We start from the raw sequence: 57,009 nt of genomic DNA on the forward strand, positions 1-57,009 counted from the left end.
TCGTTGGACAGGCCCATCTGCACGACGGTGGAGGCCGGCTTGGCCGCGCGCATGTACTTCAGGAACGTGGCTTCGCTGGCGTCGAAATAGGCGTAGACCTTGTCGCTGGAGACCAGCGTGGTCAGCACCGGGTCGCCCACGCCGACGAGGTTGCCGGGCGTGACGTTGGCGCGCGAGGTGCGGCCGGTGACGGGCGCGGTGACGTTGGCGTACTCGACGTTCAGGCGGGATTGCACCAGCGCCGCTTCGGCGCCCTTGAGGTTGGCCTCGGCGCTGCGCAGCGCGGTGCGGAGCTGGTCGATCTCCTGCTGGCTGACCGCATTGACCGACACCAGCTTCTCGGCGCGGGCCAGGTCGGCGCGGGCGAGTTCGGACTGGGTCTTGAGCGCGGCGACCTGCGCCTCGGCCCGGGCCACGTCGGCCTTGAAGGCGCGGGCGTCGATGGTGAACAGGGGCTCGCCCTTCTTCACGACCTGGCCTTCCTTGAAGCGCACCGCCTCGACGGTGCCGGCCACGCGGGCGCGCACCTCGACCGTGTCGGGCGCCTCCAGGCGGGCGGTGAATTCGTCGAACTCCTGCACCTCGCGCTGCGTCGCGGGCGCCACCGACACGGGCGGCGGGCCACCGGGGCCGCCATGGCCGCCAGCGCCGTCAGGCTTCTGGCCACAGGCGGCCAGCAGGGCCAGCAGGACAGGGGTCAGCGTGAACGCGAGGTTCTTTTTCATCATGCGAGGCTCCAAGCAAGCGCGCGACTGTAACGAGATCACTGTGTCAGAAACATCGCCAACTTGAAATGCTGCTGACAGCCAATGGCAACAATCGACCGCCCAAAGAAAAGCCGCCCGCACTGTCGTGGGGCGGCTCTTTGTCAAAAGGCCGGCGTAGCCTGGCCGTTCATCCAGCGACTCCCACGGAACCGGCTTCGCCGGGCCGTCGGGAGTGCCCCCTTGAGGGGGCGGCCGTCAGGCCGGAGGGGGTGGTCTAGTGAACGCCGTGCATCCACCGCTTCATGAGGGGGTTCAGCAGCATCAGCACGACGCCGGCGCCGATGGGGATGACCGTGAAGATCAGGAAGAAGACCGACATCGAGTACTGGCTGGAGATGGCGTCGATGTAGGAGCCGGTGGAGCCGGCGATCTTGTTGGCGATGGCCGAGTTCAGGAACCAGACGCCGAACATCAAGCCCAGCAGGCGCGTCGGTGCCAGCTTGGAGATGTAGCTCAAGCCCACGGGCGACAGGCACAGCTCACCCATGGTGTGGAACAGGTAGGCCAGCGTCAGGAACATCATGCTGACCTGGGCGGTCTTGGCGCCCTGCGGGATGCCGGAGGAGCCGTAGGACAGCACGGCAAAGCCAAGGCCCAGCAGCACCAGGCCCACGCCGAACTTGACCGGGCCGGACGGGTTCCAGTGCTTCTCCCACATCTTGGAGAACATCGGCGCCAGCACCACGATGAAGAAGCTGTTGAGCACGCCGAACCAGGTGGCGGGCACTTCGCTCTGGTCCATCGCGAACTCGCGGCCCAGCATCCACAGGCACAGGCCCCAGATGATGGCGAAGGCCACGCCCAGCGAGAGGTTGGCCATGGCGTAGCGGCCACCCGTGGAGCGGTAGAGCTTGAACAGGAGCCAGGTCAGGATGGACGCCGGCACCAGCGTCATGGCGGTGTTGACGATCTTGAAGACCAGGCCGCTCGTGCCGACCAGGGTGCGGTCGGTGTAGTCGGCCGCGAAGATGGTCATCGAGCCGCCGGCTTGCTCGAAGGCGAACCAGAAGAAGATCGTGAAGAAGGAGAACACGAAGATCGCCTTCAGTCGGTCGGCCACCACGTGGGCCGGCGTGTCGTCCAGCTTCTCCTCGACGACCTTCTTGGTGGCGTCGATCTTGTCGCCGATGCTGCCGAACAGGCCCTGGCTGAGCCAGAACTGGATAGCGCCCAGGATCATGAACACGCCCGCCAAGCCAAAGCCCAGGTTCCAGCCGATCTTCTCGCCGATGTAGCCGCACAGCGAGATGCCGAAGAAGGCGCCCGCGTTCACGCCCATGTAGAACAACGTGTAGCCGCCGTCACGGGCGCCTTCGTTGTCCTTGCCGTAGAGCTGGCCGACGATGGCCGAGATATTCGGCTTGAACAGGCCGGTGCCGATGATGACCAGGCCCAGGCCGATGTAGAAGCTCGTCACGGTCTCCAGGAAGAGCGCCACATGGCCGGCCGCGATGATGAAGCCGCCCAGCAGCACCGAGCGACGGGTGCCCAGCAGCCGGTCAGCCACGTAGCCGCCCAGGATGGGGGTGAAGTACACGAACATCGTGTACCAGCCGTAGAGGTTGGTGGCGTCGGCCCGGCTCCAACCCCAGCCGCCCTTGCTGGCCTCGGTAACCAGGAACAGCACGAGCAGGGCCCGCATGCCGTAGTAGGAGAAGCGCTCCCACATCTCGGTGAAGAACAGGACGAAGAGCTGGTTGGGCTGGCCGAGGATGGTGGCCGGTGCCTGCGCGGTGCGCCCGGGTTGGGCGGCGGTGGTGGTAGCCAAGATATGAACCGTCAGAAATCAGGGTGGCGGCGATTGTCACCTTCGCTTCAGGCGCCTCACCCCCTGGCAAACGCCAGCTTCACGCCCCCGCAGGCAGGGGCTCGGCCCGCAGCCGGCGCAGGTAGTCGAGCACCCCGCCGGCCAGGATCAGGTAAAGCGCCGTGTTGGCCAGGATGCCCACGAAGGGGTGACTTTTGACCGTGAAGATGACCAGCGGCACGAAGGCGACCGACAGCCACAGCGCCAAGCGCCAGGCCGCGCCGCGCGCCTGGATGAAGGCCAGGCCCATCAGCCAGGTGAGGTACCACTCCTGGTTGCAGGCGTTCACCAGCACGAAGTAGGCGAGGGTGGTGGTCAGGCACAGCTGCACGCAGGCCTCGAACGGTGCGCGGCGCAGCCGGGGCCAGAACGCGAGCAGCAGCACCGGGTAGCTGGCGATGAACGCCCGTTGCAGCACCTGCCCGTAGTCGGACAGCCCATGGGCGCCGCCCAACAGCAGAACAATCAGGTGGTGCACGCTGTTGCGGTAGACGTCAAACCCGCTGCTCGCCATGCTCGTCAACTTGGCCACCGAGCCCGGGTAGACCAGCTGGGCGCCGAGTGCCACGCCGGCGAAACCGGCCACCAGGCGCAGGCTCGGCCACACCGGGGGCCGGCCCTCCAGCCTGGCCTGGCACCAGGCCGCCGCCGCGAAGGCCGGCAGGAACACCACGGGAAAGTATTTGCAGCTGAACGCCACTCCCAACGCGGCGCCGGCAGCAAACCAGCCGCCCCGGCGCAGCAACACCAGCGCGGCCAGCACGCTGAAATTGGTCAGGTGATCGTTGTGGACGCAGGTCAGCACGCTGAAGAGGATCAGCGGATTGGCCCCATATGCCAGCAGGGCCACCCGCCGCCAGGCGGCCGGCGCGAGCTGGTAGACCAGCCAGCAGTTGCCGGCGTGCAAGGCCAGGAACACCGCCTTGAACAGCGCGAGCGCCAGCTTCTCGTGGCCGCCCGACAGCAGCGCCACGGCCGCCGCCAGCTTCTGGAACACCGGCCCGTAAGGCGTCACCCCTTGCAGGAACGCCGGGAACACGTTGGCGAACATCGGCTCCTTGGCCGCGCCCGGCACCCGGGCCATGACGTCGAGGTAGGGGTTCAGCCCGTAGTGCGACTCCAGCCAACCGGTGCCGATGTAATAGAAGACATCGGGGCTCACCCAGGGCAAGCCCAGCGCGAACACGAGGGACAGCGCCGCGATGCAGCGCGCGACCGAGCGGTTCGACCAGGCCTCGGGCGCTACCATCAGCCGGCGCACCAGGCCCAGGTACAGCCCGCCCAGGCCCAGCATCAACACGGTCTGCAGCCCCCGCCCCCACAGCACGGCGTCTACGGCCCAGGGGGTGTCGTGGAACAGCCCGAGGAAGTAGTCGAACTCGAAGCGCGTCAGCCGCAGCGGCGATGCCCACCACAGCCGGGCCGAGACGGCCATCGTCAGCAGGGCCAGCACGCCATAGGCGACGGCCCAACGGCCCAACTCGCGCTCGCGCTCGGGGCTGGCAACAGTGGGCGTGGAGGCAGAGGACGTCATGGGCCGCGCATGCTACGGCCTCAGGGGCACCGAGTCCTCAGCGGGCCGCGAGCGAAGCGGTGACGGGACCGCCGCCCGCGAGAACGGGTTCACGTTCCGGCAGGATGTAAACCAGGCTGGCGCCCGACCCGAGTGTCGGCAGCACGACCTGGTCGAAGAATGCGGGGTCGACCGCCACGCAGCCCAGCGTGATGCGCCGGTCTTCCACCCGCGGGGAGGCCAGCCGCTCGGGCCGCTGCTGGCTGGCCGGCGCCGGCCGCAGGCGGTGGATGGCCAGGTGGGCGTCGTAGTTGAACCAGACGATGCGCTCGCCGTTCAGGTTGCGGCCCGGTTGGGCCTCGAAGCGCCCGGCGGGCGTCACGCGCTCAGCTGGGCCCAGCGCGGAGGGGTCCTTGCCCCGCGCACTGGCGGGCTCGACATCGCCAGGCGTCAAACCCAGCAGCACCGGCGCGCGGCCGATGAGGCGGCCCTCGGCGTCATGCACCGACAGGGTGGCGCTGCGCTTGTCGACGATGGCAAACGGGCGGCCGTCGTGCCGGTCAGCCAGCACGGGTCGCGAGATGACCTCGGCGCCCGCGCTCATGATGCTCAACACGGCCGACAGACCGACCACCCACTTGAAAACCCTGCTGCCCACGCGACGCCCCTTCCGGCGGGCGGCGACCCCTGCGCGACCACCCGTGCGGGCAGTCTAGGCAGCTTGCCGTGCAAACAGCAGGTCAGGACTTCACGGTCGGGCGCTGTTACCTGGGCGCGGGCTGGCCAGTGCGACGGCAGGTGCAGCGGCTCGCGGGAAGAAGGCCGCCAGCGGACGCTGCTCCGGCAGCACGTAGACCACGGCGCGCCCGCGGCCGATCTGGGGCCAGACGATCTCATCGAAGAAGGCCACCGGCACGTTGATGCAGCCCCAGCTGATGCGGTTGTCGGCCGGCGTGGGCGTGGCCAGGCGCTCCAGCCGGCGCTCCTTGGGATTGGTGGCGCGCACCCGGTGCATGGACACCGCGGCCTCATAGTCCACCCAGACCACCTCGTGGCCGAGCGAATTGCGCCCCGGCGTGGAGACGAAGCGTCCGGCCGGTGTGGTGCGCTCCTGGGGCTTGATGTCCTCGATGGCCTTGCTGCCGATGCCGGCGACCGAGTCGTCGCCAGCGGCATAGCCCAGCAGCACCGGGCTGGTGCCCAGCAGGCGGCCGGTGGCCTCGAACACATAGACCTGCGCGCGGCGTTTGTCGACGATGGCGAACGGCAGGCGCCCGTTGTCGGCCTCATCCACCGCCCAGGCGGCGACGCGACGCACATCATCCGGGGCGCGGGTGCGGCCAAAGTCGAGGGCGCGCTGCAGCGGCGCTTCCTGAGCGGCGGCCGATGCAGGCGTCGAGGGGGCCGCCAGGGTGGGCGCTGCCGGCGAATGCCGCGGCCGGTAGCGATCACCGTAGAAGAAGTAGAGAGCGGCCAGGGCCACGGCGGCGATCAGCGCGCCTTGGCCCAGGCCGATCAGGATGTCGCGCCACTTCTCAGCGGCGCGGTCAGCGTCGGTTCCGGGGGTCATGGTGTGCGGGGGACCAGCGCTGCGAGGTCAGGACGTCAGTTCCGGTCGGCGCGCGGGGCGGGCTCGGTGCCTCCCGTCATGCCGTCGTTGGTGGACGACATGGGCGTGGCCGTCGTGGGGCTGTCCATGGTGGTGCGCGTCGTGCTGTCGCTGGGCAGCGGCGTCGTCGTGCTGGGGGTGGCGGCAGGCGGCGTCTGCTGCTGAGCCTGCGTCGAGGTGTCGCTCTGCGGGACCGGCTGCACCGGCTGCGTCGGTGCGTTCGGATCAGCCGGGGTCTGCTCGCTCGGGGCGGCCGTCATGGCGTCGGCGGGCGTGGTCGGCTCGGCCGTCTGGGCGACGGCCAGGCCGATGCCGGTCACGAGGACGGCGGCGGTCAGGGCGGTGGTGGCGGTCTTGATGCGGGACATGGTGAACTCCTTTCAATGCGGGACCGGCGGGAAGGCCGGGCGGCGAGGCCGGGCTGTCACCGGCTGGAGTTCACTCTAGGACGGGGTCTTCGGATGCGGGGTCAGCGTGGCGTGCGATCGCCTGTAGGAGGCTGGGCCACCTGGTAGCGGCTCGTTACGCTCGTCGCGACTGACTTGCGCGCGTCACCCGATCAGAGCTTGAAGTCGTAGTCGATCGTCAACGGCGCGTGGTCGCTGAAGGGCTGGGCGGTGTAGATCGCCTCCTTGCGGGCCAGGGCCGCCAGCGCCGGCGTGGCGAGGTGGTAGTCCAGCCGCCACCCGACGTTGTTGGCGCGGGCGGCGCCACGGGCGCTCCACCAGGTGTATTGCTCGGGCTTGTCGTTGAGGGTGCGGAACACGTCCACCAGGCCGCCGCCGTCGGCGCCGGTGTCGAACAACTGCGTCAGCCAGGCGCGCTCCTCGGGCAGGAAGCCGCTGTTCTTCTGGTTGCCGCGCCAGTTCTTCAGGTCGATCTCCTTGTGGGCGATGTTGACGTCAGCCACGAGGATGAACTCGCGCTCGGCCTTGAGCGCCCGCAGATGCGGTGCGAGGGCGGCCAGGAAGCGGAACTTGACCGCCTGCCGCTCTTCGCCACTGGTGCCGCTCGGGAAGTAAACGCTGATCAGACTCAGCTTGCGGCCGGGCTTGTCGAAGCGTTTCTCGATCCAGCGGCCTTCGACGTCGAACTCGGCAATGCCCAGACCCGTGACCACGTCGCTCGGCTCTTCCCGGGTGTACAGGCCCACGCCCGAATAGCCCTTCTTCTCGGCGTAGTGGAACTGCCCACGCAGCTTGCCGCACTCGCGGAACTTGTCTTCCACCACGTCGGCCTGGGCCTTGAGTTCTTGCACACCGACTGCGTCGGCCTTCTGCGCATCGAGCCAGTCGAAGAAGCCTTTGGTGGCGGCAGACCGCACGCCGTTGAGGTTGGCCGTGATGAAGCGCATGAGAACTTGGGGAGAGGGATGACCCGCAGAAGTATCGCAGTGCAGCAAAAGCACAACAGCCCGCGTGCTTTCATCATGAATCCGTCACGCGATCTTTACGATCCCGTAGGAAACCGAGGCGTAACCAGCGCCCACCGTCCCCCCGCTCACCGCTTGCAACCCGAGGACATTCCATGCCGACACCCCGCATTTCTCCCACCCTGCTGGCCCTCGCGCTGGCCTCCGCCTTCCCGATGCACGCCGCCGTCGCCCAGACGGCCGCGGCCCCCGAAGCCAAGAAGGACGTGAACCAGCTCGAGGCCGTCATCGTGACCGGCAGCCGGCGCGCCGAAAACCTGAAGGAAGTGCCGCTGTCCATCTCGGCCATCAAGTCCGAGGAACTCGACACCTACAACGCCGCCGGCCAGGACGTGCGCGCGCTGTCCGGCAAGGTGCCGAGCCTGAACATCGAGTCGGACTACGGCCGCACCTTCCCGCGCTTTTATGTGCGCGGCCTGGGCAACACCGATTTCGACATGAACGCCTCCCAGCCGGTGGGTCTGGTCTATGACGACGTGGTGCAGGAAAGCATCGCGCTCAAGGGCTTCCCGGTGTTCGACATGGCGCAGGTCGAGCTGCTGCGCGGCCCGCAGGGCACCCTCTTCGGCCGCAACTCGCCCGCCGGCGTGATGAAGTTCGACTCGGCCAAGCCGGGCAAGCGCTTCGAGGGCTACGCCAACATCGGCTACGGCCGCTGGAACTCGGTCAACCTCGAGACCGCCGTGAACGTGCCGCTGAGCAGCGACTGGTCGATGCGCGTGGCCGGCATCGTGCAGCGCCAGGACGACCGCGTGCACAACCCCATTGCCGCCACCGCCGGCGCCACCGCCGACCTCGAGGGCTACAACGACAAGGCGCTGCGCGTGCAGGCGCTGTACAAGTCGGGCAACTTCGAGGGCCTGTTCAAGGTCCAGGCCCGTGACTACAAGGGCACGGCCACCACCTTCCGCGCCAACATCATCAAGCGCGGCACCAACGACCTGGTCGACGGCTACGACGACAGCTACTACCCCACCGACGGCTACAACTCGCAGACGCTCAAGTCCAGCGAGGTCAGCGCCCGGCTGCGCTGGGACTTCGACGGCATGTCGCTGTACTCCATCACCGCCCACGACCGCGCCAAGTTCTACAGCCGCGGCGACGTGGACGGCGGCTTCGGCAGCCGCTTCGGTGGCATCCCGGACGGCCCGAAGTACTACCCGGCCGGCTCCACCACGCCCTACCCGTCGGTCATTCCCTTCGACTCGCAGACGGCCGACGGCATCCCCTACCTGCGCCAGACGACGCAGGAGTTCCGCCTGCAGTCCAACACCGCCGACGCGCTGCAGTGGATCCTGGGCGTGTACTACTTCAACGAGAAGCTGCAGGTGGACAGCTTCAACTTCGACAGCTTCGCCACCGGCGACCCGCAGAACGGCTATGCCGTGCAGCACCAGAACGCCAAGTCCTGGGCCGCCTTCGGCAACATCAAGTACGCGCTGACGCCTGACCTGAAGCTCACCGCCGGCCTGCGCTACACCGACGACAAGAAGGACTTCGACGCGGTGCGCACCTGGACGCCGGGCAAGGCACCCAACGTCGACATCATCGGCCCCTTCTACGCCAACCCCAAGTCCACCAACTGGAGCTGGGACCTGGGCGCCAACTACAACCTGGACAAGGCCACCAGCCTGTTCGCCCGCGTGGCCACCGGCTACCGCGCACCCAGCATCCAGGGCCGCGTGCTGTTCGGCGACTCGATCTCCATCGCCAACTCCGAGAAGGTGCTCAGCGTCGAGGCCGGCTTCAAGGCCGACCTGCTCGACAACACCGCCCGCATCACCGGCACGGTGTTCAAGTACCGCGTGAAGGACCTGCAGCTGACGGCCGGCTCGGGCTCGACCAACCAGAACCGCCTGGTCAACGCCGCCAAGGCCGAGGGCCAGGGCTTCGAGCTGGATGCGCAGGCGATCATCGCCCGTGACTGGCGCACCACGCTGGGCTTCTCGTACAACGACACGAAGATCAAGGACCCCAACCTCTTCGTGCAGCCCTGCGGCAATGCCAACTTCCAGTTCCTGACGCCCAACACGGGCTGCACGGTGCTGGACCCCGCCGGCCCGCTGGCCGGCACCGTCAGCATCAACGGCAACCCGCTGCCGCGCGCCCCCAAGGTGGTGTGGAACTGGACGCTGAAGTACAGCACCGAGATCGGCGCGGGTGAGCTCACCGTGCTGACCGACTGGGCCTACAAGGACAAGTACAACATGTTCCTGTACGAGGCCGTGGAGTACAAGGCCAAGTCGGCCCTGGAAGGCGGCCTGCGCGTGGGCTACGCCTGGAACGCCGGCAAGTACGAAGTGGCGGCCTTCTCGCGCAACATCACCAACCACCGCCAGGTCGTCGCGGCCATCGACTTCGACAACCTGACCGGCATCGTCAACGAGCCGCGCAGCTACGGCGTGCAGTTCAAGGCCTCGTTCTGACGCCTCGGCCGCCGCGTGACCGGCGGCCCGCGCCGGTTCCTCGGTAAAAACCACGCCTGGCCCGGCCCCTTACCCGGGGGCCGGGCCGTTTTCTTTGACCCCTAGAATCTTCGCCATGTCCGCCGCGCCGCTTGATGCCCTCGCCCAGTCCTTCGTCGCCTTCGCCGTGGAGGCCGGCGTGCTGCGCTTCGGCGAGTTCAAGACCAAGGCCGGGCGGCTCAGCCCTTATTTCTTCAACGCCGGCCTCTTCGACGACGGCGCCAAGCTCGGCCGCCTGGCCGGCTTCTACGCCGAACGCCTGATCGCCTCGGGCCTGGCGTTCGACATGATCTTCGGCCCCGCCTACAAGGGCATCACGCTGGCCGCGGCGGTGTCGATGGAGCTGGCCCGCCGCGGGCATAACCTGCCGTTCGCTTACAACCGCAAGGAAGCCAAGGACCATGGCGAAGGCGGCACGCTGGTCGGCGCTCCGGTGAAGGGCCGGGTGCTGATCATTGACGACGTGATCTCGGCGGGCACCTCGGTGCGCGAATCCATCCAGATGATCGAAGCCGCCGGTGCCACGCCCTGCGGCGTGGCAATCGCGCTGGACCGCCAGGAGAAGGCGGCCGAGGGCGGCGTCGACAGCCCGCTGTCGGCCGTGCAGCAGGTGCAGCAGCGCTACGGGCTGCCGGTGGTGGCCGTGGCCGGCCTGGCCGACCTGCTGGCCTATCTGGACGGCACGCCCGAGCTCGCCGCCCACCGCCCGGCCGTGCTGGCCTACCGCGAGCGTTACGGCGTCTGATGCGCATCCTGCCCGTCGCCACTGCTGCTCTCTGGCTCACCAGTGCCGCGCTGGCCCAGGACGCCGCGCCGGGCAAAGGCATCTACACCTGCACGACACCCGACGGCCGCAAGCTCACGAGTGACCGGCCCATCCCCGAGTGCACGTCCCGCGAGCAGCGGGTACTCAACCCCGACGGCTCGCAGCGCACGACGCTGCCGCCCTTCCTGAGCCCCGAGGAGCGCGCCGCCAAGGAAGCCGCCGATCGCCGCGCCGCCGCCGAACGCCTGGCCCAACAGGACGCCATCCGCCGCGACCGCACGCTGGTGCAGCGCTACCCCAACGAAGCCGCTCACCAGCGCGCCCGCCACGCGGCGCTGGACGACGCCAACAAGGCCATGCGCCTGTCAGAGCGCCGCATCGAGGACCTGACCAAGGAGCGCAAGCCGCTGCTGGACGAGGCCGAGTTCTACAAGGGCAAGCCCCTGCCGGCCAAGCTCAAGCAGGCCCTGGACACCAATGAGGCCGCCGTCGAGGCCCAGCAATTGCTGATCGAGAACCAGAAGGCCGAACTCGTGCGCATCAACAAGGGCTACGACGCCGAGCTGGCGCGGCTGCGCAAGCTCTGGTCCGGCACCGCGCCGGGCAGCCTGCCGGCGCTCGGCGAGATGCAGCCGACCGCGCCGGCTGCGACCCCCAAACCCACCGGCAGCAGCACGCCCAAGCGCTGAGCGCCTGGGCCGCCGCCGGCTGCCGCGCATGCGGCGATGGCGGGCCGCACAGGCGCCCGCCAGCCCACGCCGCGCCCTCAGCCCAGCTTCTTCTTCAGCAGCTCGTTCACCAGGGCCGGGTTGGCCTTGCCCTTGGTCGCCTTCATGGCCTGGCCGACCAGCGCATTGAAGGCCTTGTCCTTGCCGGCGCGGTACTCGTCGACCGACTTCTGGTTGGCGGCCAGCACCTCGTCGAGGATGGCCTCGATGGCGCCGGTGTCGCTGACCTGCTTGAGCCCCTTGGCCTCGATGACGGCGTCGACACGGGCTAAGTCGGCAATGGCGCGATCCGCATAGGAAGCATCCAGGCTCAACCCCACCGCCTCGGATGCGGTCCAGAGGAACTCGAATACTTCTTTTGCCGCGTTGTTGCTGATCGTGCCGTCCTTGATCCGAATGATCAATGCCGCCAGCAGCTCAGGCCCGACCGGCGCGGTGTCAATCTCGGCGCCCGACGCATTAAGTCGCTTGCTGATCTCGCCCATCACCCAGTTGGCGACGAGCTTGGGCGTCGCACCGGCAGCCTTGGCCGCCTCGTAGTAGCGCGCCGTGGCCAGGCTCTGGGTCATCATGGTCGCGTCATAGGCCGGCAGGCCGTCCACGCTCTCGAAGCGCGCGGCCATCACCGACGGCAGCTCCGGCATCTCGCCCTTCACGCGCTCCACCCACTCGGGCGCAATCACCAGCGGCGGCAGGTCGGGGTCGGGGAAGTAGCGGTAGTCAGCCGAGTCTTCCTTGCTGCGCATGGCGCGCGTTTCGCCGGTGTCCGGGTTGTAGAGCACCGTGGCCTGCTGGATCTTGCGGCCGTCCTCGATCTCGTCGATCTGCCAGTTCACCTCGTAGTTCACCGCGTCCACCAGGAAGCGGAAGCTGTTGAGGTTCTTGATCTCGCGGCGGGTGCCGAAGGGCTCGCCGGGCTTGCGCACCGACACGTTCACGTCGCAGCGGAACGAGCCTTCCTGCATGTTGCCGTCGCAGATGCCCAGCCACATGACGAGCGCATGCAGCGTCTTGGCGTACTCGGCCGCTTCCTGGGCCGAGCGCATGTCGGGCTCGGACACGATCTCCAGCAGCGGCGTGCCGGCGCGGTTCAGGTCGATGCCTGACTGGCCGTGGTAATCCTCGTGCAGGCTCTTGCCCGCGTCCTCCTCGAGGTGGGCGCGGGTCAGGTTCACCTTGTGCTTGACGTCGCCGACGAAGAACTCGACCGCACCGCCCTGCACCACCGGGATCTCGAACTGGCTGATCTGGTAGCCCTTGGGCAGGTCGGGGTAGAAGTAGTTCTTGCGGGCGAAGATGGACAGCGGCGCCACCTTGGCGCCCACCGCCAGGCCGAAGCGGATGGCGCGCTCGACGGCCGCGCGGTTGAGCACCGGCAGCGTGCCCGGCAGGGCCAGGTCCACGGGCGAGGCCTGGGTGTTGGGCGCCGCGCCGAAGGCGGTGGAGCTGCCGCTGAAGATCTTGCTCTGTGTGGAGAGCTGGACGTGGTTTTCGAGGCCGATGACGACCTCATAGCCACGGATGAGCTTGGATGTAGGCATATCAGATCCCCGCCGGGGCACGGGTGTGCCAGTCGGTGGCTTGTTGGAGGGCGTGCGCGGCGTGCAGCAGCTGCCCTTCCTTGAAGTAGTTGCCGATGAGCTGCAAGCCGACCGGCAGGCCGCCAGCGCCGGTGCCCACCGGCACGCTCATGCCGGGCAGGCCGGCGAGCGAGCCGGGCAGCGTGAAGATGTCGGCGAGATAGGCCTGCGTGGGGTCGTCCTTGCCCTCGCCATGCTTCCAGGCGACGGTGGGCGCCACCGGGCCGGCAATCACGTCGCACTGCGTGAAGCACTGCTGGAAGTCGTCCGCGATCATGCGGCGCAGCTTCTGGGCCTGCAGGTAGTAGGCGTCGTAGTAGCCGTGGGACAGCACGTAAGTGCCGATCATGATGCGGCGCTTGACCTCGGCACCGAAACCTTCGGCCCGCGTCTTCTTGTACATATCGAGCAGATCGTCATACTTTGCTGCACGATGACCGAACTTGACGCCATCAAACCGACTCAGATTGGAGCTCGCCTCGGCCGGCGCAATGATGTAGTACACGGGGATCGCCAGCTCGGTGCGCGGCAGGCTCACGTCCACCAGCGTGGCGCCGAGCTTCTCCAGCTCGGCCAGGCCCGCGCGCACGGCGGCGTTCACGTCGGCCGACAAGCCCGCCGGGAAGAACTCCCGCGGCAGGCCGATGCGCAGGCCCTTGAGCGGCTGCGCGGCCGTGGCGCCCTCGCGGGCGGCCAGCATCTGAGCGTGGAAGTCCTGCGGCGGCTGGTTGACGCTGGTGGCGTCGCGCTCATCGAAGCCGCTCATGGCCGAGAGCAGCAGGGCGCAGTCTTCCGCCGAGCGGGCCATCGGGCCGGCCTGGTCGAGGCTGGAGGCGAAGGCGATCATCCCGTAGCGCGAGCAGACGCCATAGGTCGGCTTGATGCCCGTGATGCCGGTGAAGCTGGCCGGCTGGCGGATGGAGCCCCCGGTGTCGGTGCCCGTCACGCCCGGGACGAGGCGCGCCGCCACCGCCACGGCCGAACCACCGGACGAACCACCCGGCACGCGCGACAGGTCCCACGGGTTGTTGGCCGGGAAGAAGGCGCTGTTCTCGTTGGCCGAGCCCATCGCGAACTCGTCGCAATTGAGCTTGCCCAGCGACACGGTGCCCGCGGCGTTCAGGCGGGCCACGACGGTCGCATCGAAGGGGCTGCGGTAGCCGGCCAGGATCTTGGAGCCGGCCGTGGTGGGCATGTCGGCCGTGACGTAGATGTCCTTGTGGGCCAGCGGGATGCCGGTCAGCGCGCCGCCGTGGCCGGCAGCGAGCAACGCATCGGCCGCCGCCGCGCGGGCCAGGGCGCCGTCGGCATCGACGTGCAGGAAGGCGCCGAGCGACTTGTCATGCGCGGCGATGCGGCCCAGCAGGGCCTGCGTGGCCTCGCGGCTGGACAGGGCGCGGGATTTCAGGGCGGCGGCCAGCTCGGCCACGCCCATGTCGTGAACGGGCTTCATTCGATGACCTTGGGAACGAGGAAGAGGCCGTCTTCCACGGCCGGGGCGCTTTGCTGGTTGCGCTCGCGCTGGTTGCTCTCGGTGACGACGTCGTCCCGCAGGCGCAATTGCACCTGCTGGATGGCCGACAGCGGCGTGTACAGCGGCTCGATGCCGGCCGTGTCCACGGCGCTCATTTGGCCGACGATCTTGAAGAAGTCGTTCAGGTTGCCCAGCAGCGCCTCCGATTCGGCCGGCTGCAGTTCCAGCCGCGCCAGATGGGCGATGCGGCTCACGTCGTCAGGGGTGAGGCTCATGAAGGGTTTTCAGATGTAAGCCCAGCGCCAGAAACCTAGTGCTGACCGGCTTAAAAACAGGGTGATCGGTTATTATCGCCGCCCATCTTCATGGCCTTCGGGGCTGCCCTGTCAGCGACGGTTTTTGTCGCGGTTCGGGCGGCCTCGCTGCTTATTCAGCCCCCGATTTCTGAGCCGCGCCCCGCCGGCGAGGCTCCTTGCGCCACACCATGTTCGCCTCCCTGCGCCGCTATTTCTCCACCGACCTCGCCATCGACCTCGGCACCGCCAACACCCTGATCTACGTGCGCGGCAAGGGCATCGTCCTTGACGAGCCGTCGGTCGTGTCGATCCGCCACGAGGGCGGCCCCAACGGCAAGAAGACCATCCAGGCCGTCGGCCGCGAGGCCAAGGCCATGCTCGGCAAGGTGCCCGGCAACATCGAAGCCATCCGCCCCATGAAGGACGGCGTGATCGCGGACTTCACGGTGACCGAGCAGATGCTCAAGCAGTTCATCAAGATGGTCCACGACAGCAAGACCTTCAAGCCGTCGCCGCGCATCATCATCTGCGTGCCTTGCGGCTCCACCCAGGTCGAGCGCCGCGCCATCCGTGAAAGCGCCCTGGGCGCCGGCGCCAGCGAGGTCTACCTGATCGAGGAACCCATGGCCGCGGCCATCGGCGCCGGCCTGCCGGTGGCCGAGGCCTCGGGCTCCATGGTGGTGGACATCGGCGGCGGCACGACCGAAGTCGGCGTCATCTCGCTGGGCGGCATGGTCTACAAGGGCTCGGTGCGCGTCGGCGGCGACAAGTTCGACGAAGCCATCATCAACTACATCCGCCGCAACTACGGCATGCTGATCGGCGAACCCACCGCCGAGGCCATCAAGAAGAACATCGGCAGCGCCTTCCCCGGCAGCGAGGTCAAGGAGATGGAGGTCAAGGGCCGCAACCTCTCCGAAGGCGTACCGCGCAGCTTCACGATCTCGTCCAACGAGATCCTGGAAGCCCTGACCGACCCGCTCAACCAGATCGTCAGCGCCGTGAAGAACGCGCTGGAGCAGACCCCGCCCGAACTCGGCGCCGACATCGCCGAGCGCGGCATGATGCTGACCGGCGGCGGTGCGCTGCTGCGCGACCTGGACCGGCTGCTGGGCGAAGAGACCGGCCTGCCCGTGCTGGTGGCCGAAGACCCGCTGACCTGCGTTGTGCGCGGTTGCGGCATGGCCCTGGAGCGCATGGAGCGCCTGGGCAGCATCTTCACCTCCGAGTGACCCCAGAGTAGCGGCCTCGGGCCGCGCAGCAAGCCATGCCGCTCGGCACCCTGGATCGCTCCCCACCGCCGTTCTTTCGCCAAGGTCCATCGGCGCTGACCAAGCTGGCGCTGTGCTCGGCGCTCGCGCTGCTGCTGATGGTGGCGGACGCCCGATTCAAGCTCATGCAGCCCGCCCGCGCCGCGCTGGCGCTGGTGCTGCACCCGGTGCAGCGCTTGCTGCTCACGCCGGTCGACGCCTGGGAAACCGCCGGTGACTATCTGCGCGGCACCCAGCGCGCCATGCAGGCCGAAGACCTGGCCCGCCGCCAACTCGCCCAGCAGGCCGAGCGCCTGAGCCGCGCCGAGGCGCTGCAGGCCGAGAACGAACGCCTGCGCAAGCTGCTCGGCCTGCAGCCGTCGCTGAGCGTGCCGTCGCTGGCCGCCGAGGTGCTGTACGAAGCGCCGGACCCCTTCTCCCGCCGCGTCGTCATCGACCGCGGCGCCACCCAGGGCGTGGTGGCCGGCTCGCCGGTCATCAACGAAGCCGGCGTGCTGGGGCAGGTGACGCGCGTCTACCCGTTGTCCAGCGAGGTGACGCTGCTGACCGACAAGGACGCCGCCATCCCGCTGCTCAACGCCCGCACCCAGATGCGCAATGCCGCCGCCGGCCGCTCTGATGGCGCCGGCATGGAACTGCGCTTCCTGGCCGCCAACGCCGACGTCAAGGTGGGCGACCTGATGACCACCTCCGGCCTGGACGGCGTCTACCCGCCGGGCCTGCCGGTGGCCAAGGTCGCCTCGGTCGAGCGGCGAGGCGACTCCAGCTTCGCCCAGGTGCAGCTGGCACCCATCGCACAGCCCGACAGCGCCCGGCATGTGCTCGTGCTGCTGCCGCACGACCGCCATCTGGCTGCCAAGAAGGAGGCCGAGGTGGCGGCTGCCGAAGAAGCAGCCTCCGCCGCCGCCACCAAGGCCGCCAGCCGCGCCGCAAAGAAAGCCGAGCGCGCCGAGAAAGCCGCCAACAAGGCGTCGGGAGCTGCCCCATGATCATGCCGCGCGCCGCTGGCCAGCTGCTGCTGCCGGCCAACCCCTGGTTCATCGGCTTCACCCTCGTGGCCGCGTTGATGATCGACATGGTGCCCGCCGGGCGACTGGCCGCCATGCCCGACGTGCTGGCCGTCGTGCTCGTGTTCTGGGGCGTGCACCAGCCCCGGCGCGTGGGGGTGCTGTGGGCCTTTGTCTTTGGCCTGCTCATCGATGTGCACGATGGCGCCCTGCTGGGCCAGCACGCGCTGGCCTACAGCGGCCTGAGCTTCGGCGCAATCACGCTGCATCGGCGCCTCACCTGGTTCCCGCTGGGCGCGCAGGCCGTTCAGGTGCTGCCGCTGTTCCTGGCGGCGCACGCGCTGGCGCTGATCGTGCGCCTGCTGGTGGGCGGCATGTGGCCGGGCTGGACGGTGCTGCTCGCGCCGCTGCTTGAGGCCGCGCTCTGGCCCGTGGCCAGCGTGCTGCTGCTGGCCCCGCAGCGCCGCGCGCCCGACCGCGACGCCCATCGCCCCCTGTGACCCGCTGAACCGCCGTGGTCGTCCTCAAGAACCTCCACCAGGAGCTTTCGCGCTTTCGGCTGCGCGTGCTCGCGGCGGGCGCGTTCGTGTTGTTCTGCTTTGGCCTGCTGCTGGCCCGGCTGCTGTGGCTGCAGGTGGCGCAGTACGACAGCTTTGCCGAGCGGGCCGAGTCCAACCGCATCGCCGTGGTGCCCATCGTGCCCAACCGCGGCCTGATCAAGGACCGCAACGGCGTCGTGCTGGCCAGCAACTACTCGGCCTACACGCTGGAGATCAACCCCGAAAAGGTCACCGACCTGGACGGCACCATCGAGGCCCTCGGCCAGGTCATCGAGATCCAGCCGCGCGACAAGCGCCGCTTCAAGCGCCTGCTGGAAGAGGCCAAGCACACCGACTCGCTGCCCATCCGCACCAAGCTGACCGACGAAGAGGTGGCCCGCTTCACCGCGCAGCGCTTCCGCTTCCCGGGTGTGGAGATCAAGGCGCGGCTGTTCCGCTCCTACCCGCTGGGCGACATCGGCTCGCACCTGATCGGCTACATCGGCCGCATCAACCAGGCCGAGAAGAAGCAGATGGACGAGTGGGATGAAGACGACCTCGCCAACTACCGCGGCACCGAGTACATCGGCAAGCTCGGCCTGGAGCAGGCCTACGAGAAGGAACTGCATGGCATCACCGGCTTCGAGCAGGTCGAGACCAGCGCCGGCGGCCGCGCGGTGCGCCGGCTCGACCACCGGCCGCCCACGCCCGGCAACACGCTGAACCTGTCGATCGACATCAAGCTGCAGGCCTTGGTGGAACGCCTGTTCGGCGAGCGGCGCGGCGCACTGGTGGCCATCGACCCGCGCAACGGCGAGGTGCTGGCCTTCGTGTCCAAGCCCACGTTCGACCCCAACCTCTTCGTCGACGGCATCGATGCCGACAGTTGGCGCGACCTGAACGAAGACATCGACAAGCCGCTGCTGAACCGGGCCCTGCGGGGCACGTACCCGCCCGGCTCCACCTTCAAGCCGCTGATGGCCATGGCCGCGCTCAACAGCGGCAAGCGTGCCCCGGGCACGGTCATCATGGACACCCTGACCTACAGCTTCGGCGGCCGCACCTTCGGCAGCCCCGAGACCGACCGGGCCGGGCCGAAGGACATGCGGCTGGCCATCGTCAGCTCCTCCAACGTCTACTTCTACAGCCTGGCCAACGAGATGGGCGTGGACCTGATCCACGACCAGCTCGCCCCCTTCGGCCTCGGCGCCAAGACCGAGATCGACCTGCAGGGCGAGGTGACCGGCGTGCTGCCCTCGCAGGAATGGAAGCGCAACTACTTCCGCAAGAGCCCGGCCAACCAGAAATGGTTCGCAGGCGAGACCATCTCGCTGGGCATCGGCCAGGGCTACAACAGCTTCACCATGCTGCAGATGGCCAATGCCTACGCCACCATCGCCTCGGGTGGCCAGCGCTTCCGCCCGCGCCTGGTGCGTGAGATCGAGGACGTGGTCAAGCACGAGCAGCGCCGCATCGCCAGCGATGCACGCGAGCCGCTGCCGCTCAGGCCCGCCGATGTCGACGTGATCCGCAATGCGATGAACGGCGTGACGCTGGAGGGCACCTCGCGCCAGGTCTTCATGGGCGCGCCCTACCAGAGCGGCGGCAAGACCGGCACCGCGCAGGCCGTGGGCCTGAAGGCCGGCGAGAAGTACAGCAGCATCAAGGCCGACGAGCGCAAGCGCGACCATTCCCTCTACGTCGCCTTTGCGCCGCTGGACAAGCCCACCGTGGCCCTGGCCGTCATCGTCGAGAACGCCGGTTGGGGCTCATCGTCCGCCGCGCCGATCGCCCGCCGGGTGTTCGACTACCTGCTGCTGGGCCAGTACCCGAGCGAGGAAGACATCGCCAAGACGCAGCTGGGCCAGACCTTCGCCCCCATCGGCACACCGCGCAAAGCCGCCGACGTGCCGCTGGTGGGCTGGCAGCCGCCTGTCGCCGCATCGGGTGCCGCATCGGGTGCCGCATCGGGCGCCGCGCCGGCCACCGCCGCCAGTGCATCGTCTGCACCCAACGCGGCTTCCTCGGCCCCCGCCGCCCCTGCTTCCGGAGCTTCACGATGACGGTCATCGAGCGCCCGCCGCTGTGGAGCCGGCTCAAGCCCTGGCTCGTCGGCTTCGACATCCCGCTGCTGCTGGCCGTGCTCTGGCTGTGCTTCTGGGGCCTGCTGTGCATGTACTCGGCAGGTTATGACCACGGCACCCGTTTCGTCGACCACGCGCGAAACATGGTGCTCGGCCTGACGCTGATGTTCCTCGTGGCGCAGGTACCGCCCCAGCGGTTGATGGCCGTGGCCATCCCGCTCTATGCCTTCGGCGTGACGCTGCTGATCGCCACCGCGCTCTTCGGCATCACCAAGAAAGGCGCCACCCGCTGGCTCAACATCGGCATCACGCAGATCCAGCCGTCCGAGCTGCTCAAGATCGCCACCCCGCTGATGCTGGCCTGGTGGTTCCAGAAGCGCGAGGGCCTGCTGCGCTGGCCCGACTTCATCGCCGCCTTCGGTCTGTTGCTGCTGCCCTTCCTGCTGATCGCCAAGCAGCCGGACCTCGGCACCGGACTGCTGGTGCTGGCTGCGGGTCTGTACGTGATCTTCTTCGCCGGCCTGCCCTGGCGCCTGATCCTGCCCGTGATGGTGCTGGCGGCGGCGGGCATCGTCGCGCTGGTGGCCAGCGAAGACCACATCTGCGAGCCCGACGTGAAATGGGTGCTGCTCAAGGAGTACCAGAAGCATCGTGTCTGCACGCTGCTGGACCCGAGCAAGGACCCGCTGGGCAAAGGCTTTCACATCATCCAGGGCGAGATCGCCATCGGCTCCGGCGGCGTGACGGGCAAGGGCTTCATGCAGGGCACGCAGACCCACCTGGAGTTCATCCCGGAGCGCACCACCGACTTCATCTTCGCGGCCTTCGGCGAGGAGTTCGGCCTGATGGGCGCCCTGGCGCTGCTGATCGGTTTTTCAGCGCTCATCCTGCGCGGGCTGATGATCGCGTCCGATGCACCCACGCTCTTCACGCGGTTGATGGCCGGCGCGGTGACGCTGAGCTTCTTCACCTACGTGTTCGTGAACATGGGCATGGTCAGCGGCATCCTGCCGGTGGTGGGGGTGCCGCTGCCCTTCATCAGCTATGGCGGCACGGCGATGGTGACGCTGGGCCTGTCGCTTGGCCTGCTGCTGTCCATCGCGCGGGTCAGGAAGCTCGTCAAGACTTGAGCGGCACCGCCTGCGCCGTGGCGGGGAAGCGGATCGTGAAGCGCGCGCCTGGCCCCTGGCCGTCAGGCGATTCACCGCCCGCCGCCCGGCGCACCCGGGTGTCGTCCAGCGCCAGTTCGGCGTCGTGCTGCTGCACGATCTCCTGCACGATGGCCAGGCCCAGGCCCGAGCCCTCCACGCCGCTGCCGAGTGACCGGTAGAAGGGCTGGAACACCTTCTCCCGCTCGCCTGGCGGGATGCCCGGCCCGGTGTCCTCGACCTGCAGCACGACGACCTGGCCGAAGGGGTCCTCCACCACGCGCACCGTCACCACGCCGCCGGCCGGCGTGTAGAGCAAGGCGTTGTCGACCAGGTTGCGCACCAGCTCGCCCAGCAGCACCGGGTGGCCGTGCACGCGCAGCCGGCTGTCGTCTGGCACGACGCCGTCATAGCCCAGGTCGATGCGCCGCTCCAGCGCACGCGGGACGAAGTCGCGCACGGTGTCGATGGCCACCTCGGCCAGGTCCACCGGCTCGCGGCGCAGCGCATGTTCGGCGTCCTCGGCGCGCGCCATCGACAGCAGCTGGTTGACCATGTGCGCCGCCCGCTCGCTGGCCCGGGCAATCTGCGCGAGCGAGCGCTTGAGCTCGTCGGGCGACGACCGCCCCGCGTCGATCTCGCGCTGCACCAGCTCGGCCTGGGTGCGCAGCCCGGCCAGCGGCGTCTTGAGCTGGTGCGCCGCATCCGCCAGGAAGTGCTTTTGCCGGCTCATCGACGAGTCCAGCCGCATCAGCAGGTCGTTGATGGCCTGCACCAGCGGCGCCACCTCGTCGGGCACGCGCTGCTCGTCGATGGGGGACAGGTCTGAACTCTCGCGCGAGCGGATGCGCCGCTGCAACTCGTTCAACGGCGAGATGCCGCGCGCCAGCGCCAGCCACACCAGCAGCACCGCCAGCGGCAGGATGACGCCCTTGATGATCTCGTTGGTGAGCCGGGCCCGCTTGCCCAGCGTCTCGGCCACCTGCACCAGCATCACCTTGGTGGACCCTGCCTGGCCCTCCGGTGACACCCACAGGTAGGCCACCCGCACCGCATCGCTGCCCACCTCGTCGTCGCGGAAGTGCAGCTCCCACGGCACGATGGGCGCCTCCTCGGTGGGCACGGGCAGCGTCGCATCGCCGCTGAGCAGTTCGCCGCGCAGGCCGAGCACTTGATAGAAGACGGTGTCGGACGCATCCGCCCGCAGCAGCGCCGCGGCCTCGGGTGCCAGCGCATACCGGTCCTTCCCCTTGGCCAGTCCCGGCGGCGGCGCCTCCGCGGCCACCTGCAGGCCGAGGCTGCGCGCCATCTCACCCAACTCGCGGTCGTAGGGGCGGCTCGCAATGCCTTGCGCCACCAACCAGGTCAACGCGACGCTGATCGGCCAGATCAACAGCAGCGGCGCGAGCATCCAGTCCAGGATCTCGCCGAACAGCGAGCCCTGCTGGGGGGCGACGCCGTCCTTGGCCGGCATCTAGACGGGCCGCTGCATGCAGCCGGCGCGTTGCCTCATGACGCAATCTTCTCGAGACAGTAACCCAGCCCACGTACCGTCGCGATGCGGATGGGGCCTTGCTCGATCTTCTTGCGCAAGCGGTGGATGTAGACCTCGATCGCGTTGTTCGAGACCTCCTCACCCCACTCGCACAGCCGCTCCACGAGCTGGTCCTTGCTGACCAGGCGCCCCGCGCGCTGCAGCAGCACCTCCAGAAGCGACAGCTCGCGCGCCGACAGCTCCAGCATCTGCTCATTGATGTAGGCCACGCGGCCCGTGGCATCGAACGTGAGCGGACCGTGCTTGATCAGGCTGCTGGCCGTGCCGAGGCCGCGGCGGGTCAAGGCGCGCACGCGGGCTTCCAGTTCCTGCAGCGAGAAGGGCTTGGCCATGTAGTCGTCTGCCCCCAGGTCCAGGCCCTTCACACGCTGCTCGACGCTGTCGGCCGCGGTCAGGATCAGCACCGGCATCGTCGAGCCGCGGGCGCGCAACTTGCGCAGCACCTCCAGGCCATGCAGCCGGGGCAAGCCGAGGTCCAGGATGACGAGGTCGAACTCGTGCGTGGCCAGCGCCGTGTCGGCCTCGGTGCCGCTGCTCACGCGGTCCACCGCGTAGCCCGAGGCCCGCAGCGCGCGCAACAGGCCGTCGGCCAGGACCTGATCGTCTTCTGCAATGAGGATGCGCATTTCTGTTGTCTCCTGGGCCGATGTTAGGTCTTGTGGGGGTGGCTCACCTCTTGAGCCACCTTCCGCCTACGATCTCGTTCGATCCTGCGCCGCCCCCGCCGCGGCGCAGGAATGAAACACTGTACAAACATACAGATTGCCCCATAATCCGCCCCATTCCCACGGAGATTCGCATGGACGCCCCGGTCAAAGCCCTCAACACCGAAAAAGCCAAGGCCCTGCAGGCCGCCCTCGCCCAGATCGAAAAGCAGTTCGGCAAGGGTTCCATCATGCGCCTGGGTGAAGGCGAGGTCATTGAGGACATCCAGGTCGTCTCCACCGGCTCCCTGGGCCTGGACATCGCGCTGGGCGTCGGCGGCCTGCCGCGCGGTCGCGTCGTCGAGATCTACGGCCCCGAGTCCTCCGGCAAGACCACGCTCACGCTGCAGGTCATCGCCGAGATGCAAAAGCTCGGTGGCACCGCCGCCTTCATCGACGCCGAGCACGCGCTGGACATCCAGTACGCCCAGAAGCTCGGCGTCAACCTGCAAGACCTGCTGATCAGCCAGCCCGACACCGGCGAACAGGCCCTTGAGATCGTCGACGCGCTGGTGCGCTCCGGCTCGGTGGACCTCATCGTCGTCGACTCGGTCGCCGCACTCACGCCCAAGGCCGAACTCGAAGGCGAGATGGGCGACAGCCTTCCCGGCCTGCAGGCCCGCCTGATGAGCCAGGCCCTGCGCAAGCTCACCGCCACGATCAAGAAGACCAACTGCACGGTCATCTTCATCAACCAGATCCGCATGAAGATCGGCGTGATGTTCGGCTCGCCCGAAACGACCACCGGCGGCAATGCGCTGAAGTTCTACGCCTCCGTGCGCCTGGACATCCGCCGCATCGGCTCCATCAAGAAGGGCGAAGAGGTCATCGGCTCGGAGACCAAGGTCAAGGTCGTCAAGAACAAGGTCAGCCCGCCGTTCAAGACGGCCGAGTTCGACATCCTCTACGGTGAAGGCATCAGCCGCGAGGGCGAGATCATCGACATGGGCGTCGTCGCCAAGGTGGTCGACAAATCCGGCGCGTGGTACGCCTACAACGGCGAGAAGATCGGCCAGGGCAAGGACAACGCCCGCGAGTTCCTGCGCGAGAACCCCGACATCGCCCGCGAGATCGAGAACAAGATCCGCGACTCGCTGGGTGTGGCGCTGCTGGCCGCGCCGTCTGACGAGTAAGGCCGCTGCCCCGGCATGGCGCGGCAGCCTTTGTCGCTGAAGGCGCGGGCCATTGCCCTGCTCGCCCAGCGGGAGCACAGCCGGCTGGAGCTGCGCCGCAAGCTGCTGAGCATTGAACGGCGGCAGCGGGTGGCCACAGCGGTGAACGCCTCCCGGTCGGGCGCCAAGGGGGCCTTCGATGAAGCCGACCTCGGCGAGGACCTGGACGCCACCGCAGCAGCCGACGCGCAGGCGGCCGAAGCCGCAGAAGCCGCAGAAGCGACCGTCGACGCGCTGCTCGACAGTCTCGCCACGGGCGGTTACCTGAACGAAACCCGCTTCGTCGAATCCCGCGTGCATCAGCGCGCTTCGCGGTTCGGCGTGCAGCGCATCCAGCAGGAGCTGGCCCAGCACGGCCTCAAGCTCGACGCCGAGCAGCAAGACGCGCTGCGCGCCAGCGAGTTGGAGCGCGCGCGCGAGGTGTGGCTCAAGCGCTTCGGCCCGACGCCCGCCCGCGAGCCCGCCGAGCAGGCGCGGCAGACGCGTTTCCTGCTGGCGCGCGGGTTTTCCCCCGATCTCGTGCGTCGATTGCTGAGGGCGCAAGGCTCGCTTGATTGAGTGCAGGAGGGGACTTTTCACCCTCCGTGCTACATTGCCGGCTGCCCCAAAACGAGGGTTCACCCGGTTACAGGCGCTTTTCGACCTTCGAAAACCCGCGCCCCCGCCGGCAAGACCCCGTCCCGGCACGCGCCGGGTTCTGCTGCCAGATCCGCCCCCATGCCCGCCGACCACCCGTCCATCCCGCGCCGCTTGCTGCATCGCCGCGCCCTCGATGTGCAGGTTTTCGCGCGCGATGACGGGCTGTTCGACGTCGAAGCAAGCTTGACCGACACCAAGACGCACGACGTGCCGCTCGCGGGTGAGCCCCGCAAGGCGGGCGATCCCATCCACGAGATGCGCCTGTTGCTGACGGTCGACGCCAGCCTCACCATCACCGCCGCGACGTCGCAGACCCTCTGGATGCCCTACGTCGGCGCCTGCGACCAGCATGGCGACGCCTACGCCCAGCTGGTGGGCCTGAACCTCTTGAAAGGCTTCCGTCAGGCCGTCCAGGAACGATTGCGCGGTACGCGCGGTTGTACCCACCTGACCGAACTCTGCCTCGTGCTGCCCACGGCCGTTCTCCAGGCCATGGCCGGCTCCATCATCGACACCCGCGAAGGCGACGCCGACGGCAACCCGCCCTTCCAGCTCGACCGCTGCCACGCCCTGCGGCGTGACGGCGAGACCGTCGCTACGTTCTACCCGCGCTGGCACCAGAAGAAGCCCGCCCGCGCGACCACCGTTTCCTGACTTCCCCGACCCGAGAGACCCAGCCATGAAAATCCACGAATACCAGGGCAAAGAGATCCTGCGCCAGTTTGGCGTGCCGGTGCCGCGCGGCATCCCGGCCTTCACCGTGCAGGAGGCCGTTGAGGCTGCCCAGAAGCTGGGCGGCCCGGTCTGGGTCGTGAAGGCCCAGATCCACGCCGGTGGCCGCGGCAAGGGCGGCGGCGTCAAGGTCGCCAAGACCATCGACGACGTGAAGGAAAAGTCCGAAGCCATCCTGGGCATGCAGCTCAAGACGCACCAGACCGGCCCCGAAGGCCAGAAGGTCCGCCGCCTCTACATCGAAGACGGCGCCGACATCGGCAAGGAGTTCTACGTGTCGCTGGTGACCGACCGCGCCACGCAAAAGGTTGCCTTCATCGCGTCCAGCGAAGGCGGCATGGACATCGAAGAGGTGGCCCACAGCACGCCCGAGAAGATCGTCACCGAAGTGATCGATCCGCTGACCGGTATCACGCCCGAGCAATCCAAGAAGATCGCTGCCGCCATCGGCATGGAAGGCCACACGGTCGACCAGGCCGTCGACCTGTTCGCCAAGCTCTACAAGTGCTACATGGACACGGACGCGTCGCTGGTGGAAATCAACCCGCTGAACCGTGACAGCAAGGGCAACCTGATGGCCCTGGACGCGAAGTTCAACTTCGACGCCAACGCGCTGTTCCGCCACCCTGAGATCGTCGCTTACCGCGACCTCGACGAAGAAGACCCCGCCGAAGTCGAGGCCTCCAAGTTCGACCTGGCCTACATCAGCCTGGACGGCAACATCGGCTGCCTGGTCAACGGCGCCGGCCTGGCCATGGCCACCATGGACACCATCAAGCTGTTCGGCGGCGAGCCGGCCAACTTCCTGGACGTCGGCGGTGGCGCCACGGCCGAGAAGGTGACCGAGGCCTTCAAGATCATGCTGAAGAACAAGGCCGTCAAGGGCATCCTGGTCAACATCTTCGGCGGCATCATGAAGTGCGACACCATCGCCGAAGGCGTGATCACCGCCTGCAAGGCCGTGAACCTGTCCGTGCCGCTGGTGGTGCGCATGAAGGGCACCAACGAAGAACTGGGCAAGAAGATGCTGGCCGAATCCGGCCTGCCCATCATCGCCGCCGACACGATGGCCGAAGCGGCCACCAAGATCGTCGCCGCCGTCAAGTAAACGCCCAGGAGTTCCACACCATGTCGATCTACATCAACAAAGACACCAAGGTCATCACCCAGGGCATCACCGGCAAGACCGGCCAGTTCCACACCCTGGGCTGCCAGGCCTATGCCAACGGCAAGAACGCCTTCGTTGCGGGCGTGAACCCGAAGAAGGCCGGCGAGAAGTTCTCCGAGATCCCCATCTACGCCACCGTCAAGGAAGCCGCCTCGCAGACCGGCGCGACCGTGTCGGTCATCTACGTGCCGCCCGCGGGCGCTGCCGCTGCGATCTGGGAAGCGGTGGAGGCCGACCTCGACCTGGCGATCTGCATCACCGAAGGCATCCCCGTGCGCGACATGCTGGAAGTGCGCAACAAGATGAAGGCCAAGGAAGCCGCCGGCGGCAAGCGCACGCTGCTGCTGGGCCCCAACTGCCCGGGCCTGATCACGCCGGAAGAAATCAAGATCGGCATCATGCCCGGCCACATCCACCGCAAGGGTCGTGTGGGCGTGGTCTCGCGCTCCGGCACGCTGACCTATGAAGCCGTGGCGCAGCTGACCGAGCTGGGCATCGGCCAGTCGTCGGCCGTCGGCATCGGCGGCGACCCGATCAACGGCCTGAAGCACATCGACGTGATGAAGGCCTTCAACGACGACCCGGACACCGACGCCGTCATCATGATCGGCGAGATCGGCGGCCCGGACGAGGCCGAAGCCGCCCGCTGGTGCAAGGCCAACATGAAGAAGCCGATCGTCGGCTTCATCGCCGGCGTCACCGCCCCTCCGGGCAAGCGCATGGGCCACGCTGGCGCGCTGATCTCTGGCGGCGCCGACACGGCCGATGCCAAGCTCGCCATCATGGAAGAGTGCGGCTTCACCATCACGCGCAACCCGTCTGAAATGGGCAAGCTGCTCAAGGGCCTGCTGTAATTCAGCCTTGACCTGACCACCCGAGGGCCGTTCGTTGAACGGCCCTCGGCCTTTTGGTACGCCACATTTGGTACGTCATTCGGGACGTCACATTTGCGGCGTCACCTGCGTAATTGCACGCTGGCACCCGGCCTGCCATGCCGCCGACACTGCGGTGCCACCCACCGAACACACCATGGACCTGCTCAACGCCGCCTTCTTCATCGCGCTGCTGAAGATCATCTGGGTCAACATCCTGCTGTCCGGCGACAACGCGGTCGTCATCGCGCTGGCCGCCCGCAACCTCGGGGCTGATCAGCAAAAGCGCGCCATCATCTTCGGCAGCGGCGCCGCCATCGTGCTGCGCGTGGTGCTGACGCTGTTCGCCGTCCAGCTGCTGCAGCTGCCCTACCTGAAGCTGATCGGCGCGGCGCTGCTGGTGTGGATCGGCATCCAGCTGCTCGCCGAGGGAGACGACGATGCCGACGTGCACGCCTCCAGCAGCATCTGGGTCGCCATCCGCACCATCCTCGTGGCCGACCTCGTCATGAGCCTGGACAACGTCATTGCGGTCGCCGCAGCCGCCAACAGCGCGCCCGAGGGGGCCCGCACCGTGCTGCTCATCATCGGCCTGGGGTTGTCGATCCCGCTGATCATCTTCGGCAGCACGATGCTGCTCAAGTTGATGGAGCGCTTCCCGGTGATCATCACGCTGGGCGCGGCGCTGCTGGGCTTCGTGGCTGGCGAGATGGCGACCACCGATGTGGTCCTGCACGATTGGTTCCTGGCCCATCTGCACGACCTGGACTACACCGTCAGCATCGTCGGCGCCGTGCTGGTGGTGGCCGTCGGGCTGGCCCTGGGTCGCCGCGGCAAGCGCGACGCGGCCTAAGATCGCCTGCATGGCAAGCGGCGGCAAATCCGGCAAGGCGGGCAGCTTCTGGCAGCGGCTTATCGGCCGGTCGGCCGAAGGCGATGACGCGCCCGCACCGCCGGCCGAGGTGCCTCAGGGCGCCATGGCGGCTGCGGCACCGGCCGGGCCCAGCGACTCAACGCCCGACCTGCGCGACTTCGACATCGGCGCCGAGATCGGCCGCGGCGCCATGGCCATCGTCTACAAGGCCACGCAGCGCTCCACCGGCCGCCAGGTGGCCATCAAGCGGCTGGCGCTGAGTCGCGAGTTCTCTTCCGAGGACCTGGCCGACGTGCGCGAACGCTTCATGCGCGAGGCGCGGGCGGCAGGTGCGCTGGAGCACCCCGACATCCTGCAGGTGGTGGATGCCGGGCAGGACGGCAACGACGCCTGGCTGGCCCTGGAGTACGTGCTGGGCCGAGACCTGAGCCTGTTCACGAAGCCGGGGCAGCTGCTGCCGGTGCGTGAGGTGGTGCAGCTGGGCGCCCGCCTGGCCCGCGCGCTGGATTACGCCCACAGCCGCGGCGTCATCCACCGCGACATCAAGCCCGCCAACATCATGCTCGACCGGGTCAACGGCAATCTGAAGCTGATGGACTTCGGCATTGCCCGCGTCGGCGACGGCAGCCGCACCCGCACGGGCCTGGTCCTGGGTACACCGTCCTTCATGTCACCCGAGCAGCTCGCCGGGCTGGCGGTGGACGGACGCAGCGACCTCTACTCGCTGGGCGTGCTGCTCTACCAGCTGCTGACCGGCCGGCTGCCGCACCAGAGCGATTCGATGGCGAAACTCATGCAACTGATCGCGACGGAGCCTGCGCCCGACGTGCGCCTGCATCGCCGCAGCCTGCCCGAGTCGCTGGCCCTGGTGCTGGCCGTGGCGCTCGAGAAGCGCCCCGAGTTGCGCTACCCCTCCGGAGAGCAGATGGCCCGTGACCTGGATGCGGTGCTCGTCATGGATCTGCAGGCCGAGCCGGCCGCTGCCGAGGTCGGTGCCGAGGCGCCCGATCCAGCCTTCGCACAAACACTGCGCTTGGCCGCCGAGGAAGCAGGGCAGAATCGCCCCTCCGCTCCCACTGGTGCCCCACCGCACGACCCTCGCCAAGCCCCATGACCCTGGAGTTCTTCAGCGCCACCGACGTGGGACGGGCGCGCGACAACAACGAAGACTCGGTGGCCCTGGACGAGGCCGCCGGGCTGGCCGTGCTGGCCGATGGCATGGGCGGCTACAACGCCGGCGAGGTGGCCAGCCAGATGCTGACCAGCTTCGTCGCCTCCGAACTCGGACGCTGGCTCAAGGACGCCGGCCGGGAAGCCCGCGCGGGTGAAGTCAAGCGGGCCATGGACATCTGCGTGGACAACGCCAACCGCGCGATCTTCAACGCCGCCAACACCAACCCGCGCTATGCGGGCATGGGCACGACGCTGGTGCTGGGCGTCTTCCGACCCGAGGGACTGTTGCTCGGACACGTCGGTGACTCCCGCGCCTACCGCCTGCGCGGCGGACGCCTGACCCAGATCACACGCGACCATTCCCTGCTGCAGGAACAGATCGACGCCGGCCTGCTGACGGTGGAAGAGGCTGCGTTTTCGAGCAACAAGAACCTCGTCACCCGCGCCGTGGGCGTGGAAGACACGGTGCTGATGGAGCTGCACCTGCACGAAGTCCAGGCCGGAGACACCTTCCTGATGTGCTCTGACGGCCTGTCCGACATGCTGGACGACGACAGCATCGCCAACCTCCTGAATGCCAACGCGTCGCTGTCAGAGGCGGCACGCGCGCTGATCATTGCGGCAAATGACAGTGGCGGGCGCGATAACATCGCGATCATCCTGGCCCGCGCCGAGGGCCGCCAACGTACCGAAGGACGGGGCTGGTGGCCCTTCGGTCGCCGAGGCGGCAAAGACTCCGTTGCCTGAAAGTCGCGGCACGCACAACAGAACTTGAGGTCATACATGGGCAAACTGGTGGTTTCGCTCGACGGCGTGGTGATCAAGGAAGTCCAGATCACCAAAGACAAGACCACGCTGGGTCGGCGGCCGTACAACGACATCGTCATCGACAACCTCGCGGTGTCGGGCGAACACGCGGTGCTGCAGATGGTGGGCGCCGACGTCTTCATCGAGGACCTCAACTCGACCAACGGCACCTACATCAACGGCAAGGCGATCAAGAAGCAGTTGCTGGCCGACAACGACACCGTCGAGATCGGCAAGTACAAGATCAAGTTCCTGCTGAATGACGGTGGCGACTACGAAAAGACCATGATCCTCAAGCCGGGCGCCGGCGCGCCGGCCAACCTGGGCTTGACGTCCGCCTTCGGCACCCTGGGCAGCGGCTCGTCCATCGGCCCGGCCACCATCAAGGTGCTGACCGGCGCGGCTGCCGGCCGTGAGGTGTCGCTGACCAAGGTCGTCACCACGCTGGGCAAGCCAGGTGTGCAGGTGGCTTCCATCACCAAGCGCCCCACCGGCTATGTCTTCGCCCACGTCGAGGGCACCCACCGGCCCAGCGTCAACGGCATTCCGCTGACCGGCGAGTCCATCGCGCTGCGCACCGGCGACCTGATCGAGCTGGCCGGCACGCAGATGCAGTTCATCCAGGGGTAAACGGACCACCCCCTACCGGCTTCGCCAGCCCCTTCAAGGGAGCACCCTCGGCCGCCCGGCAAAGCCGGATCGGCGAGGGTCATGGGGCAACCTGCCAGCCTTGCGAACCGTGTGATTTCCTCACGCATGGTGCGCTACCAAGTCGGTATTACGACCGTCTGACTGATCAGGTAGGTGCGTACATTCTTGGCTCCGCCCCGCCTGATGCGTGGCACCCCTTCCAAGCCACGCACTGCATGAACATCCGCGTCCTGGGCTGCTCCGGCGCCATTGCCGCCGGCTACAAGACCACCGCCTTCCTGCTGGACGGCGATGTGCTCATTGACGCCGGCACCGGTGTGGGTGACCTCCCGCTGGACGCCCTCGCGGCCATCGACCACATCCTGCTCAGCCATTCCCATCTGGACCATGTGCTGGGCATTCCGCTGCTGGCCGATGCCGTGCTGCGGCTGCGCGTGGCGGCCGGCCGTCCGCCCATCCAGGTTCACGCCCTGCCCGAGACCCTGGCGGCCCTGCGCCAGCACATCTTCAACGGCATCATCTGGCCCGACTTCACCGCACTGCCCACGGCGGCGGCACCGGTGCTGTCGCTGCATCCCTTCCAGATCGGCGACCGCCTCGACCTCGGCGGCCGCGTGGTCGAAGTGCTCCCCGCGATGCACACCGTGCCGGCCGTCGGCTTCGCGGTCGACGCCGGGGCGGCCGCTGGCCATGCCCATTGGGTCTTCACCGGCGACACCGGCCCCAACCCCGCGCTCTGGCAGCGCCTGGCCACGATGCGCTTGTCGCACCTGGTCATCGAGACCGCCTTCAGCGACGATGAATCAGAAGTCGCCCATGTCAGCCAGCACCTGTGCCCGACCGATCTGGGTCGTGAACTGGCCCAGCTGGCCGGCAGCGTGGACGTGCGCATCACGCACATCAAGCCGGGGGAAGTCGAAGCCGTCATGGCCGGCGTGCAGGCACTGAACAGCCCGCACCGCATCAGCGCCTTGCAGGCCGGGCAGGTCATGACGCTGTAACGCGCCGCCGCGCTGCGGCAGACCGCTCCGATCAACAGGGAGGCTTTGCCTCCCTGTTTCCATTTGTGAGCCGCGCCAGAAGATGTTACGCATGCAACTGACATTTCTTGCGCCGCGCCTCGTGAGTGACACAAAGCGTCAGTGCCAAGTGACGATTTTTGTCAGGCCGCAGGCCCGCACGCGGCGATTCGTGCGCAATCGCACGCGCCATCCCCCCTAGAAAGCTGGCACGCCCCCTGCATTCAGTGGGGGAGCCTCCCTCCCTCCCATTTACCTTTCGTCGGAGTTATCCATGAACCTGAAAGCACGCGCCCAACAAGGCTTCACCCTGATCGAACTGATGATCGTCGTGGCCATCATCGGCATCCTGGCTGCTGTGGCCATTCCGCAGTACAAGGACTACACGGCCAAGGCCAAGATCGGCAACGCCATCGTCGCCATCGACTCCTTCAAGAACGCCGTGGCCCTGTGCGGCCAGGAAGAAGGCGCCCTGACGAACTGCAACCAGACCGGCATTCTGAGCAACGCCACGTTCACCAAGACCAACGAAGTGGCCAGCGCCACCATCACCGGTGCCGGCGTCATCACCCTGACCTTCGAATCGTCCACCAAGGTCGGTAACGACCTGGGCGGCAAGTCCATCACCTTCACCCCGACGCTGGGCAACTCGGCTGTCAACTGGAAGATCGACGGCAGCGCCGTGACCAACGCGACGCTGAAGCAAGTCATCGAGAAGAACTCGTACTCCTGATCAACCCAAGTTGGTCACAGAACAGGGGCTTCGGCCCCTGTTTTCTTTTGTGGCGCCCGCTGGGCTGGCCCTAAGCTGCGCGTCACCCCCGCCTGACCACCATCCCAGCACCGACCTGCCGACCGATGCTTCGCAGCCCCCGACCCCTGCTGGTGACCGGCCTGGCCGCTGCGGCCCTGTTCCTGTTCGCCCGCGGCTACGAAGGCCTGCAGCACGACGGCATCCTCTACAGCGGGCAGACGCTGCTGCGCACCCGTGTGCCCGCCCTGAGCGGCGACCCCTTCTTCAGCAGCGGTTCGCAAGACGCGTTCTCGCTGTACTCGCTGCTGGTGGCGCCGCTGTACGACATGCTCGGCAGCAATGCCACGCACCTGGCACTGCTGCTCTTGGGCCTGGGCGCCTCGGCGCTCGCGGTGCTCGCCCTGCTGCGCAGCCTCGGGCTGCAGGCCTTGGCCCCCTGGGGCCTGCTGGCAGTGGGCGTGTTGTCGCCGATGTACGGCGGCATGCGCATCTTTGGCTACACCGAGCCCTATCTCACCGCGCGAACGCTGGCTGAACCGCTGGCGCTGCTAAGCCTGGCGGCGTGTGTGCGCGGGCGATGGGCCGTCGCCGCTGCCCTGCTGGGTATCGCACTCGCCTTGCATCCCCTGATGGCCCTGCCGGCCGTGGTGATCGCATGGCTCTTCGCCGTGGGTCACAACCGTCGCTGGCTCTGGGCCCTGGCCGCCGTGCCGGCCGCGCTCGTGCTGGGCGCGCTGGGTGTGTCGCCGCTGGACCGGCTGCTGCGCCGCTTCGACCCCACCTGGTGGGACATCATCTCCACCATCAGCCGACATCTCTTCGTCAACGAATGGGATTTCCGCGACTGGCGCGGCGTGCTGACCGACGTCGGTCTGATCGCTGCCGCCTGGGCGCTGCTGCCCCCCGCGCAGGCCGGACGGCGCCTGCTGGCAGCAAGCCTCGGCGCCACCGGGCTGCTGTTGGCCGCGAGCGCCGCCGGCTCGGTGCTGCTGCACAGCGTGCTGATCACGCAGATTCAGCCGTGGCGCGTGCTGTGGCTGACGCATGCGCTGGCCATGGCCCTGTCGCCTTTCGTGCTGCGGCAGCTGTGGCAGCAACAAGGGCTGTGGCAGCTCACCGCCGCCTTCGCAGCCCTGCTGCTGCTGGACGCCCAGGCCGGCAGCAGCTACGGCGGCCCCTTGCTCGTCGGCGTGCTGCTGAGTGCCGGCTTGGCATGGCGTCAGGTGGTCGTTTCACCGTCCCTGACGCGCGGGCTGCTGGTGCTGTGCGCACTGGGCTTGGTCGGCTACAGCGCCACCCACCTGATGCTGCAGCTGGATCGCATCAGCTGGCTGCAACCTCATGCAGGTGCGGCCGCTCGCGCCGCCAAAATCGTCACCGAGCCCTTGATTGCCCTGGGCCTGGTGGCGCTGCTGTGGATCGGTGCACGTCACCGTCGCGCCTGGGCGAACGCATCGGCACTTGGCGTCGCCACGCTGGGCTTGATCGCTGCATTGCTGACCTGGGACCGCCGCGACAGTTTCGGGCAGCTCGTGGAATCTCCGCCGCCCAACCCGCCCTTCAGCCGCTTCATTCCGGTCCATGCCAGCGTCTACTGGCCGGACAACGTCGGTGCGATCTGGAGCCTGCTCGGCCGCACCAGCCACTATTCACGCCTGCAAAGCGCCGGCTCCCTGTTCGGCCGTGACACCGCCCTGACCTTTGCCCCCCGCCGCGCGGCCTACCGGGCCATTGACGACGCGCGCGAACAATGCGAGGCCGGGTCCTTGATCGGCGGCGACCCGCAGGCCCTCGTCCGCTGCGCCACGCCATCGCCGGTGTTGCTGGCCGACCTGTGCAGCCAGCCCCAGCGACCCGACTTCCTGGTGTTCGAGTCACCCGTGCAAGCCACACCCTTGTCGGTGCTCACCGCCGGACCGCGTCGCTTCTCGCTCTACGCCTGCACCCAGTTCCAGAGGGCAGCGCCGTGACCGCGCCGACCCGCCTGGTGGCAGCCACGCCCTTGCCCGATCGCCTGAGACAGCTGCTCCAAGAGGGCTGGCGGTATGGCCTGACGAGCCTGGCCGCACTCGTGACTGACACGGGGGCGTACGCACTGGCCCTGCGCGCCGAAGTCCCGCTCGCCGCAGCCATCCTGCTCGGCTTTGCCGCAGGTCTTGCCGTGGCCTACGCCGGCAGCGTGATGTGGGTCTTCCATCAACACCGGCTGCACGACCGTCGCGCCGAGTTCGCCGCCTTCGCGGGCATCGGTCTCGCGGGCATGCTGCTGACGCAGGCCAGCCTGTGGTGGCTGGTGAGCCGGCAACACTGGCCACCGGTGCCTGCCAAACTGCTGACTGCCGTGGGTGTCTTCGCCTTCAACTTCACGCTGCGCAAGCTCCTGCTGTTCACGCGCGCCGCAGGCGCCAATTCCGCATGACCCAACCCTCCGCCCTCATCATCGGTGCCGGCCCGGCCGGCCTCACGGCCGGCCTGGAACTGCTGCGCGCCGGCTATCCGCAGGTCACGATCCTGGAGGCCACCGACGCCATCGGCGGCATCTCCAAGACCGTCAGCTACAAGGGCAACCGCATCGACATCGGGGGGCACCGCTTCTTCTCCAAGTCGGACTGGGTGATGGACTGGTGGCGCGATGTGCTGCCCGTTGCCCGGCCCGCTGGCGGCGGCGATGCGCGCCTGGCCTACCAGGGGCAGGAGCGGCTGCTCGGGGCCAGCCAGGCCACCGCCCGCGAGTCGGATGACGCCGTCATGCTGGTGCGCAGCCGCCAGTCGCGCATCTTCTTTGGCGGCAACTTCTTCGACTACCCGCTCAAGCCCGGCCTGGACCTGGTGCGCAACATGGGCCTGGGTCGCTGCCTGCAGTTCGCCGGCAGCTACATGGCAGCCGCCGCACGCCCCATCCAGCCCGAGCGCACGCTGGAAGACTTCTTCATCAACCGCTTCGGGCGCCAGCTCTACCTGCAGTTCTTCAAGGACTACACCGAGAAGGTCTGGGGCGTGCCCTGCCGCGACATCAGTGCCGACTGGGGCGCGCAACGCATCAAGAGCCTGTCCATCGGCAGTGCCGCCAAGCAGGCGCTGAAGAAGATCGTCACGGGCAAGACCGACACCCAGCACACCTCGCTCATCGAGAGCTTCCTCTACCCCAAGTACGGCCCCGGCCAGATGTGGGAGACGGCGGCCGCCGAGTTCGAGCGGCGCGGCGGCCGGCTGCTGCGCGGCTGGGCAGTGGACGAGATCCATCGCCGCGAGCACCTCGTGGAGCGCGTGGTAGCGCATGACGGCCAGGGCCAGCGTCAGAGCTTCGACGTGGGCCATGTGGTGTCGACCATGCCCATCCGCGAACTGGCGCAGGCGCTTCGCCCCGCACCTGACGCCCCGGCGCTGGCCATCGCCTCGGGCCTGGAGTACCGCGACTTCATCACCGTCGGCCTGCTGTACCGGCGCATGAGCCCGAAGGTGGCCGGCAAGGCGCGGCACGTCAGTGACAACTGGATCTACATCCAGGAACCCGGCGTGAAGGTCGGCCGCGTGCAGGTCTTCAACAACTGGAGCCCCTACATGGTGGCCGACCCCGACACCGTCTGGCTCGGCCTGGAGTTCTTCGCCCGCGACGACGACTCGCTGTGGGCCATGAGCGAGGACGCCCTCAAGGCCCTGGCCGTGCGCGAGATGCAGCAACTGGGCCTGGCGGACGAGGCCGAACTGCTGGACGCCACCGTGCTGCGCCAGCCCAAGGCCTACCCGGGTTATTTCGGCGCGGCCTTCCAGCGCTTCGACGAACTGCGCGGCTGGCTCGACGGCCTGAGCAATCTCTACCTGTGCGGTCGCAACGGCATGCACCGCTACAACAACCAGGACCACTCCATGCTGTCGGCCCGCCTGGCGGCGCAGGCCATCCTCAACGGCGGCACCGGGCGCGAGGCGATCTGGGCCGTCAACATCGACGACGACTACCACGAGGAAGCCCCGACAAAGAACTGACGGCGCCGCGTGCCATGATGCGCGCCCATGTCTTCTGCGCCGCCTTCCCTGCCATCTCTCTCCGCTGAGCCGATCGAGCCCGGGGCGCTGTTGGCGATCGTCATCGCCGCCGCGCTGCCGCCCCTGCTGGCCTACAACCAGACCCCGGCGGCCACGCTCTACAACCAGCTGCTCGCCTTGTCGGGCTGGGGTTTCGCGCTGCTGCTGTGGGCCCGCCAATCGCCCGGCTGGCTGCGCGGTGCGGGCAGCCCGGCCGCCCTGGCGCTGGCCCTGCTCTTCATCGCCCCGCTGACGTCCGTGATCTGGCGCGGCCTGCCGTCCTCGCTCGGCCTGGAAGCCGCCGCCGTGCTGGGCGCCGCCCTCGCGGTGCTGATGCTGGCCCAGGGCGTGCGCCGCGAGCAGCGCAGCCTCGCCGCCGAGGCCCTGTGCTGGGGCCTGCTGGTGGCCGGTGGGTTCAGCATCGCGATCAGCCTGGTGCAGGTCTTTGCACCTGGCTGGGCCGACGGCAGCGTCATTGCCCGCTCGGGCATCCCCGGCCGCGCCGTGAGCAACCTGCGCCAGCCCAACCACCTGGCCAGCCTGATGATGTGGGCCGCGGTCGCAGCGGTCTTCATCACCGAGCGCCGGGGCTGGCGTGCAGCCTTGGGGCCGCTGCTGTTCGCCTGCGTGTTCACGGTGGTGTTGAGCGCCTCGCGCACCGGCTTCATCGGCATCGGCATGCTGGCGGTGTGGGGCATCGTCGACCGGCGCCTGTCACGCAGCGCACGCCTGGCCCTGCTGGCGACGCCGCTCATGCTCGGCGTCAGCTGGTGGCTGATGGCGCTGTGGTCCGCCGAGAGCGGGCATGCCTTCGGCGCGGCCTCGCGCCTGTCCGAAGGGGCGGGCTCGCCCTCTCGCCTGGCCATCCTGCGCGATGCCTGGGACCTGACCCGCGCCAACCCCTGGTTCGGCGTTGGCTGGGGCGAGTTCAACTTCGCCTGGAGCCTCACGCCCTTCCCGAACCGGCCGATCGCCTTCTTCGACCACACGCACAACCTGCCGTCGCAGCTGGCCGTCGAGCTCGGCCTGCCGTGGGCGGGCCTGGTGCTGGGGCTGCTGGGCTGGGCGCTGTGGCGAGCCGCCCGCGGTGCGGTGAAGGCCGAAGGCGACGACGCCCTGCTGCGCCGCGCGGCACTGATGATCGTGCTGACCATCGGCCTGCACAGCCTGCTCGAGTACCCGCTCTGGTATGCCTACTTCCTGCTGCCGGCCTGCTTCGCTCTCGGCCTGGCCCTGCCGGCCGATGACGGCCGCACATCACCCGCGCCGGCGCTGCCTTGGCAGCTGGCGGGGGCGCTGCTCATCGCGGGCAGCCTGTTCGCGGTGTGGGACTACCAGCGCGTGGTCGTGATCTACGCGCCGCCGGACGAGGCCAAGTCCCTCAACCAGCGCATCGCCGAAGGCCAGCGTTCGGTGTTCTTCAGCCATCACGCCGACTACGCCGCCGCCACGAGCTTTCCGCCCGGCAAGCTCGCCCTGGCGGCCACGCGCCGCACGGCGTTCAGCCTCATCGATGCGCGGCTGCTGATGCACTGGTCGCGCTCACTGGAAGCCACGGGCGACGTCCAAGGCGCGCGCTTCGTGGCCGACCGGCTGCGCGAATTCCGCAACCCGACGGGCGACAACTGGTTCGCCAGCTGCGAGGAGGCTGCCTCCGCGCCGCCCATGCCGCAGTGCACGCCGGCCTCGGGCGTGGTGGACTGGCGGTCGCTGCGCTGAGGGCTACTCTGCGAGTTCAGCCCGCCACTCGCCCGACTTCCCGCCCTGCTTCTCCAGCACCCGCACGTTGCTGATGACCATGCCGCGGTCGGCGGCCTTGCACATGTCGTAGACGGTCAGCAGGCCAACCTGCACGGCGCACAGCGCCTCCATCTCGACACCGGTGCGGCCCAGGGTCTCGACCTGCGCGCGGCAGTGCACGCGGCTGTTCGGTTCGTCGAGTTCGAAGTCCACGGCGACGCGGGTGATGGGCAGCGGGTGGCACAACGGCACCAGGTCGCTGCAACGCTTGGCCCCCTGGATGGCCGCAACGCGCGCCACGCCGAGCACATCGCCCTTCTTGGCGCTGCCGCTGGCGATCAGCGCGAAGGTCTCGGGCTTCATGCGGATCTCGCCGGCAGCCACGGCCACGCGGTGGGTCTCCGCCTTGGCCGACACGTCCACCATGTGGGCCTGGCCTTGGGCATCAAAATGGGTGAGGGGAGAGGTCATGCCTGGAAACATTGGGGCAAGCGGTTGCAGGCATCATAGGAGGGTCGCCCTGAAGTGCGCGGTTGCCAAGGCCTGCCGCCCCGCCCGATGAAGAAGTTCCTGCAACGTCCCCTGCTCAGCCTGCTCGCCGCTGCCACGCTGGGCCTGCCCGGCGCGCCGCTGAACGCCCAGGTCAACCTGCCCGCCCTCGGCGACTCGGTGTCACAGGACCTGGACGTCAACGATGAGCGGCAGCTGGGCGAGCGCTACATGCGCCAGATTCGCCTGGACCCCGCCGTCGTACAGGACCCGCTGCTGCAGGAGTACATGGACGGCATCTTCCAGCCGCTGGTGGCCGCCTCGCGCAAGCTCGGCCACATCGGCGAAGACATCCAGGCCCGCTTTGCCTGGGAGTCTTTCCTGGTGGAAGACAAATCGGTCAACGCGTTCGCGCTGCCCGGTGGCTTCGTGGGCACGCACCTGGGGCTGATCGCGATGACCGTGTCGCGCGATGAGCTCGCGTCTGTGCTGGCGCACGAAATCTCCCACGTCACGCAGCGCCACATCGCACGGCGCATCGCGGGCGACTCCAAGAACAGCATGATCGCCATCGCCGGCCTGCTGCTGGGCGTGCTGGCCGCCTCGCGCGGCAACATCGACCTGGCCAACGCCGGCATCGTCGGCGGGCAGGCGGCAGCCACACAGATGTCGCTGAACTTCTCGCGCGACATGGAGCGCGAGGCCGACCGCGTGGGCTTCAACGTGCTGGTGGAAGCCGGCTTTGCCGGCAGCGGCATGGTCAGCATGTTCGAGCGCATGGACCAGGCCTACCACCTGATGGACAACGGGTCGTTTCCCTACCTGCGCTCCCACCCGCTGACGAGCGAGCGTATTGGCGACGCGCGCACCCGGCTCGCGCTGGAGCCCTTCGCGCGCCCGCGTGGCTTGGCCGAGCATGCCTTGATGGCCGCCCGCGCCCGCGTGCTGATGGACCCGCGCGTGGACGCCTGGAAGGTGCTGGAGAACTATGACGCCGGCGCCCGCAACCTCCGCGACAGTGGCGGCTACGAGCAGCTGGGGGCACGCTACGCCGCGACCCTGGCCTCCATCAAGCTGCGCAACTTCGACCGTGCCGAGGCCACGCTGCGCAGCGCCGACGTGACGCTGCAGCTGATCAACCCGAGCCCCAGCGAGATGGCCGCGGCTCGCCGGCAGCTGACCTATCTGCGCGCCGAACTGGCCCAGGCCCGCGGCCGCCCGATGGACGGCATGGCCGCGCTGGACAGCCTGCAGGGCGAAAAGTCCCGCCCGATGCTGATGGAGCGCGTGGCGCTGTCGCTGGTGCCAGGCGCAGGCGAGGCGGCGGTGCGTGAATCGGCCGAGGCGCTGCAGACGCATGTGAGCCTGCAGCCCAAGGATTCCTTCGCGTGGTCGCAGCTTGCCCTGGTCTGGCAGAGGCTCAACCAGCCGCTGCGCGCGGTACGGGCCCAGGCCGAGGTCTACGCCGCGGCGGGCGACCTCAACGGCGCGATCGACCGCCTGCGCTCGGGCCTGCGCCAGTCTCGCGGGCCGGATGCCGACCAGGTCGAGGCCTCGGTCATCGATGCGCGGCTGCGCACCCTGGTCTACGAGCGCCAGGCCCTGCTCGCCGAGATGTACCGCGGCCGCTACATCCCGCCGGACGCAGAACTGCCGAATTAGGCCCACCCCCTACCGGCTTCGCCGGCCCCCTCGAGGGGGCGCCGCTGGTGGACCGGCAAAGCCGGATCCACGGCGGCCGCTAGAGGGGCGGCGGCGCTTCGCGCGCCTTTCTGGGGGAGTGAGCGGCCGGTGGCGGCGAAGGGGAGTCAGCGTTGCGCGCGCTTTGACGTCAATCCGATGGGAACAGCCGCTCGATGACGACGTCGATGACCATGCCGCACAGGCTGTAGATCAGCGAGCCGATCAGCGCGGCGCCGAAGCCGGTCACGGCGAGGCCGTCGAGCAGGGTGGCAGCGGCCCAGAACACCAGCGCGTTGATGACGAACAGGAAGAGCCCCAGGCTCAGCACCGTCACCGGCAGCGTCAGCAGCACGAGGATGGGCCGCAGCAGCGTATTGAGCAGGCCCAGCACCAGCGCCGCGATCAGCGCCGAGGTGAAGCTCGTCACGACGACGCCTGGGTAGAGGTGCGCCACGAGCAGCAGCGCCCCGGCGAGCAGCAACCAACGGGTGAGGATCTTCATGGCCCGAGCATATCGGGCGATGCGGTCGGGCTGGTGTCGGCTGACCGTCGGATCGGACCCACAAGCGCCATGGCATTCAAATAGGAATCGTTCGCATTCGTGTTAATATTTTTGCTTCTCGCTGCTGGAAGCTCCCGTGAAACCCCTTGCCTTTGTCGCCCCCACCCCGGTCGCCGCCCCTGCGCGCGTCGGCGTGCTGCGTGCGCCGGCCACGGAGAACCCGGCACGCTTCGGTGAGGCGCCGCGCAGTCGCCGGCTGCTGCTCGTCGGCATCGCTGGCTTGCACCTGCTGGCCTTCTGGGGCCTGAGCCACATGCAGGACGTGCGCAAGACCGTGGCGCGCGTCGCGCCGGTCGTCGTGCGCCTGGTGGCGCCGGCCGAGCCGCCCAAGCCGCAACAACCCGTGCCGACGGCGCTGCCCGACATGAAGGCACCGACGGTGACGATGATCGAACCGCCACTGATCGCCATCGCCGCAGCGCCTGCGCCGTCGCCCGTCGTCGCGGCCCTGCCGCCACCGCCGCCACCCGCGCCGGTCCAGGCCGCCCCCACGCCAGCGCCAGTCGCGCTGGTCGTGCCGCCCCCGGCGCCGCCGTCGATCAAGCGCATCCCGGCCAGCGCCGTGCGCTATGTGCGCGAGCCGCGCATGACGGTGCCGCTGATGTCCAAGCGGCTGCGCGAATCCGGTGTGGTGCACCTGCGCGTGGTGGTGGACGTCAACGGCATGCCCAAGGACATCACGCTCGCGAAGTCCTCCGGCTTCGCCCGCCTGGACGAACAGGCGCTGCAAGACATGCGCAGCGCCCGCTTCGCCCCACAGACCGAGAACGGCCAGCCCATCGAATGGGAGGTCATCGCCCCGATGTCCTACGAAGTCGACCGCTGAGCCTGACCCCGTTTCCCGAGTAGCCATGCCCTGCGCTGCGCCTTGCGCCGCCGTGGGCAAAGCCATGCCTATTCATCACGATTCACTGGAGAGAAGTTCCATGTCCCGCAAGAACAAGAAGGCCACGCGGCCGCTGATGCCACTGCTGCCGCTGGGCGCCCTGGCCGCCGGCTTCGGCCTGGCCTCGGCCGCGCTGGCCCAGACGGCCCCGGCACCGGCCAAGGAAGACAACGTGCTGCCCACCGTGCGCGCCCGCGCCAGCGCCGAGAAGCAGGGCAAGGACGACTACCAGGCCACCGAAACCCGCATCGGCAAGGGCAAGCAGGACATCCGCGACATTCCGCAGTCGCTCACGGTCATCACCGAGAAGGTGATGGACGACCGCAACTTCAGCAACGTCAAGGAAGTGCTGAAGAACACTGCCGGCATCAGCTTCCAGGCGGCCGAAGGCGGCGAGGAAGACGTCAAGGTGCACGGCATCTCGCTGCAGAGCACCGGCGACATCTTCATCGACGGCATGCGTGACCCGGCGTTCTACGACCGCGACACCTTCTTCCTCGACAAGATCGAGCTGCTGCGTGGCTCGGCCTCGCTGCTGTTCGGGCGCGGCTCCACGGGCGGCGCTGTCAACCAGGTGACCAAGCAAGCCCAGCTCGCCGACCAGAACCAGATCGACGTGACCGTGGGCAGCCACGGCGCCATCCGCGCCGTGGTCGACTTCGACAAGCGCACCGGCGAAACCTCGGGCCTACGCGTCAGCGCCATGACCAACACCGCCGACAGCAACGGCGCCGGCTCCAAGATCGACAAGCGCGGCATCGGCCTGAACTACCGCTACGGCGTGGACGAGACCGATGAGTTCGGCATCACGCTGTACGGTCTGCAGAACGACAACGGAATCAACTACGGCGTGCGCTGGATGCGCCAGAGCCCGACCGACACCGTCGCCAACAAGCTCAACACCAAGCTCGACCCCGACGCCTACTACGGCCTGGCCAGCGACTTCAACAAGGGCACGGCCTACTACGGCATGCTCTCGCACACACACCGCTTCTCCAAGGACACCGAGGTGGTGACCAAGGTGCGCTATGCCGAGTACACCCGCGACCAGCGGGCCACGCTGTGGAACTTCGCGGCTGCGGCCCAGCAGCCGGGTGGGCAGGTCGTGTCGCTGGACACGCTCAGCAACGCCACCGTGCTCACCCGCGGCTTCCAGCCCAAGAAGCAGGACATGCAGACGGTCACCGCCCAGAGCGACCTGAGCACGCGCTTTGACGCCCTGGGCTTCAAGCACACGCTGCAAGCCGGCGTGGACTTCGCCAAGGAGAAGAAGCAGGTGTTCGGCCAGATCACGGCCGCGCAGGGTGGCATCGTGCCGACGCGCCCCAACACCACCATCGGCTCGCCGAGCGACGGCGCCAGCATCGACGAGAGCCTGCGCAGCTACCGCAAGACCAGCGCGTATGTGTCCGACGCTTACGGCGGCTACGTGCAGGACATGATCGAAGTGGCCCCGATGTGGAAGGTGCTGGCCGGCCTGCGCTACGACCACCTCAAGGGTGACTACGACACCTACGCCGTGCCGACCAATGCGCTGACCCCGGTCACGACCAGCACCTACCAGATGAAGGTCTCCGAGGTCAGCAAGCGCGGCGCGGTGCTGTTCCAGCCGGATGCGCAATGGTCCTTCCATCTGATGGGCGCGACCTCCTTCAACACCTCGGGTGATGCCTATTCGCTGAACGCCGCCAACCAGGACATCCCGCCGGAGAAGTCCGTCAACGTCGAGCTGGGTGCCAAGTGGGACAGCGCCGACGGCCGCCTGAGCCTGCGTGCCAGCGCCTTCCGCAACACCAAGCTGCACGAGCGCAACACCGACCCGCTGAACGCCAACGTGGTGACGCTGTCGGGCAAGCGCCACGCGGCTGGCCTGGACTTCGACGTGGCGGGCCGCATCACGCCGGCCTGGGAAGTCTTCGGCAACTTCACCTGGATCCCGGTCGCCAAGATCGACATCTCCAGCGCCACCGGCGGCGAGCTGCAGGGCCAGCGTCCGTCGCTGACGCCGCGCTACTCCGGCAGCCTGTGGACGGCCTACCAGGTGCTGCCGCAGCTGCGCCTGGGCGCCGGTGTCAACGCCCGCAGCGGCCAGACGCCCAACCGCAACCCGGCCAACATCTACGCGCCCAAGTTCGTCACCGCCGACGTGATGGCCGAATACACGGTGGTGCCTGACCAGCTGAGCTTCAAGCTCTACGTCAGCAACATCGCCAACAAGCTCTACGCCGACCAGCTCTACACGAGCTTCTACGTGCCGGGCACGGGGCGCGTCACGAGCCTGACCGGCACCTACAAGTTCTGACCCTGACCGCGAGCCGAGCCACGCCATGCTGCTGAAGATCCCCCAGATCCTCGACGCGGATGGCGTCGCCCGTGCCCGCGCGCTGCTGGCTGCCGCGCCCTGGAGCGATGGCCGCAGCACCGCCGGCCGCCAGGCCGCGCAGGTCAAGAACAATGAACAGCTCAGCCCCGGCAGCGACCAGCATCGCGAACTGCAGGCCCTGGTGCTGCAGGCGCTGGACCGCCACCCGTTGTTCTTCTCGGCCACGCTGCCCAAGCGCGTGCTGCCGCCGCAGTTCAACCGCTATGGCGGCGCCACCAACACCTACGGCAACCATGTCGACCAGGCGGTGCGCTACCTGCCCGGCGGCACGCAGCGGGTGCGCACCGACATCTCCTGCACCCTCTTCCTGAGCGACCCCGCCGACTACGACGGCGGCGACCTCGTCATCGACACCACCTTCGGCGAGCAGCGCGTGAAGCTGGCCGCCGGCGACATGGTGGTCTACCCCGGCACCAGCGTGCACCGCGTCGAGCCGGTCACGCGCGGCGCGCGCCTGGCCAGCTTCTTCTGGATCGAGAGCATGGTGCGCGGCGACGAGCAGCGCCGCCTGCTCTACGAGATGGACATGAGCCTCATGGCGCTGCGCACCGAACTGGGCGAGACGCCGGAGCTTGTTCAAATCACCGGCACGTATCACAACCTCCTGCGCATGTGGGCCGACACGTGAGCACCCCGCGCATCGAGTCCCTGCCCGAAGGCCTGGCGAATCTGGCCGACTTCGAGCCCGCGGCGCAGGCACGGGTCGACGCCCAGGCCTGGGCGTATCTGAACGGCGGCGCGGCGGACGAGATCACGCTGCGCGCCAACCGGGCGGCGTGGGACGCGATCCAGCTGCAGCCGCGCGTGCTGCGCGACCTGGCCGGCGGCCACACCCGCGTGAACCTGCTCGGCCGCACGCTGCGCCACCCCATCCTGCTGGCGCCCATCGCCTACCAGCGGCTCTTTCATGCCGATGGCGAGCTGGCCGTCGCGCATGCGGCGGCGGCCCAGGAGGCGGGACTCATCCTGAGCGCGCAGGCCAGCATCGACATGCAGGCCGTGGCCACGCCGATGCTCGCCGACGCCACCGCCGGGCCGCTGTGGTTCCAGCTCTACTGGCGCGACGACCGCGACTTCATGCGCGACCTGCTGCAGCGCGTGCAGGCCGCCGGCTTCCAGGCCCTGGTGCTGACGGTGGACGCGCCGGTGCACGGCGCCCGCGATCGGGAGCGCCGCGCGGGTTACCAGCTGCCAGACCACATCCGCGCCGTGAACCTCGGCGGCCGCAAGAAGCCGCTGGACCTGCAGCCCGGCCAGAGCGTGCTGTTCGACGGCCTGATGCCGCGCGCGGCCACCTGGCGCGAGATCGACTGGCTGCGCGCGACCAGCCCCTTGCCGCTGTTGCTCAAGGGCGTGACCCACATCGGCGATGCCCGCGAGGCCCTGGACCGCGGCGTGACGGGCTTCATCGTGTCCAACCACGGCGGCCGCGCCCTCGACACCCTGCCGCCCACCGCCGCGCTGCTGCCGCCGCTGCGTGCGGCCCTGGGGCCCGAGGTGCCGCTGCTGGTCGACGGCGGCATCCGCCGCGGCACCGATGTGCTCAAGGCCATGGCCCTGGGCGCCGACGCCGTGCTGCTGGGCCGCCCCTACGTGCATGCGCTGGCCGCCAGCGGCGCGCTCGGCGTGGCGCATGCGCTGCGACTGCTGCGCGACGAACTCGAGATCGCCATGGCGCTCTCCGGCTGCAAGACCCTCGCCGAGGCCAGCCCCGAACTGCTCTGGCCCGGCTCCTTTCCTGCCTACTTCCGTTGAAGGACTTTCCATGAAGCACCTCCTCGCCCTCGCCCTGGCGCTCAGCGCCACCGCCGCCTTCGCGCACGGCAACGTCTCCTGCCCGGCCATGCCCAAGGAAGAGAAGAAGCCGCAGATGGAGCTGCAGAAGAAGCTCGAAACCGAAGGCTGGAAGGTCCGCAAGGTCCAGAACTACAACGGCTGCTACGAGGTCTATGGCTTCGACGCCCAAGGCAAGAAGGCCGAGGTCTTCTTCAACCCCAAGACCTTCGAGCGCGTCTACCCTGAAGGCGAACAGCCGGCTGCCCAAGCCGCGAAGTAAGCGATGCGCATCCGCGTCTGGGACGCGCTGGTGCGTGTTCTGCACTGGACGCTGGCCGCCGCCGTGGCCACCGGCCTGATCAGCGGCCACTGGCCACCCAGCCATTTCGACGACTGGCATCACACCGCCGGCTACGTCGCCGCTGCGGCCGTGGTGCTGCGGCTGGTCTGGGGCATTCGCGGCAGCCGCTATGCGCGCCTGTCGCAGTTCGTGCGCAGCCCTCGCCAGGTGCTGGCCTATGCCCGCGCGCTGCGCGCCGGAGACGAGCCGCGCTACATCGGCCACAACCCGCTCGGGGGCTGGATGGTGCTCGCCCTGTGGGCCACCGCTGCGGCGCTGGCGCTCACCGGCTGGCTCTACACGACCGATTGGCTGTGGGGTTATGAGTGGCTGTCGGACCTGCACGCAGGCTTGGCCTGGGCCATCGTGGCCCTCGTCACGGCTCATCTTGGCGGGGTCGCGATGACGAGCTGGCGGCATCGCGAGAACCTCGTCGGCGCGATGTTCAGCGGCGCCAAACGCGCGCCTCAGCCCGGAGATATCGACTGAGTCGAGCCCCGCGCGCCGCGCACGCCATGCATGCCTCGAGGCCGCTCAGAGGCCCCGAATGATGCGGCCTCGCGACATGCGAGGCCTCAAAGGTCCGATTTCATGGGCCTGTGCGGGTCATCCCCTCTATGAAAGCCTTCTTTTTCCCCAGGGAGCGCAGTACCATCGCCGACGCAGGGTGCTAGAGAGTATTGAAGGCTTACGCGGCCTTCACCCGGACCCGGCACATCAACAACTTTTGATGGAGTGAATCGACATGGCAACTGCGACTAAGAAGGCCGCGCCCGCGAAGAAGGCCGCCCCGGCCAAGACAGCGGCAAAGAAGGCCGCTCCGGCCAAGAAGGCGGCAGCGCCTGCAAAGGCCCCGGCCGCCAAGAAGGCAGCACCGGCCAAGAAGGCCGCCACGCCCGCCAAGAAGGCTGCGCCGGCCAAGAAGGCCGCTGCTCCCGCCAAGAAGCGCACCCCCAACGCCGCCTTCATGAAGGCCCTGACCCCCTCTGCTGCCCTGGCAGCCATCGTCGGCTCGGCTCCGCTGCCGCGCACCGACGTGACCAAGAAGGTCTGGGAATACATCAAGAAGAACAAGCTGCAGGACGAGCTGCAAAAGCGCGTCATCAACGCCGACGCCAAGCTGAAGGAGATCTTCGGCAAGGCCAAGGCCGACATGTTCGAGATGACCAAGCTGATCAACAGCCACCTGAAGTGATGCGGCGCCGCGCAAGCGGCCTGCGAGAAGCGAAGCCCGGCTCTGCCGGGCTTTTTTATTGCCCGCTCGTCGGCGAGCGGGATGGCGTTCAGCCGATCAGCCGCTGCAGCGCAGCCTGGAGCTTGGGCACATCGATGGGCTTGAGCCAGTAGTCGTCGAAACCGGCCTCGCGCGCGGCACGCACCACGCTGCCGGGGTCGTCGGCCGACAGGGCCACCCAGCGCAGACCTTGCAGCGCGGGCGCCAGGGCCGCGTCGGCACGCGCGTGGGTGATGAGCTCCAGGCCGGTCATGTCGGGCAGGTGCATGTCCACCAGGGCCAGCATGGGCCGGCACTCCGCCAGAGCGGCCAGGGCCTCGGCACCGGTTTCGGCGCAGCGCAAGGCCCAGCCGGGCAACAGGCGAAAAACCTCTTCCATCAGGATGAGGTGGATGCGGTCGTCTTCGACGTAGAGCACCAGCGGTGCGGCACGTTCTGGCATGGCGGGATCAGGGTACTGCGGATGGGCCGCCGGCACGATAGCAGCAAGCCCTGGCGGCAAGACCTGGCCCGGCGACGGCTGGTTCACGCAGCGCGCGTGATTTATCTCACCCGCAACCACCCCCCTCTTCGCGGGAGGGCGTCCCCAACATCGGTTGATTCCTCCCTAGTATTAGGGACATGGCGCCCCCTCCCGGGCGCCATGTTTTTGGATCGCCCGGACTGCCCATGTCGTTGCTCGCCACGTTTGCCCTTGCTGTATCCGCCGGTGCCACGCTGCCCCAGTGCAGCTGGGACCGTCCCGGCGTCAACCCCTTCATGGGTGACGTCGTCGCGGCCGTCGACCGCTACGCCGACATCCCCGTCGCCACGCGCCAGAAGCTCAAGGCCCGCATGAAGGCGCGCAGCTATGACGACATCGCCCTCATCGAGCGCGACCGCATCCAGGGCCAGGCGGCCTATGCGCCGGAGATCCGCGACATGCATTTCGGCCCCGGTGCCGTCTGCCGCACCGTGACCCGCAGCAAGTGGACCGCGACCACGCAAGAGCGCGGCCTCGTCTACTGCGAGGACGGCCAGTGCATCCTCGTGCCCACCGTCTGCCGCAATGTGAGCCGCATCCGCCGGCTGGACAAGCCCGTGGCCGTGGCCCCGGCCCAGGCCACCAACGTCGTCTCATCCACGCGCGCCAGCGAGGACACCGCACCGCTGGAGTTCGACCCGCCGGCCGCCGGCCCGATGGCGGCGCCCGAGACCTTCGCCTCGGCCTCGGGTGTGCCCGCGCTGAGCAGCACGCCTGCTGGCAGCAGCTTCAGCCTGCCGGGCGGCACGGCCCCCACGCCCGCCACGGTACCCAGCCCGGGGCCGGGCGTGAACCTCGGCATGCCGTCGCTGCCGCCGGGCCGCGTCTCCACCGCGGAAGGCCCGCTGCCAGGCGACCCGGTGCCGGCCGTGCCCGAGCCGGGCACCTGGGCCATGATTGCCCTGGGCCTGCTGGTGGTGATGTTCCGCGCGCGCCAGCGGCGCTGATCAGCGCCTGATCAACGCTTCAGCAGCGGCGCCAGATAGCGCCCGGTGTGGCTGGCCTCGCAGGCGGCCACGTCTTCCGGCGTGCCGGCCACCAGCATCGTGCCGCCGCCCGCGCCGCCCTCGGGGCCCATGTCGACGAGCCAGTCGGCCGTCTTGATGACGTCCAGGTTGTGCTCGATGACGACGATGGTGTTGCCCGCGTCGCGCAGCTGGTGCAGCACCTTCAGCAGCAGCGCGATGTCGGCGAAGTGCAGGCCGGTGGTGGGCTCGTCCAGGATGTAGAGCGTGCGGCCGGTGTCGCGCTTGGAGAGCTCGAGCGCCAGCTTCACCCGCTGCGCCTCGCCGCCGGAGAGCGTGGTCGCGCTCTGGCCCAGCTTCACATAGCCCAGGCCCACGTCCAGCAGCGTCTGCAGCTTGCGCGCGAGCGTCGGCACCGCGTTGAACAGCTCGTAGGCATCCTCCACCGTCATGTTCAGCACGTCGGTGATGTTCTTGCCCTTGTAGAGGACCTCCAGCGTCTCGCGGTTGTAGCGCCGGCCCTGGCAGACGTCACACGGCACGTACACGTCCGGCAGGAAGTGCATCTCGACCTTGAGCACACCGTCGCCCTGGCAGGCCTCGCAGCGCCCGCCGGCCACGTTGAAGCTGAAGCGGCCCGCGCCGTAGCCGCGCTCGCGCGCCGTGGGCATCTCGGCGAACAGCTCGCGGATGGGCGTGAACAGGCCGGTGTAGGTGGCCGGGTTGGAGCGCGGCGTGCGCCCGATGGGGCTCTGGTCGACGTTGATGACCTTGTCGAAGGCCTCCAGGCCCTCGATGGTGTCGTGCTCGGCAGGGTCGGCATGGCTCTGGTAGAGCTTCTTGGCGACCGCCGCGTACAGCGTGTCGTTCACCAGCGTGCTCTTGCCGGAGCCGGAGACGCCGGTCACGCAGGTCAACAGGCCGACCGGGATTTCCACCGTCACGCCCTTGAGGTTGTTGCCGCGTGCATTGACGATGCGCAGTTGCTGCCCGTCCACCGGCGGGTGACGCCGCGCCGGCACCTCGATGCGGGCCGCGCCGCTCAAGTAGCGCCCGGTGAGGGAGTTCGGATCGGCCGCGACCTGCTCGGGCGTGCCCTGCGACATCACGCGGCCGCCATGCACGCCGGCGCCCGGGCCCAGGTCCAGCACCCAGTCGGCGGCACGGATGGCATCTTCGTCGTGCTCCACCACCAGCACCGAGTTGCCCAGGTCGCGCAGCCGGCGCAACGTGGCAATCAGCCGGTCGTTGTCGCGCTGGTGCAGGCCGATGCTGGGTTCGTCGAGCACGTACATCACGCCGGTCAGGCCCGAGCCGATCTGGCTGGCCAGGCGGATGCGCTGGGCCTCACCGCCCGACAAGGTGTCGGCGCTGCGGTCCAGGCTCAGGTAGTTCAGGCCCACGTCGTTCAGGAAGCGCAGGCGCGACGCGATCTCGCGGATGACCTTGTCGCCGATCTCCGCCTTGTTGCCCTTGAGCTTGAGGCCCTCGAAATAGTCCAGGCACTCGCGCAGCGTCGAATGCTCGACCTGGTAGATCGGCCGGCCGCGCGTGCCGGGCGCGGCATCGGCCGGTTGCAGCACGACGTTGCGCGCCTCGCGGCGCAGGCGCGAGCCCTCGCAGGCGGGGCAGGGCTTGGCGGCCATGTAGCGCGCCAGGTCCTCACGCACGGCGGCGGAGTCGGTCTCCTTGTAGCGGCGCTGCAGGTTGGGCAGGATGCCCTCGAACGGGTGGCTGCGCTTGACCGAGCGCTTCTTGCCGCTGGCCGATTCGGCCTGGTAGGTGAAGGCGATCTCGGTCTCGCCCGAGCCGTGCAGCAGCACGCGCTGCACCTCGGCGGACAGGCTCTCCCAGGGCGCTTCCACATCGAAAGCGTAATGCGCGGCCACCGCCTCCAGCATGGAGAAGGTGTAGGGGTTGCGGCGGTCCCAGCCCTTCACCGCACCGCTGGCCAGGCTCAGCGTGGGGAAGGCCACCACGCGGTCTTCGTCGAACACCGTCACCTGGCCCAGGCCCTCGCAGCTCGGGCAGGCGCCCACCGGCGAGTTGAACGAGAACAGCCGCGGCTCCAGCTCGGGCAGCGAGTAGGAGCAGACCGGGCAGGCGAACTTGCTGGAGAACAGCGTGGTGTCGCTGGAATCCATGTTCATGACCAGCGCGCGTCCATCGGCCAGGCGCAGCGCGGCCTCGAAGCTCTCGGCCAGGCGCTGGCGCAGCGCGTCAGCCCCGTCGTGGCGCAGCTTGATGCGGTCGATGACGACGTCGATGTCGTGCTTCTCGGCCTTCTTCAGCGCCGGCAGGTCGGGCACCTCGACCGTCACGCCATCCACGCGGAAGCGCACATAGCCCTGGGCCTGCAAGTCCTGGAAGAGCTCGACGAACTCGCCCTTGCGGTCGCGCACCACCGGCGCCAGCAGCATCAGCTTGCTCTCATCCGGCATGGCCAGCACCGCATCCACCATCTGGCTGACCGACTGCGCCTCCAGCGGCAGGTCGTGGTCAGGGCAGAACGGCGTACCAGCGCGGGCATAGAGCAGGCGCAGGTAGTCGTGGATCTCGGTGACGGTGCCGACGGTGGAACGCGGGTTGTGGCTGGTGGCCTTCTGCTCGATGGAGATGGCCGGCGACAGACCCTCGATGACGTCCACATCGGGCTTGTCCATCAGCTGCAGGAACTGCCGCGCGTAGCTCGACAAGCTCTCCACATAGCGGCGCTGCCCTTCGGCGTAGAGCGTGTCAAACGCGAGGGAGGACTTGCCCGAGCCCGACAACCCCGTGATAACCACCAGCGCATGTCGCGGGAGGTCAACATCGATGTTTTTCAGGTTGTGGGTGCGCGCGCCGCGCACGCGGATGAATTTCGACTCGGGCAGGTCCGGAAGCGCCATGGCAGTTTTCACAAGCGAACCGGCCATGATAGGCCGCCACAATGTTCCGGTCTCCACGACCGCCCTTGTGTGCATGAAGAACTGCCTGGCTGCCGCCGCACTTGCACTGACCGCCGCACTCGGGCCCGCCCCTGCGGCAGCCGCCGCGGAGGCGCCACCCAGCGCCACGGCCTTCTTCAAACGCGCCGCCGTGCGCGCCCCCAAGCTCAGCCCGAGCGGCCGCTATCTCGCCATCCAGGCGGCCGGCAAGGACGACCGGATGTGGCTGGCCGTGCTCGACCTGCAGACCCTGGCCCCGCCGAAGTTCATCGCCGGCTTCCATGACGCCGACATCGCCCACCACCACTGGATCAGCGAAGACCGCCTGGTGTTCGACGTGTCCGACTCGCCCGACGGCACCACCCGCGTCGCCGGCCAGGGCCTGTGGGCCATCGACCGCGATGGCAGCCAGTTGCGCCAGCTGATCAAGACCGACAAGCCCTTCGTCACGGGCGCCACGCTGATCGCCGACCGGCGCCTGGAGGTGAACTGGGTGCTGCACAGCGTGCCGCCCGGGCTGGACGGTGCCGAGGTCATCGTCGCCCGCCGGCCCTGGATGAACGAGCGGGGCGCCGGCCTGCAGCTGGCGCGGCTGGACACCCGAACCGGCCTGACGCGCACGCTGAGCGAGGGCATCCCGGACAACAGCTGGGGCTGGGTGCTCGACTGGCGCGGCGAGCCGCGCATCATCGACACGCTCAAGGACGGCCGCAGCCGCCTGTACCGGCGCGATGACGCCGGCCGCTGGCAGCCCTGGTTCGAGGACGACCCGCAGGCCCGCCAGCACCCGGTGCCCGTCTGGCTCGGGCCGGACGGCCAGATGCTGGGCCAGCAGAGCGCGGGCGGCTACACGGCGCTGTTCCGCCTCGACCCCGAGACCGGCCGCGCCGAGGCCCAGCCCCTCGTCTCCACGCCCGGCTACGACTTCACCGGCCAGCTGATCACCGAACCCGGCACCGGCCGGCTGCTGGGCGTGCGCTACGAGACCGACGCGCCCGGCACCGCCTGGCTCGACAAGACCATGCGCGAGCACCAGGCCGCCATCGACGCCCGGCTGCCGGGCAGCGTCAACCTCATCGAATGCCTGCGCTGCGTGGCGGCCAGCCACCTGATCGTCACCTCGCTGTCTGACCAGCGCCCGCCGCTGTACTTCCTGTACGCCACGGCCGACCGGCAGCTCCAGCCGCTGGCCGGCAGCCGGCCCGACCTGCCCGTGGCCGCCATGGGCCAGCGCGACTACCACCGCGTCAAGGCCCGCGACGGCCTGGCGCTGCCGGTGCTCGTCACCCAGCCAGCCGGCGGCCTCAAGGGCCCCGCGCCCACGGTCGTCCTGGTGCACGGCGGCCCCTATGTGCGCGGCACCCACTGGTCGTGGGAGCGCGACGCCCAGTTCCTGGCCAGCCGCGGTTACCTGGTGCTGGAACCGGAGTTCCGCGGCAGCACCGGCTACGGCTTCGCGCACTTCCGCGCCGGCTGGAAGCAATGGGGCCTGGCCATGCAGGACGACCTCGCCGACACCCTCGCCTGGGCCGTGAAGCAAGGCTGGGCCGACCCCCAGCGCGCCTGCATCATGGGCGCCAGCTACGGCGGCTATGCCGCGCTGATGGGCGCGATCACCCAAGCCGACCTCTTCAAGTGCGCGGTCAACTGGGTCGGGGTCACCGACATCGGCCTGATGAGCAGCATCAGCTGGAGCGACATGAGCGACGAGTGGAAGGACTACGGCATGAAGCGCCTGGTGGCCGACCCCGACGCGGATGCCGCCCAGATCAAAGCCACGTCGCCGCTGCGCCGCGCCAGCGAGATCCGCCTGCCGCTGCTGATGGCCTACGGCGGCGAAGACCGCCGCGTGCCGCTGAAGCACGGCACCGAAATGAAGGCCGCGCTGCGCGCCGACCAGCCGCTGGAATGGGTGGTCTACCCCGACGAAGGCCACGGCTGGTTCAACCTGAAGACGAACCAGGATTTCTGGGGCCGGGTCGAGCGATTCCTGGCCCGCCACATCGGCCCTGCCACAGCCCCCACGCCATGAAGACACTCGCCACGCTCGCACGCTCCCTCTGCCTGCTGCTGGTCGCCAAGGCCGCCCACGCCGCGCCGCCCAGCATTGAAGACTTCCAACGCCCGCCGGCCTTCTCGGGGCCGGTGCTGTCGCCGGACGGCCGACACATCGCGGCCATCGTCAACCCCGACGGCAAGACCACCGCGCTGGCCGTCATCGCGACCGACAAGCCCGACGAGGCCACGCCGCTGAAAGCCTTCGGCCAGGCCGACATCCGCAGCGTCTACTGGATCGACAACGAGCGCCTGGCCTTCACCGTGCGGCCGCGGGTGGACGGCGAAGGCCGGGCCATCGGCGCCGGACTCTGGACGCTCGACCGCAACGGCGGCAACCTGCGCCAGTGGGTCAACCCCACCACCCGTGGCAGCGGAGAAAACACGCCCCAGGCCAAGCGCGCACTGGATGCCAATTGGAGCCTCTTCCAGGCCCCGGACGTGGCCCGCCCGGGCGAACTGGTGCTGCGCCATTACGTCGGCAACGGCCGGGGTGAGCTGAGCTACGTCGAGCTCGCCCGCCTCAATCCGGCCACCGGCGAGCGCCAGCTGCTGACCGAAGGCGCGCCAGACCATGTCATGAACTGGGTGCTGGATGCTGCCGGAAATCCCGCCTTCGCCTTCAGCACGAATGGCCGCGGCGGCAGCGTCGTGCATTGGCGCACGCCCGAACGCCGCTGGGCGGTCTGGCATGAAGTTGCCAGCGGCGAGCCCAACCGGCGCCCACTGGCCATCGACCGCGCCGGCCGGCTCTATCTGCTCGTGAACGAGAACGGCCGCATGGCCCTGCACCGGTCGGACAGCCTCGCGCCCGACGCGCCGACCACCCGGCTGGTGGGCTCCAATGTCTACAGCGTCTGGCCCCAGTTGCTGCGCGATGCCGACGACGATGACCTGATCGGCGTGCAGTTCGAAGCCGATGTGCCGCAAACCGCCTGGTTTGCCCCAGCGCTGGCTGCCGCGCAGGCCGAGATCGACCGCCGCCTGCCCGGCGCGGCCAATCTGATCAGCTGCCAGCGCTGCCTGGCGGTGCCCACGGTGCTGGTCACGTCCTTCAGCGACCGCCGGCCGGTGCGCTACTTCCTGTTCAACCGCGAGACCGGCCAGCTGACCGGCCTGGCGTCGTCCATGCCCTGGATGCCCGAGGGCCGCCCGCGCCAGGTGGCCCGCACGGCGGCCCGCGACGGCCTGCGCCTGCCGCTCGTCATCACCCACCCGGCGCTGCCCGCACCGGGGCCGGCGCCGACCGTGCTGCTGGTACACGGCGGCCCCTGGGTGCGCGGCAACTTCTGGGAATGGCAGGCAGAGCCGCAGTTCTATGCTTCGCGCGGCTACCTGGTGCTGGAGGCTGACTTCCGCGGCAGCGCAGGCTACGGCGTTCGGCACCTGCGGGCTGGCGACAAGCAGTGGGGCTTGAAGATGCAGGACGACCTCGACGACGCCGTCGACTGGGCGGTCAAGCAGGGCCTGACCGACCCCAAGCGGGTGTGCATCGTCGGCGCCAGCTACGGCGGCTATGCCGCGCTGATGGGGCTTTCGCGTGGCCGCGTGGCCTGCGCCGTCGCGGGCCTGGCGCCCACCGACCTGACCAAGCTGACGTCCCGCCACTGGGCCGACTTTGGCCAGGAGAGCCTGACCTACAGCCTGCCGCGTTACCTGGGCGACCCGGTGGCCGATGTGGCGCTGCTCAAGGCCAACTCTCCCATTCAACTCGTCGACCAGCTACAGGGCCCGCTGTTGATGCTCTACGGCGCCCTCGACACCCGCGTGCCGCTGGCCCACGGCACCGAGCTGCGCGACGCCCTCACCGCTGCCGGGCGCCCGCCGGAATTCGTCGCCTACCCCAACGAGGGCCACGGCTTCTACAAGTGGGAGCACCGGCAGGACGCCTGGCGCCGCACGGAGGCCTTCCTGGCGCGGTATCTCGCCCCGCGCGACTGACCGTTCATCGCGGGCGCCTGCAGCTCACGGCGCCCGCCCGGCGGTTCATCGCAGCGCCGTGGCGGCGCGGGCATCGGTTGCCGAAACTGCTTCCATCGACACAGCAATTCCGCTGATCGAACCCCCGAAAGGAAGCACCATGAAAGCCACCGTCCTGATCCAAGCCGCCGCCGTCGCCGCCTTCGCGTTCACCGCCTTCGCCGCCAGCGCCGCCCCGCAAGAAGTCCAGAAGCTGCCGCGCGTCGTCATCACCGGCAAGTCCACCCAGGCCGTCGCTCAGGTGCAACAGCTGCCGCGCGTCGTGGTGACCGGTTACGCCGTGCGCGACGTCGCCCAGGTCGAGCAACTGCCCCGCGTCACCGTCACCGCCCGCCGCGCCTGAGCCTCGATCTGACGATGCGGACCCCGAAAAACACCCGAGCCGAGTCGCCGGCGCAGCAGGCCGGCCGGCCGGGCTGCGCCGACGAGTCGGCTTGTCGTGAACAATTCACGCCACTCTGAAAGACAATCCGGGCTACTGACAGGAGCCCGCTTGTGAAAGAAGAGCTGCGCAAACGCCGGTCGTGGCTGGATGGCTTCATGGCCTACCCGGCCCCACCGGGCCTGAGCGAAACCTCGCTGCGCGACAACATCATCCTGCTGGACCAGGCGCTCTACGCGCTCTGGAACCTCGGCGACAACCTCATCTACGCCTGGACGCCCGTGCCGCGTGGCCTGCGCGTGCTGGTCGCGCCGCACCAGATGCTGACCGAGTACGCGCTGGGTGACGGCACGCTACCGATGACCGAGGTCACGCGCCGCACCAAGCTGCTGGACAAGCTGCTGTCCAACCAGGAGCACCTGGACGCCCAGGCCTTCGACGCGGTGGCCGCGGCG

At 68.6% G+C, this 57,009-nt stretch carries 52 protein-coding genes (2 of these 52 running past the window's edge); 36 read left to right on the plus strand and 16 right to left on the minus strand.

The annotated features are described in order from the left end of the window. The 7 genes from CDO81_RS16570 to CDO81_RS16600 all read right to left on the minus strand — a co-directional run. On the minus strand, positions 1-728 hold the 5' portion of the coding sequence (locus CDO81_RS16570; protein WP_241517036.1) for an efflux RND transporter periplasmic adaptor subunit. The gene continues 472 nt to the left of window position 1, outside the view; 728 of the gene's 1,200 nt are visible here — the first part of the coding sequence; its start codon is at positions 726-728; its stop codon lies off the left edge, out of view. A 253-nt stretch (positions 729-981) separates the two neighbouring features. After that, positions 982-2,535, minus strand: a complete 1,554-nt coding sequence (locus tag CDO81_RS16575; protein ID WP_206602119.1) for a peptide MFS transporter — start codon at positions 2,533-2,535, stop codon at positions 982-984. Positions 2,536-2,614: 79 nt separating this feature from the next. Next, a complete protein-coding gene (locus tag CDO81_RS16580) occupies positions 2,615-4,108 on the minus strand; it encodes an MptA/MptB family glycosyltransferase (RefSeq protein WP_088484330.1) in 1,494 nt (497 codons plus the stop codon). Positions 4,109-4,145: 37 nt separating this feature from the next. After that, positions 4,146-4,745 (minus strand): L,D-transpeptidase, encoded by a 600-nt coding sequence (locus CDO81_RS16585; RefSeq protein ID WP_144397284.1) that lies wholly within the window; start codon positions 4,743-4,745, stop codon positions 4,146-4,148. A 90-nt stretch (positions 4,746-4,835) separates the two neighbouring features. After that, entirely contained in the window at positions 4,836-5,657 is an 822-nt protein-coding gene (locus CDO81_RS16590) for a hypothetical protein (protein WP_241517037.1), read from the minus strand. Between the two features lie 35 nt (positions 5,658-5,692). Continuing rightward, on the minus strand, positions 5,693-6,064 hold the full coding sequence (locus CDO81_RS16595) for a RodZ family helix-turn-helix domain-containing protein (protein WP_088484332.1): 372 nt from the start codon (positions 6,062-6,064) through the stop codon (positions 5,693-5,695). Positions 6,065-6,255: 191 nt separating this feature from the next. Next, the gene (locus CDO81_RS16600; RefSeq protein WP_088484333.1) at positions 6,256-7,050 is read right to left on the minus strand and encodes an exodeoxyribonuclease III; all 795 of its coding nucleotides are present in this window, start codon (positions 7,048-7,050) and stop codon (positions 6,256-6,258) included. 173 nt (positions 7,051-7,223) lie between these two features. Here CDO81_RS16600 and CDO81_RS16605 point away from each other — a divergent pair, with 173 nt between their 5' ends. The 3 genes from CDO81_RS16605 to CDO81_RS16615 all read left to right on the plus strand — a co-directional run bounded on the left by CDO81_RS16605 (position 7,224) and on the right by CDO81_RS16615 (position 11,048). Then, complete coding sequence (locus tag CDO81_RS16605) at positions 7,224-9,554, plus strand: TonB-dependent receptor (RefSeq protein WP_088484334.1); 2,331 nt, start codon at positions 7,224-7,226, stop codon at positions 9,552-9,554. Between the two features lie 115 nt (positions 9,555-9,669). Further along, the gene (pyrE, locus tag CDO81_RS16610) at positions 9,670-10,338 is read left to right on the plus strand and encodes an orotate phosphoribosyltransferase (protein WP_088484335.1); all 669 of its coding nucleotides are present in this window, start codon (positions 9,670-9,672) and stop codon (positions 10,336-10,338) included. Then, positions 10,338-11,048 carry a hypothetical protein gene (locus CDO81_RS16615; protein WP_193466512.1) on the plus strand — a complete coding sequence of 237 codons (711 nt, stop codon included), beginning with the start codon at positions 10,338-10,340 and terminating at the stop codon, positions 11,046-11,048. Before pyrE ends, CDO81_RS16615 begins: the two co-directional genes overlap by 1 nt. A gap of 77 nt (positions 11,049-11,125) precedes the next feature. Here the strand turns inward: CDO81_RS16615 and gatB are convergent, their stop codons facing one another. The 3 genes from gatB to gatC are packed head-to-tail and all read right to left on the minus strand — an operon-like array spanning position 11,126 to position 14,416. Beyond that, positions 11,126-12,628: an Asp-tRNA(Asn)/Glu-tRNA(Gln) amidotransferase subunit GatB gene (gatB, locus tag CDO81_RS16620; RefSeq protein ID WP_088484336.1), complete on the minus strand. Its 1,503-nt coding sequence runs from the start codon at positions 12,626-12,628 to the stop codon at positions 11,126-11,128. A gap of 1 nt (position 12,629) precedes the next feature. Then, complete coding sequence (gene gatA, locus CDO81_RS16625) at positions 12,630-14,120, minus strand: Asp-tRNA(Asn)/Glu-tRNA(Gln) amidotransferase subunit GatA (RefSeq protein ID WP_088484337.1); 1,491 nt, start codon at positions 14,118-14,120, stop codon at positions 12,630-12,632. After that, positions 14,117-14,416 (minus strand): Asp-tRNA(Asn)/Glu-tRNA(Gln) amidotransferase subunit GatC, encoded by a 300-nt coding sequence (gene gatC, locus CDO81_RS16630; protein WP_088484338.1) that lies wholly within the window; start codon positions 14,414-14,416, stop codon positions 14,117-14,119. Before gatC ends, gatA begins: the two co-directional genes overlap by 4 nt. Positions 14,417-14,625: 209 nt before the next feature. Here gatC and CDO81_RS16635 point away from each other — a divergent pair, with 209 nt between their 5' ends. The 5 genes from CDO81_RS16635 to rodA are packed head-to-tail and all read left to right on the plus strand — an operon-like array spanning position 14,626 to position 20,468. Next, positions 14,626-15,669 (plus strand): rod shape-determining protein, encoded by a 1,044-nt coding sequence (locus tag CDO81_RS16635; protein WP_056191483.1) that lies wholly within the window; start codon positions 14,626-14,628, stop codon positions 15,667-15,669. A gap of 35 nt (positions 15,670-15,704) precedes the next feature. Further along, positions 15,705-16,697 carry a rod shape-determining protein MreC gene (mreC, locus tag CDO81_RS16640; RefSeq protein ID WP_088484339.1) on the plus strand — a complete coding sequence of 331 codons (993 nt, stop codon included), beginning with the start codon at positions 15,705-15,707 and terminating at the stop codon, positions 16,695-16,697. Next, positions 16,694-17,215, plus strand: a complete 522-nt coding sequence (mreD, locus tag CDO81_RS16645) for a rod shape-determining protein MreD (protein WP_088484340.1) — start codon at positions 16,694-16,696, stop codon at positions 17,213-17,215. The genes mreC and mreD overlap by 4 nt, the downstream gene beginning before the upstream one ends. A 14-nt stretch (positions 17,216-17,229) precedes the next feature. After that, positions 17,230-19,317, plus strand: coding sequence for a penicillin-binding protein 2 (gene mrdA / locus CDO81_RS16650; protein WP_088484341.1), 2,088 nt, complete (start codon positions 17,230-17,232; stop codon positions 19,315-19,317). Continuing rightward, entirely contained in the window at positions 19,314-20,468 is a 1,155-nt protein-coding gene (gene rodA / locus CDO81_RS16655; RefSeq protein ID WP_088484342.1) for a rod shape-determining protein RodA, read from the plus strand. Before mrdA ends, rodA begins: the two co-directional genes overlap by 4 nt. Here the strand turns inward: rodA and CDO81_RS16660 are convergent. Further along, complete coding sequence (locus tag CDO81_RS16660) at positions 20,458-21,960, minus strand: sensor histidine kinase (RefSeq protein WP_088484343.1); 1,503 nt, start codon at positions 21,958-21,960, stop codon at positions 20,458-20,460. The genes rodA and CDO81_RS16660 overlap by 11 nt on opposite strands. A 35-nt stretch (positions 21,961-21,995) precedes the next feature. Next, on the minus strand, positions 21,996-22,667 hold the full coding sequence (locus tag CDO81_RS16665) for a response regulator (RefSeq protein ID WP_088484344.1): 672 nt from the start codon (positions 22,665-22,667) through the stop codon (positions 21,996-21,998). Between the two features lie 173 nt (positions 22,668-22,840). On the opposite strand from CDO81_RS16665, the gene recA reads away from it, so the two are divergent. The 15 genes from recA to CDO81_RS16735 all read left to right on the plus strand — a co-directional run bounded on the left by recA (position 22,841) and on the right by CDO81_RS16735 (position 38,348). Further along, a complete protein-coding gene (gene recA, locus CDO81_RS16670; protein ID WP_088484345.1) occupies positions 22,841-23,878 on the plus strand; it encodes a recombinase RecA in 1,038 nt (345 codons plus the stop codon). A 15-nt stretch (positions 23,879-23,893) separates the two neighbouring features. Then, positions 23,894-24,475, plus strand: coding sequence for a regulatory protein RecX (locus CDO81_RS28425; RefSeq protein WP_088484346.1), 582 nt, complete (start codon positions 23,894-23,896; stop codon positions 24,473-24,475). Between the two features lie 159 nt (positions 24,476-24,634). Further along, positions 24,635-25,210, plus strand: coding sequence for a DUF2889 domain-containing protein (locus CDO81_RS16680; RefSeq protein ID WP_088484347.1), 576 nt, complete (start codon positions 24,635-24,637; stop codon positions 25,208-25,210). Between the two features lie 25 nt (positions 25,211-25,235). Then, entirely contained in the window at positions 25,236-26,396 is a 1,161-nt protein-coding gene (gene sucC, locus CDO81_RS16685) for an ADP-forming succinate--CoA ligase subunit beta (protein ID WP_088484348.1), read from the plus strand. A gap of 20 nt (positions 26,397-26,416) precedes the next feature. After that, positions 26,417-27,310 (plus strand): succinate--CoA ligase subunit alpha, encoded by an 894-nt coding sequence (sucD, locus tag CDO81_RS16690; protein WP_088484349.1) that lies wholly within the window; start codon positions 26,417-26,419, stop codon positions 27,308-27,310. A 175-nt stretch (positions 27,311-27,485) separates the two neighbouring features. After that, entirely contained in the window at positions 27,486-28,181 is a 696-nt protein-coding gene (locus CDO81_RS16695) for a TerC family protein (RefSeq protein WP_088484350.1), read from the plus strand. 10 nt (positions 28,182-28,191) lie between these two features. Next, the gene (locus tag CDO81_RS16700; RefSeq protein ID WP_088484351.1) at positions 28,192-29,316 is read left to right on the plus strand and encodes a serine/threonine-protein kinase; all 1,125 of its coding nucleotides are present in this window, start codon (positions 28,192-28,194) and stop codon (positions 29,314-29,316) included. Then, the gene (locus CDO81_RS16705) at positions 29,313-30,122 is read left to right on the plus strand and encodes a Stp1/IreP family PP2C-type Ser/Thr phosphatase (RefSeq protein ID WP_088484352.1); all 810 of its coding nucleotides are present in this window, start codon (positions 29,313-29,315) and stop codon (positions 30,120-30,122) included. The genes CDO81_RS16700 and CDO81_RS16705 overlap by 4 nt, the downstream gene beginning before the upstream one ends. A gap of 36 nt (positions 30,123-30,158) precedes the next feature. Beyond that, positions 30,159-30,812, plus strand: a complete 654-nt coding sequence (locus CDO81_RS16710) for an FHA domain-containing protein (protein ID WP_088484353.1) — start codon at positions 30,159-30,161, stop codon at positions 30,810-30,812. Positions 30,813-31,048: 236 nt separating this feature from the next. Then, positions 31,049-31,834 (plus strand): MBL fold metallo-hydrolase, encoded by a 786-nt coding sequence (locus CDO81_RS16715; RefSeq protein ID WP_088484354.1) that lies wholly within the window; start codon positions 31,049-31,051, stop codon positions 31,832-31,834. 292 nt (positions 31,835-32,126) lie between these two features. After that, positions 32,127-32,585: a pilin gene (locus tag CDO81_RS16720; protein WP_088484355.1), complete on the plus strand. Its 459-nt coding sequence runs from the start codon at positions 32,127-32,129 to the stop codon at positions 32,583-32,585. A gap of 125 nt (positions 32,586-32,710) precedes the next feature. After that, positions 32,711-34,576 (plus strand): hypothetical protein, encoded by a 1,866-nt coding sequence (locus tag CDO81_RS28145; RefSeq protein ID WP_158218317.1) that lies wholly within the window; start codon positions 32,711-32,713, stop codon positions 34,574-34,576. After that, positions 34,573-35,025 (plus strand): GtrA family protein, encoded by a 453-nt coding sequence (locus tag CDO81_RS16725; RefSeq protein WP_158218318.1) that lies wholly within the window; start codon positions 34,573-34,575, stop codon positions 35,023-35,025. Before CDO81_RS28145 ends, CDO81_RS16725 begins: the two co-directional genes overlap by 4 nt. Further along, positions 35,022-36,590, plus strand: coding sequence for an NAD(P)/FAD-dependent oxidoreductase (locus CDO81_RS16730; RefSeq protein ID WP_088484357.1), 1,569 nt, complete (start codon positions 35,022-35,024; stop codon positions 36,588-36,590). Before CDO81_RS16725 ends, CDO81_RS16730 begins: the two co-directional genes overlap by 4 nt. 27 nt (positions 36,591-36,617) lie before the next feature. Then, the gene (locus tag CDO81_RS16735) at positions 36,618-38,348 is read left to right on the plus strand and encodes a PglL family O-oligosaccharyltransferase (RefSeq protein WP_088484358.1); all 1,731 of its coding nucleotides are present in this window, start codon (positions 36,618-36,620) and stop codon (positions 38,346-38,348) included. Positions 38,349-38,351: 3 nt separating this feature from the next. On the opposite strand, the gene moaC is transcribed toward CDO81_RS16735, so the two are convergent. Beyond that, positions 38,352-38,840, minus strand: a complete 489-nt coding sequence (moaC, locus tag CDO81_RS16740; RefSeq protein WP_088484359.1) for a cyclic pyranopterin monophosphate synthase MoaC — start codon at positions 38,838-38,840, stop codon at positions 38,352-38,354. Between the two features lie 87 nt (positions 38,841-38,927). On the opposite strand from moaC, the gene CDO81_RS16745 reads away from it, so the two are divergent. Next, on the plus strand, positions 38,928-40,520 hold the full coding sequence (locus CDO81_RS16745) for a M48 family metalloprotease (protein ID WP_088484360.1): 1,593 nt from the start codon (positions 38,928-38,930) through the stop codon (positions 40,518-40,520). Positions 40,521-40,689: 169 nt separating this feature from the next. On the opposite strand, the gene CDO81_RS16750 is transcribed toward CDO81_RS16745, so the two are convergent. Further along, positions 40,690-41,043, minus strand: a complete 354-nt coding sequence (locus CDO81_RS16750; RefSeq protein WP_088484361.1) for a phage holin family protein — start codon at positions 41,041-41,043, stop codon at positions 40,690-40,692. A gap of 136 nt (positions 41,044-41,179) precedes the next feature. Between CDO81_RS16750 and CDO81_RS16755 the strand changes: the two genes are divergently transcribed. The 7 genes from CDO81_RS16755 to CDO81_RS16785 all read left to right on the plus strand — a co-directional run bounded on the left by CDO81_RS16755 (position 41,180) and on the right by CDO81_RS16785 (position 47,683). Continuing rightward, positions 41,180-41,929: a TonB family protein gene (locus CDO81_RS16755; protein ID WP_088484362.1), complete on the plus strand. Its 750-nt coding sequence runs from the start codon at positions 41,180-41,182 to the stop codon at positions 41,927-41,929. A gap of 100 nt (positions 41,930-42,029) precedes the next feature. Next, the gene (locus tag CDO81_RS16760) at positions 42,030-44,291 is read left to right on the plus strand and encodes a TonB-dependent receptor (RefSeq protein WP_088484363.1); all 2,262 of its coding nucleotides are present in this window, start codon (positions 42,030-42,032) and stop codon (positions 44,289-44,291) included. A 25-nt stretch (positions 44,292-44,316) separates the two neighbouring features. Then, positions 44,317-45,000 (plus strand): Fe2+-dependent dioxygenase, encoded by a 684-nt coding sequence (locus CDO81_RS16765; RefSeq protein ID WP_088484364.1) that lies wholly within the window; start codon positions 44,317-44,319, stop codon positions 44,998-45,000. Continuing rightward, positions 44,997-46,127 carry an alpha-hydroxy acid oxidase gene (locus CDO81_RS16770; protein ID WP_088484468.1) on the plus strand — a complete coding sequence of 377 codons (1,131 nt, stop codon included), beginning with the start codon at positions 44,997-44,999 and terminating at the stop codon, positions 46,125-46,127. Before CDO81_RS16765 ends, CDO81_RS16770 begins: the two co-directional genes overlap by 4 nt. Before the next feature lie 10 nt (positions 46,128-46,137). Further along, the gene (locus CDO81_RS16775; RefSeq protein WP_088484365.1) at positions 46,138-46,428 is read left to right on the plus strand and encodes a PepSY domain-containing protein; all 291 of its coding nucleotides are present in this window, start codon (positions 46,138-46,140) and stop codon (positions 46,426-46,428) included. A 3-nt stretch (positions 46,429-46,431) separates the two neighbouring features. Next, positions 46,432-46,977 (plus strand): cytochrome b/b6 domain-containing protein, encoded by a 546-nt coding sequence (locus tag CDO81_RS16780; RefSeq protein ID WP_168928268.1) that lies wholly within the window; start codon positions 46,432-46,434, stop codon positions 46,975-46,977. 256 nt (positions 46,978-47,233) lie between these two features. Next, complete coding sequence (locus tag CDO81_RS16785) at positions 47,234-47,683, plus strand: SWIB/MDM2 domain-containing protein (RefSeq protein ID WP_088484366.1); 450 nt, start codon at positions 47,234-47,236, stop codon at positions 47,681-47,683. An 88-nt stretch (positions 47,684-47,771) separates the two neighbouring features. Here CDO81_RS16785 and CDO81_RS16790 read toward each other — a convergent pair whose 3' ends face one another. Next, positions 47,772-48,164, minus strand: a complete 393-nt coding sequence (locus CDO81_RS16790; RefSeq protein ID WP_088484367.1) for a response regulator — start codon at positions 48,162-48,164, stop codon at positions 47,772-47,774. A 227-nt stretch (positions 48,165-48,391) separates the two neighbouring features. On the opposite strand from CDO81_RS16790, the gene CDO81_RS16795 reads away from it, so the two are divergent. Then, positions 48,392-49,192: an MHFG family PEP-CTERM protein gene (locus tag CDO81_RS16795; RefSeq protein WP_158218319.1), complete on the plus strand. Its 801-nt coding sequence runs from the start codon at positions 48,392-48,394 to the stop codon at positions 49,190-49,192. A gap of 11 nt (positions 49,193-49,203) precedes the next feature. Here the strand turns inward: CDO81_RS16795 and uvrA are convergent, their stop codons facing one another. Then, positions 49,204-52,098 (minus strand): excinuclease ABC subunit UvrA, encoded by a 2,895-nt coding sequence (gene uvrA, locus CDO81_RS16800; RefSeq protein WP_088484369.1) that lies wholly within the window; start codon positions 52,096-52,098, stop codon positions 49,204-49,206. Positions 52,099-52,171: 73 nt separating this feature from the next. On the opposite strand from uvrA, the gene CDO81_RS16805 reads away from it, so the two are divergent. The 4 genes from CDO81_RS16805 to CDO81_RS16820 form a co-directional block, all read left to right on the plus strand. Further along, a complete protein-coding gene (locus CDO81_RS16805; RefSeq protein WP_158218320.1) occupies positions 52,172-54,169 on the plus strand; it encodes an alpha/beta hydrolase family protein in 1,998 nt (665 codons plus the stop codon). Continuing rightward, positions 54,166-56,133, plus strand: coding sequence for an alpha/beta hydrolase family protein (locus tag CDO81_RS16810; protein WP_158218321.1), 1,968 nt, complete (start codon positions 54,166-54,168; stop codon positions 56,131-56,133). The genes CDO81_RS16805 and CDO81_RS16810 overlap by 4 nt, the downstream gene beginning before the upstream one ends. 139 nt (positions 56,134-56,272) lie before the next feature. Next, on the plus strand, positions 56,273-56,515 hold the full coding sequence (locus CDO81_RS16815) for a hypothetical protein (protein WP_088484372.1): 243 nt from the start codon (positions 56,273-56,275) through the stop codon (positions 56,513-56,515). Positions 56,516-56,667: 152 nt separating this feature from the next. Further along, on the plus strand, positions 56,668-57,009 hold the start of the coding sequence (locus CDO81_RS16820) for a hypothetical protein (protein WP_088484373.1). 909 nt of this gene lie beyond the right edge of the window; only the first 342 of its 1,251 coding nucleotides appear in the window; it begins with the start codon at positions 56,668-56,670; its stop codon lies beyond the right edge, outside the window.

It is taken from the genome of Roseateles puraquae (assembly GCF_002205845.1).
GTDB classification, from domain to species: domain Bacteria; phylum Pseudomonadota; class Gammaproteobacteria; order Burkholderiales; family Burkholderiaceae_C; genus Pelomonas; species Pelomonas puraquae.

Coding starts and splice junctions, on each gene's coding strand:
- mreD (WP_088484340.1), top strand. CDS start 16,694: ATGATCATGCCGCGCGCCGCTGGCCAGCTGCTGCTGCCGGCCAACCCC.
- CDO81_RS16775 (WP_088484365.1), top strand. CDS start 46,138: ATGAAGCACCTCCTCGCCCTCGCCCTGGCGCTCAGCGCCACCGCCGCC.
- CDO81_RS16795 (WP_158218319.1), top strand. CDS start 48,392: ATGTCGTTGCTCGCCACGTTTGCCCTTGCTGTATCCGCCGGTGCCACG.
- rodA (WP_088484342.1), top strand. CDS start 19,314: ATGACGGTCATCGAGCGCCCGCCGCTGTGGAGCCGGCTCAAGCCCTGG.
- CDO81_RS16810 (WP_158218321.1), top strand. CDS start 54,166: ATGAAGACACTCGCCACGCTCGCACGCTCCCTCTGCCTGCTGCTGGTC.
- CDO81_RS16615 (WP_193466512.1), top strand. CDS start 10,338: ATGCGCATCCTGCCCGTCGCCACTGCTGCTCTCTGGCTCACCAGTGCC.
- CDO81_RS16805 (WP_158218320.1), top strand. CDS start 52,172: ATGAAGAACTGCCTGGCTGCCGCCGCACTTGCACTGACCGCCGCACTC.
- moaC (WP_088484359.1), bottom strand. CDS start 38,840: ATGACCTCTCCCCTCACCCATTTTGATGCCCAAGGCCAGGCCCACATG.
- CDO81_RS16815 (WP_088484372.1), top strand. CDS start 56,273: ATGAAAGCCACCGTCCTGATCCAAGCCGCCGCCGTCGCCGCCTTCGCG.
- CDO81_RS16760 (WP_088484363.1), top strand. CDS start 42,030: ATGTCCCGCAAGAACAAGAAGGCCACGCGGCCGCTGATGCCACTGCTG.
- CDO81_RS16590 (WP_241517037.1), bottom strand. CDS start 5,657: ATGACCCCCGGAACCGACGCTGACCGCGCCGCTGAGAAGTGGCGCGAC.
- CDO81_RS16600 (WP_088484333.1), bottom strand. CDS start 7,050: ATGCGCTTCATCACGGCCAACCTCAACGGCGTGCGGTCTGCCGCCACC.
- CDO81_RS16700 (WP_088484351.1), top strand. CDS start 28,192: ATGGCAAGCGGCGGCAAATCCGGCAAGGCGGGCAGCTTCTGGCAGCGG.
- CDO81_RS16580 (WP_088484330.1), bottom strand. CDS start 4,108: ATGACGTCCTCTGCCTCCACGCCCACTGTTGCCAGCCCCGAGCGCGAG.
- gatC (WP_088484338.1), bottom strand. CDS start 14,416: ATGAGCCTCACCCCTGACGACGTGAGCCGCATCGCCCATCTGGCGCGG.
- CDO81_RS16735 (WP_088484358.1), top strand. CDS start 36,618: ATGTCTTCTGCGCCGCCTTCCCTGCCATCTCTCTCCGCTGAGCCGATC.
- CDO81_RS16715 (WP_088484354.1), top strand. CDS start 31,049: ATGAACATCCGCGTCCTGGGCTGCTCCGGCGCCATTGCCGCCGGCTAC.
- CDO81_RS16750 (WP_088484361.1), bottom strand. CDS start 41,043: ATGAAGATCCTCACCCGTTGGTTGCTGCTCGCCGGGGCGCTGCTGCTC.
- sucD (WP_088484349.1), top strand. CDS start 26,417: ATGTCGATCTACATCAACAAAGACACCAAGGTCATCACCCAGGGCATC.
- CDO81_RS16780 (WP_168928268.1), top strand. CDS start 46,432: ATGCGCATCCGCGTCTGGGACGCGCTGGTGCGTGTTCTGCACTGGACG.
- gatB (WP_088484336.1), bottom strand. CDS start 12,628: ATGCCTACATCCAAGCTCATCCGTGGCTATGAGGTCGTCATCGGCCTC.
- CDO81_RS16605 (WP_088484334.1), top strand. CDS start 7,224: ATGCCGACACCCCGCATTTCTCCCACCCTGCTGGCCCTCGCGCTGGCC.
- CDO81_RS16790 (WP_088484367.1), bottom strand. CDS start 48,164: ATGCCAGAACGTGCCGCACCGCTGGTGCTCTACGTCGAAGACGACCGC.
- uvrA (WP_088484369.1), bottom strand. CDS start 52,098: ATGGCGCTTCCGGACCTGCCCGAGTCGAAATTCATCCGCGTGCGCGGC.
- pyrE (WP_088484335.1), top strand. CDS start 9,670: ATGTCCGCCGCGCCGCTTGATGCCCTCGCCCAGTCCTTCGTCGCCTTC.
- CDO81_RS16720 (WP_088484355.1), top strand. CDS start 32,127: ATGAACCTGAAAGCACGCGCCCAACAAGGCTTCACCCTGATCGAACTG.
- CDO81_RS16745 (WP_088484360.1), top strand. CDS start 38,928: ATGAAGAAGTTCCTGCAACGTCCCCTGCTCAGCCTGCTCGCCGCTGCC.
- CDO81_RS16660 (WP_088484343.1), bottom strand. CDS start 21,960: ATGCCGGCCAAGGACGGCGTCGCCCCCCAGCAGGGCTCGCTGTTCGGC.
- CDO81_RS16665 (WP_088484344.1), bottom strand. CDS start 22,667: ATGCGCATCCTCATTGCAGAAGACGATCAGGTCCTGGCCGACGGCCTG.
- recA (WP_088484345.1), top strand. CDS start 22,841: ATGGACGCCCCGGTCAAAGCCCTCAACACCGAAAAAGCCAAGGCCCTG.
- gatA (WP_088484337.1), bottom strand. CDS start 14,120: ATGAAGCCCGTTCACGACATGGGCGTGGCCGAGCTGGCCGCCGCCCTG.
- CDO81_RS16695 (WP_088484350.1), top strand. CDS start 27,486: ATGGACCTGCTCAACGCCGCCTTCTTCATCGCGCTGCTGAAGATCATC.
- CDO81_RS16595 (WP_088484332.1), bottom strand. CDS start 6,064: ATGTCCCGCATCAAGACCGCCACCACCGCCCTGACCGCCGCCGTCCTC.
- CDO81_RS16705 (WP_088484352.1), top strand. CDS start 29,313: ATGACCCTGGAGTTCTTCAGCGCCACCGACGTGGGACGGGCGCGCGAC.
- CDO81_RS16785 (WP_088484366.1), top strand. CDS start 47,234: ATGGCAACTGCGACTAAGAAGGCCGCGCCCGCGAAGAAGGCCGCCCCG.
- mreC (WP_088484339.1), top strand. CDS start 15,705: ATGCCGCTCGGCACCCTGGATCGCTCCCCACCGCCGTTCTTTCGCCAA.
- CDO81_RS16680 (WP_088484347.1), top strand. CDS start 24,635: ATGCCCGCCGACCACCCGTCCATCCCGCGCCGCTTGCTGCATCGCCGC.
- sucC (WP_088484348.1), top strand. CDS start 25,236: ATGAAAATCCACGAATACCAGGGCAAAGAGATCCTGCGCCAGTTTGGC.
- CDO81_RS16765 (WP_088484364.1), top strand. CDS start 44,317: ATGCTGCTGAAGATCCCCCAGATCCTCGACGCGGATGGCGTCGCCCGT.
- CDO81_RS28145 (WP_158218317.1), top strand. CDS start 32,711: ATGCTTCGCAGCCCCCGACCCCTGCTGGTGACCGGCCTGGCCGCTGCG.
- CDO81_RS16730 (WP_088484357.1), top strand. CDS start 35,022: ATGACCCAACCCTCCGCCCTCATCATCGGTGCCGGCCCGGCCGGCCTC.
- CDO81_RS16710 (WP_088484353.1), top strand. CDS start 30,159: ATGGGCAAACTGGTGGTTTCGCTCGACGGCGTGGTGATCAAGGAAGTC.
- CDO81_RS16635 (WP_056191483.1), top strand. CDS start 14,626: ATGTTCGCCTCCCTGCGCCGCTATTTCTCCACCGACCTCGCCATCGAC.
- CDO81_RS28425 (WP_088484346.1), top strand. CDS start 23,894: ATGGCGCGGCAGCCTTTGTCGCTGAAGGCGCGGGCCATTGCCCTGCTC.